At 66.2% G+C, this 57671-nt stretch carries 49 protein-coding genes (2 of these 49 cut by a window edge); 19 read left to right on the top strand and 30 right to left on the bottom strand.

Translation table 11 applies throughout. The annotated features are described in order from the left end of the window. Window positions 1-334: the start of a biotin synthase BioB gene (bioB, locus tag Q7514_RS20570; protein ID WP_330135116.1), read on the bottom strand. It extends 680 nt beyond the left edge of the window; only the first 334 of its 1014 coding nucleotides appear in the window; its start codon is at window positions 332-334; its stop codon lies off the left edge, out of view. A gap of 114 nt (window positions 335-448) precedes the next feature. On the opposite strand from bioB, the gene Q7514_RS20565 reads away from it, so the two are divergent. From Q7514_RS20565 to Q7514_RS20535, 7 genes are all read left to right on the top strand, one after another. Next, window positions 449-1075: a TetR/AcrR family transcriptional regulator C-terminal domain-containing protein gene (locus Q7514_RS20565; RefSeq protein WP_330135115.1), complete on the top strand. Its 627-nt coding sequence runs from the start codon at window positions 449-451 to the stop codon at window positions 1073-1075. Window positions 1076-1118: 43 nt separating this feature from the next. Then, window positions 1119-2441, top strand: coding sequence for an SWIM zinc finger family protein (locus tag Q7514_RS20560; RefSeq protein ID WP_330135114.1), 1323 nt, complete (start codon window positions 1119-1121; stop codon window positions 2439-2441). Continuing rightward, window positions 2438-3889, top strand: a complete 1452-nt coding sequence (locus Q7514_RS20555; RefSeq protein WP_330135113.1) for a DUF5691 domain-containing protein — start codon at window positions 2438-2440, stop codon at window positions 3887-3889. Before Q7514_RS20560 ends, Q7514_RS20555 begins: the two co-directional genes overlap by 4 nt. Further along, on the top strand, window positions 3886-4989 hold the full coding sequence (locus Q7514_RS20550) for an ATP-binding protein (protein ID WP_330135112.1): 1104 nt from the start codon (window positions 3886-3888) through the stop codon (window positions 4987-4989). The genes Q7514_RS20555 and Q7514_RS20550 overlap by 4 nt, the downstream gene beginning before the upstream one ends. Beyond that, the gene (locus Q7514_RS20545) at window positions 4968-7181 is read left to right on the top strand and encodes a DUF5682 family protein (protein ID WP_330135251.1); all 2214 of its coding nucleotides are present in this window, start codon (window positions 4968-4970) and stop codon (window positions 7179-7181) included. Before Q7514_RS20550 ends, Q7514_RS20545 begins: the two co-directional genes overlap by 22 nt. Continuing rightward, window positions 7178-8404 carry a VWA domain-containing protein gene (locus tag Q7514_RS20540; RefSeq protein WP_408016140.1) on the top strand — a complete coding sequence of 409 codons (1227 nt, stop codon included), beginning with the start codon at window positions 7178-7180 and terminating at the stop codon, window positions 8402-8404. Before Q7514_RS20545 ends, Q7514_RS20540 begins: the two co-directional genes overlap by 4 nt. An 82-nt stretch (window positions 8405-8486) precedes the next feature. Then, window positions 8487-9470 carry an iron-siderophore ABC transporter substrate-binding protein gene (locus Q7514_RS20535; RefSeq protein ID WP_330135111.1) on the top strand — a complete coding sequence of 328 codons (984 nt, stop codon included), beginning with the start codon at window positions 8487-8489 and terminating at the stop codon, window positions 9468-9470. 12 nt (window positions 9471-9482) lie between these two features. Here Q7514_RS20535 and Q7514_RS20530 read toward each other — a convergent pair whose 3' ends face one another. Genes Q7514_RS20530 through Q7514_RS20510 form a run of 5 tightly spaced genes read right to left on the bottom strand, consistent with a single transcriptional unit; the run spans window position 9483 to window position 14007 of the window. After that, a complete protein-coding gene (locus tag Q7514_RS20530) occupies window positions 9483-10121 on the bottom strand; it encodes an MSMEG_1061 family FMN-dependent PPOX-type flavoprotein (protein ID WP_330135110.1) in 639 nt (212 codons plus the stop codon). A 60-nt stretch (window positions 10122-10181) separates the two neighbouring features. Continuing rightward, window positions 10182-10928, bottom strand: a complete 747-nt coding sequence (locus Q7514_RS20525) for a succinate dehydrogenase/fumarate reductase iron-sulfur subunit (RefSeq protein ID WP_330135109.1) — start codon at window positions 10926-10928, stop codon at window positions 10182-10184. Window position 10929: 1 nt separating this feature from the next. After that, on the bottom strand, window positions 10930-12861 hold the full coding sequence (locus Q7514_RS20520; protein ID WP_330135108.1) for a fumarate reductase/succinate dehydrogenase flavoprotein subunit: 1932 nt from the start codon (window positions 12859-12861) through the stop codon (window positions 10930-10932). 55 nt (window positions 12862-12916) lie between these two features. Further along, window positions 12917-13726 carry a hypothetical protein gene (locus Q7514_RS20515; protein ID WP_330135107.1) on the bottom strand — a complete coding sequence of 270 codons (810 nt, stop codon included), beginning with the start codon at window positions 13724-13726 and terminating at the stop codon, window positions 12917-12919. Continuing rightward, window positions 13723-14007 (bottom strand): hypothetical protein, encoded by a 285-nt coding sequence (locus Q7514_RS20510; protein ID WP_330135106.1) that lies wholly within the window; start codon window positions 14005-14007, stop codon window positions 13723-13725. The genes Q7514_RS20515 and Q7514_RS20510 overlap by 4 nt, the downstream gene beginning before the upstream one ends. 120 nt (window positions 14008-14127) lie before the next feature. Here Q7514_RS20510 and Q7514_RS20505 point away from each other — a divergent pair, with 120 nt between their 5' ends. Further along, window positions 14128-14775, top strand: coding sequence for a class I SAM-dependent methyltransferase (locus tag Q7514_RS20505; protein ID WP_330135105.1), 648 nt, complete (start codon window positions 14128-14130; stop codon window positions 14773-14775). Here the strand turns inward: Q7514_RS20505 and bioD are convergent. The 3 genes from bioD to Q7514_RS20490 all read right to left on the bottom strand — a co-directional run bounded on the left by bioD (window position 14682) and on the right by Q7514_RS20490 (window position 17954). Next, complete coding sequence (gene bioD, locus Q7514_RS20500; protein WP_330135104.1) at window positions 14682-15467, bottom strand: dethiobiotin synthase; 786 nt, start codon at window positions 15465-15467, stop codon at window positions 14682-14684. The two genes, Q7514_RS20505 and bioD, sit on opposite strands and share 94 nt — an antisense overlap. Continuing rightward, entirely contained in the window at window positions 15464-16603 is a 1140-nt protein-coding gene (locus tag Q7514_RS20495; RefSeq protein ID WP_330135103.1) for an 8-amino-7-oxononanoate synthase, read from the bottom strand. The genes bioD and Q7514_RS20495 overlap by 4 nt, the downstream gene beginning before the upstream one ends. A gap of 64 nt (window positions 16604-16667) precedes the next feature. Next, on the bottom strand, window positions 16668-17954 hold the full coding sequence (locus Q7514_RS20490) for an adenosylmethionine--8-amino-7-oxononanoate transaminase (protein WP_330135102.1): 1287 nt from the start codon (window positions 17952-17954) through the stop codon (window positions 16668-16670). 137 nt (window positions 17955-18091) lie between these two features. On the opposite strand from Q7514_RS20490, the gene Q7514_RS20485 reads away from it, so the two are divergent. From Q7514_RS20485 to treY, 3 genes are read left to right on the top strand one after another with little or no spacing between them, the layout of a single operon-like run. After that, window positions 18092-20167, top strand: a complete 2076-nt coding sequence (locus Q7514_RS20485) for an acyltransferase family protein (protein ID WP_330135101.1) — start codon at window positions 18092-18094, stop codon at window positions 20165-20167. A 53-nt stretch (window positions 20168-20220) separates the two neighbouring features. After that, entirely contained in the window at window positions 20221-22530 is a 2310-nt protein-coding gene (glgX, locus tag Q7514_RS20480) for a glycogen debranching protein GlgX (RefSeq protein ID WP_330135100.1), read from the top strand. Next, on the top strand, window positions 22527-24917 hold the full coding sequence (gene treY / locus Q7514_RS20475; RefSeq protein ID WP_330135099.1) for a malto-oligosyltrehalose synthase: 2391 nt from the start codon (window positions 22527-22529) through the stop codon (window positions 24915-24917). Before glgX ends, treY begins: the two co-directional genes overlap by 4 nt. On the opposite strand, the gene Q7514_RS20470 is transcribed toward treY, so the two are convergent. The 4 genes from Q7514_RS20470 to Q7514_RS20455 all read right to left on the bottom strand — a co-directional run bounded on the left by Q7514_RS20470 (window position 24914) and on the right by Q7514_RS20455 (window position 28071). Next, entirely contained in the window at window positions 24914-25417 is a 504-nt protein-coding gene (locus Q7514_RS20470; protein WP_330135098.1) for a DUF2029 domain-containing protein, read from the bottom strand. The genes treY and Q7514_RS20470 overlap by 4 nt on opposite strands. Next, entirely contained in the window at window positions 25417-25635 is a 219-nt protein-coding gene (locus Q7514_RS20465; RefSeq protein WP_330135097.1) for a helix-turn-helix transcriptional regulator, read from the bottom strand. Before Q7514_RS20465 ends, Q7514_RS20470 begins: the two co-directional genes overlap by 1 nt. 61 nt (window positions 25636-25696) lie before the next feature. Then, window positions 25697-26491 carry an SDR family oxidoreductase gene (locus tag Q7514_RS20460; RefSeq protein WP_330135096.1) on the bottom strand — a complete coding sequence of 265 codons (795 nt, stop codon included), beginning with the start codon at window positions 26489-26491 and terminating at the stop codon, window positions 25697-25699. A gap of 2 nt (window positions 26492-26493) precedes the next feature. Next, the gene (locus tag Q7514_RS20455; RefSeq protein WP_330135095.1) at window positions 26494-28071 is read right to left on the bottom strand and encodes an ABC transporter substrate-binding protein; all 1578 of its coding nucleotides are present in this window, start codon (window positions 28069-28071) and stop codon (window positions 26494-26496) included. A 408-nt stretch (window positions 28072-28479) separates the two neighbouring features. Here Q7514_RS20455 and Q7514_RS20450 point away from each other — a divergent pair, with 408 nt between their 5' ends. Continuing rightward, on the top strand, window positions 28480-29751 hold the full coding sequence (locus tag Q7514_RS20450; protein WP_330135094.1) for an amidohydrolase family protein: 1272 nt from the start codon (window positions 28480-28482) through the stop codon (window positions 29749-29751). 108 nt (window positions 29752-29859) lie between these two features. On the opposite strand, the gene Q7514_RS20445 is transcribed toward Q7514_RS20450, so the two are convergent. Then, complete coding sequence (locus Q7514_RS20445; protein WP_054720794.1) at window positions 29860-30333, bottom strand: TIGR00725 family protein; 474 nt, start codon at window positions 30331-30333, stop codon at window positions 29860-29862. A gap of 108 nt (window positions 30334-30441) precedes the next feature. On the opposite strand from Q7514_RS20445, the gene Q7514_RS20440 reads away from it, so the two are divergent. Next, window positions 30442-31368, top strand: a complete 927-nt coding sequence (locus tag Q7514_RS20440; protein ID WP_330135093.1) for an alpha/beta fold hydrolase — start codon at window positions 30442-30444, stop codon at window positions 31366-31368. Window positions 31369-31401: 33 nt separating this feature from the next. Here Q7514_RS20440 and Q7514_RS20435 read toward each other — a convergent pair whose 3' ends face one another. Beyond that, window positions 31402-32022, bottom strand: a complete 621-nt coding sequence (locus Q7514_RS20435; protein WP_330135092.1) for an FHA domain-containing protein — start codon at window positions 32020-32022, stop codon at window positions 31402-31404. A gap of 96 nt (window positions 32023-32118) precedes the next feature. Between Q7514_RS20435 and Q7514_RS20430 the strand changes: the two genes are divergently transcribed. Beyond that, the gene (locus Q7514_RS20430) at window positions 32119-32529 is read left to right on the top strand and encodes a YchJ family protein (protein WP_330135091.1); all 411 of its coding nucleotides are present in this window, start codon (window positions 32119-32121) and stop codon (window positions 32527-32529) included. Window positions 32530-32554: 25 nt separating this feature from the next. Here Q7514_RS20430 and Q7514_RS20425 read toward each other — a convergent pair whose 3' ends face one another. After that, entirely contained in the window at window positions 32555-33187 is a 633-nt protein-coding gene (locus tag Q7514_RS20425; RefSeq protein ID WP_330135090.1) for a TetR/AcrR family transcriptional regulator, read from the bottom strand. Window positions 33188-33273: 86 nt separating this feature from the next. Between Q7514_RS20425 and treZ the strand changes: the two genes are divergently transcribed. Next, a complete protein-coding gene (treZ, locus tag Q7514_RS20420) occupies window positions 33274-35013 on the top strand; it encodes a malto-oligosyltrehalose trehalohydrolase (protein ID WP_330135249.1) in 1740 nt (579 codons plus the stop codon). 110 nt (window positions 35014-35123) lie between these two features. Next, a complete protein-coding gene (locus Q7514_RS20415) occupies window positions 35124-35417 on the top strand; it encodes a hypothetical protein (protein ID WP_330135089.1) in 294 nt (97 codons plus the stop codon). Window positions 35418-35433: 16 nt separating this feature from the next. On the opposite strand, the gene ilvA is transcribed toward Q7514_RS20415, so the two are convergent. The 10 genes from ilvA to lspA all read right to left on the bottom strand — a co-directional run bounded on the left by ilvA (window position 35434) and on the right by lspA (window position 48665). Continuing rightward, window positions 35434-36753 (bottom strand): threonine ammonia-lyase IlvA, encoded by a 1320-nt coding sequence (gene ilvA / locus Q7514_RS20410; RefSeq protein WP_330135088.1) that lies wholly within the window; start codon window positions 36751-36753, stop codon window positions 35434-35436. Between the two features lie 93 nt (window positions 36754-36846). Continuing rightward, on the bottom strand, window positions 36847-38613 hold the full coding sequence (locus Q7514_RS20405) for a pyruvate dehydrogenase (RefSeq protein WP_330135087.1): 1767 nt from the start codon (window positions 38611-38613) through the stop codon (window positions 36847-36849). A gap of 7 nt (window positions 38614-38620) precedes the next feature. Further along, window positions 38621-39055: a nitroreductase family deazaflavin-dependent oxidoreductase gene (locus Q7514_RS20400; protein ID WP_330135086.1), complete on the bottom strand. Its 435-nt coding sequence runs from the start codon at window positions 39053-39055 to the stop codon at window positions 38621-38623. A gap of 326 nt (window positions 39056-39381) precedes the next feature. After that, a complete protein-coding gene (locus Q7514_RS33230) occupies window positions 39382-39462 on the bottom strand; it encodes a hypothetical protein (protein WP_408016149.1) in 81 nt (26 codons plus the stop codon). 125 nt (window positions 39463-39587) lie between these two features. Next, a complete protein-coding gene (locus tag Q7514_RS20390; RefSeq protein WP_330135085.1) occupies window positions 39588-41597 on the bottom strand; it encodes a TerD family protein in 2010 nt (669 codons plus the stop codon). Window positions 41598-41848: 251 nt separating this feature from the next. Continuing rightward, complete coding sequence (gene dnaE, locus Q7514_RS20385; protein WP_330135084.1) at window positions 41849-45388, bottom strand: DNA polymerase III subunit alpha; 3540 nt, start codon at window positions 45386-45388, stop codon at window positions 41849-41851. A gap of 104 nt (window positions 45389-45492) precedes the next feature. Then, window positions 45493-46413, bottom strand: a complete 921-nt coding sequence (gene rarD / locus Q7514_RS20380; protein ID WP_330135083.1) for an EamA family transporter RarD — start codon at window positions 46411-46413, stop codon at window positions 45493-45495. Between the two features lie 9 nt (window positions 46414-46422). Then, window positions 46423-47061 carry a hypothetical protein gene (locus tag Q7514_RS20375; RefSeq protein ID WP_330135082.1) on the bottom strand — a complete coding sequence of 213 codons (639 nt, stop codon included), beginning with the start codon at window positions 47059-47061 and terminating at the stop codon, window positions 46423-46425. Between the two features lie 3 nt (window positions 47062-47064). Next, complete coding sequence (locus tag Q7514_RS20370) at window positions 47065-47973, bottom strand: RluA family pseudouridine synthase (RefSeq protein ID WP_330135248.1); 909 nt, start codon at window positions 47971-47973, stop codon at window positions 47065-47067. A 14-nt stretch (window positions 47974-47987) separates the two neighbouring features. Beyond that, window positions 47988-48665: a signal peptidase II gene (gene lspA / locus Q7514_RS20365; protein WP_408016139.1), complete on the bottom strand. Its 678-nt coding sequence runs from the start codon at window positions 48663-48665 to the stop codon at window positions 47988-47990. A gap of 66 nt (window positions 48666-48731) precedes the next feature. On the opposite strand from lspA, the gene Q7514_RS20360 reads away from it, so the two are divergent. Continuing rightward, the gene (locus tag Q7514_RS20360) at window positions 48732-49688 is read left to right on the top strand and encodes a hypothetical protein (protein WP_330135081.1); all 957 of its coding nucleotides are present in this window, start codon (window positions 48732-48734) and stop codon (window positions 49686-49688) included. A gap of 98 nt (window positions 49689-49786) precedes the next feature. On the opposite strand, the gene Q7514_RS20355 is transcribed toward Q7514_RS20360, so the two are convergent. Together Q7514_RS20355 and Q7514_RS20350 are read right to left on the bottom strand one after the other, a co-directional pair. Continuing rightward, window positions 49787-50287 (bottom strand): hypothetical protein, encoded by a 501-nt coding sequence (locus Q7514_RS20355; protein ID WP_330135080.1) that lies wholly within the window; start codon window positions 50285-50287, stop codon window positions 49787-49789. Between the two features lie 142 nt (window positions 50288-50429). Further along, window positions 50430-51767: a DNA polymerase IV gene (locus tag Q7514_RS20350; protein ID WP_330135079.1), complete on the bottom strand. Its 1338-nt coding sequence runs from the start codon at window positions 51765-51767 to the stop codon at window positions 50430-50432. A 141-nt stretch (window positions 51768-51908) separates the two neighbouring features. On the opposite strand from Q7514_RS20350, the gene Q7514_RS20345 reads away from it, so the two are divergent. Beyond that, window positions 51909-52895 carry an ATP-binding cassette domain-containing protein gene (locus Q7514_RS20345; protein WP_330135078.1) on the top strand — a complete coding sequence of 329 codons (987 nt, stop codon included), beginning with the start codon at window positions 51909-51911 and terminating at the stop codon, window positions 52893-52895. After that, on the top strand, window positions 52892-53722 hold the full coding sequence (locus tag Q7514_RS20340) for an ABC transporter permease (RefSeq protein WP_330135077.1): 831 nt from the start codon (window positions 52892-52894) through the stop codon (window positions 53720-53722). The genes Q7514_RS20345 and Q7514_RS20340 overlap by 4 nt, the downstream gene beginning before the upstream one ends. A gap of 46 nt (window positions 53723-53768) precedes the next feature. Here the strand turns inward: Q7514_RS20340 and Q7514_RS20335 are convergent, their stop codons facing one another. Next, window positions 53769-57095, bottom strand: coding sequence for an AfsR/SARP family transcriptional regulator (locus Q7514_RS20335; protein WP_456239148.1), 3327 nt, complete (start codon window positions 57093-57095; stop codon window positions 53769-53771). A 5-nt stretch (window positions 57096-57100) separates the two neighbouring features. Next, window positions 57101-57671: the end of an isoleucine--tRNA ligase gene (gene ileS / locus Q7514_RS20330; protein WP_330135075.1), read on the bottom strand. 2606 nt of this gene lie beyond the right edge of the window; the window shows 571 of its 3177 coding nt (coding positions 2607-3177); its start codon lies off the right edge, out of view; the stop codon is at window positions 57101-57103.

The following is a 57671-nucleotide window of genomic DNA, read 5'->3' as shown; positions in this document are numbered from 1 at the left end:
CTCCGGTCTTCGCGGTCTGTTTGGCAGCCTCGACCAGGGCGGGGATGTCGAGCCACGCCGATCGGACGGGCGAGGCGAACAGCCCGGACTGGGAGCAGAAGTGGCAGTCCTCGGGGCACCCGCCGGTCTTGAGGCTGATGATGCCTTCGACCTCCACTTCGGGTCCGCACCATGCCATCCGCACCTCGTGCGCGACCGAGAGCAGCTCCTCGAGCCGATCGTCGGGCAGGCGAAGGACTTCGAGCGTCTGTGCGCGGTCGAGTCCTCGGCCACACCGGAGCACTTGGTCACGTGCGAGATCGAGGATGTCGACTCGGGCGGGGGCGTGGGTCACTGCGAACTCCTGGGTCTTGAAACTTGAACACCGTTCACTTGAACAGCGTTCAGGTTAGGGTCGGGGTCCGATAGTGTCAACGCAGGGCAACTACGAGACAAGGAGCAGACACCGGTGCAGCTGCGACGCGGCGACGTCCTCGACGGCGCCATGGCGATCCTCGACGAGTACGGCCTGGGCGACCTGACCATGCGCAAACTTGCGACCTCACTCGGAGTGCAGCCCGGCGCTCTCTACTGGCACTTCCCCAACAAGCAGACCCTGCTCGGTGCGATGGCCGACCGGATCCTCGACGGCGTCGATGCAACACCTTCCGCCGACACGTGGGACGCCGCACTCACCGAACTCGCCTACCGTTTCCGCGGCGCTCTGCTGGCCCACCGCGACGGCGCCGAACTGGTCGCCGCAACCTACGCTTCGCGCCTGACGACCTCCCCCGCCCGCGACAGTTTCGTCACGGCCGCACTACGCGCGGGGCTGTCCCGCGCACACGCCGAACTCACCGGTTACGCACTACTGCACTATGTTCTCGGCCACACCGTCGACGAGCAGTCACGTCTCCAACTCGCCGAACTCGGGGCACTCACCCGCTCACCGATCTCCCCCGATACCGCGACGGAGAACGCCGCGACGTCGGACGACGACCTGCTCGACGGCGATCCCGCCATCCGATTCGACTTCGGCTTGACGCTACTCGTCGACGGGATCCGCCGCCGCCTCACCGCACCCGCATCATCCTGATCGTTTACGATTCTGTCGGAGTGCTGCCGTACGTTCCTTCACCGTGACAACCCCCTGGACCCTCGAACAGATCACCGCAGCAGCGCCGGATCAGGCGTCGATGTCGGCTGCACGTCGGCTCTCGTCGGCGTGGTCCGACACCGGTTCTTCCGAGCGCTCGATCTGGGGACTGTGCCGGGGCAGCGGGCCGAAGCCCTACGCCACCACCGTGGACCTCACCGGCCCCGCATTCCGCTGCTCGTGCCCGAGCCGAAAGTTCCCGTGCAAGCACGCACTCAGCCTGCTGACGCGCTGGGCGGCAGGAAACATTCCGGCGGGCACCGAACCCGGATTCGCCTCCGAGTGGCTCGACAGCCGGGCCGACAGGGCCCCCGCAGCGACCGGCGACACGGCCACCGAGCCCGGGTCCGCGGCGAAGACCCCCGACCCCGTGACGGCACAACGGCGCGCCGAACGTGTCGCCGCGGGGCTCGACGATCTCGAACGCTGGCTCACCGACCGGGTTCGCAGCGGGCTCGGGTCGACCTCCCACGACTACAGCACCTACGATGCGGTGGCCTCACGCATGATCGACGCGCAGGCACCCGGCGTCGCCTCGATGCTGCGCGCACTCCCGGGGGTTGCAGCCTCCGGAACAGACTGGCCCACAAAGCTTCTGTCCGAGTACAGCCGCATCTACCTGCTCATCCGCGCGTACCGCGAGGTGACCTCCCTTCCCGAGTCACTCGCCCGGTCCGTGCACACCCACCTCGGCTTCCCGACGAAGGCCGACGACGTCCGGCGCGAACCCGGCGTCCGCGATCACTGGCAGGTGCTCGCCACCCGCGTCACCGAGGACAACCGCGTGTACACCCGGAAAGTATGGCTGCGCGGACGTACCAGCGGGCGCTGGGCGATCCTGCTCGACTTCACCCACGGCACGCAGCGGTTCCCCGATGCAGCACCGACGGTCGGCACGGCGGTCGACTCCGACCTGCACTTCTATCCGGCCGCCGCTCCCCTGCGCGCGCAACTCGGAGCCCAGCACGGCCCTCCGGCTCCGATCTCCTCACTGCCGGGGACCGATCTCGACGGAGCACTGGCCGATTACGCCGATGCACTCGCCGCCGACCCGTGGACCCGCTCGTGGCCCATGCTTCTCGACGCGGTGACCCCCGCCCGCGCCGACGACAGCTGGCACCTCGTCGACGAGCACGGCCGAGCACTGCCACTCGGAGGCGACGACAACGACCGGTGGCGACTGCTCGCGGTCGCGGGCGGTCGTCCGTTGACAGTATGCGGCGACTGGGACGGCCGCAGCCTCATCCCCGCCGCGATGTTCACCGGCACCGACCTTTCCACCACCGCCGGAGGGTCATCCCTGTGAACAGTACCGGCATCGAAACACTCACCACTGCAGCTCTTCTCGGTACGGCGCGCGCGACACCGACGTTCGATTCCCTGCACACCGCCGACGCGGCCGAATCTGCGATCGGCACCGCCGAGCACCGACTGCTCGCCGCGGCAGCACTCGAATCGGTGTTCCTCGCCGGCGGAGCTCTCCCGACCCCACGCCCCCGACCCGCCGCCGCACCCGACGACCCCCGACCCGAACTCCCTCCCGCCGCGACGGAGAGACTCCGCGGCCTCCTCGCCATCAGGTCCGACCTAATCGACGAATGGTTCAGTGCCGCAGCACACTTCAAGGCACCGGCCGAGCTCATCGTGGATCTGCTGGACAGGACGTCGGCGGCGGGCGGCGCCCACCGCTCGGCACTGATCGCACTTGCCGGCCCGCGTGGCCGATGGGTCGCGGCACAGAATCCGGTGTGGGCACCGCTGGTCGAACCCGACCTGAACGACGACGACATGTGGCTGCATGGCACACCGGCCCGACGACGCGCGTGGTTCCAGAACCTGCGTGCAGCAGATCCCGCCGCCGCGACCGCACGGCTGGCAGCGGTGTGGCAATCGGAGAATGCGGCGACACGCCTCACCCTGTTCGAAGCACTCTCCCCCGGACTCGGCGGCCACGACGAAGAACTGCTCGAACGTGCCCTGGACGATCGCAGCGGCCGAGTCCGCGAGGTCGCCATCCGGTTCCTGCGCCGGCTCCCCGACTCCGCATTCGGCCGCCGTATGACGCAGCGGGTGCACGACTGGACACGGGTGCACGACGGGACGCAGGTGGATGGATCCACCCTGGCCATCTCGCTGCCCGACACGTTGGACGCCCACGCAGTGCGAGACGGCCTCGATGTCCGAGGCCCGAGCAGACTCGGCACGGTCGATGCACACCGCGCGTGGTCGCTCGCGGCCTCCGCTCCACTCGCTGCGTGGTGCGGGCCCGACAGATCTCCCGAGGACGTCCTCGCATTGCAGGTCGCAGACGAACTGCGCGATGCCGTGCGCACCGGCTGGGAGACCGCCACCGCCGACCAGGTCGACGAGCAGTGGGCGAGCGCGATGCTCCGCCGCGACGGGAAGGTCGACGAACTCGTCGCCGGGGCACTCCCGCGTTCCGTCCTCATCGAGCACCTGCGGGGAGCGTCGGGTAGCCAATTGCTCGACACGATCCTGCTCGACGCACTTCCGGCGCCGTGGCCGGTCGATGTCGCCGAGAAGGTACTCGCAGCGCTCTACACCGCCGCGGCACCGAAGTCGACCACGTTCCGTTCGCTGACCACCTTGCTCGCGCACCGCGCACCGTACGAAGTGGGCGACCTGTTCGCCGACGCCGCCACCCGCACCGACGATCTCGACCGGCTGAACCGCTTCGCCACCGCCGCAGACATCCTGAGCCAACGCCGTACCCTTCACGAGGAGTTGAGTTGACCGACAACGTCATCGACGAGCAGACACTGCTGCGCCCCCACGCGGAACAGCAGTACGCAGACGAGCTCGCCGCGCTCGCCCTGCTCGACGACCGTCCGCGCCCGCCGTCGTGGCGGCTGTCCCCGTGGGCGGTCGTGACCTATCTGCTCGGAGGCGAGCTCTCCGACGGCACGGTGATCTCGCCGAAGTACGTCGGGCCGCGACGCCTCATGGAGGTCGCCGTGGCAACCCTCGCTACCGATCGCGCGTTGCTGCTACTCGGCGTTCCCGGCACGGCGAAGACCTGGGTCTCGGAACACCTTGCGGCTGCGGTCTCCGGATCGTCGACCCGGCTCGTGCAGGGCACCGCGGGAACCGCAGAAGAGGCGATCCGGTACGGCTGGAACTACGCGCGCCTGCTCGCCGAGGGGCCCTCACCCGCAGCGCTCGTGCCGTCACCGATCATGACCGCGATGCGCGACGGCGCGATTGCGCGCGTCGAGGAGCTCACCCGCATCCCGGCAGATGTGCAGGACGCGCTGATCACCGTGCTGTCGGAGAAGACCTTGCCGGTGCCCGAGCTGAATACGGAGGTACAGGCTGCGAAGGGATTCAATGTCATCGCGACCGCCAACGATCGCGACCGCGGAGTCAACGATCTGTCGTCTGCATTGCGCCGTCGCTTCAATACCGTCGTCCTGCCGCTGCCCGGCAGCGAAGAGGACGAGGTCGCGATCGTCGCACGGCGGGTGGAGCAACTCGGGACGGCACTCGAGCTTCCCCGGGTGCCGGCCGCCGCAGAGGAGATCCGCCGCGTCGTGACGGTGTTCCGGGAGCTGCGGTCGGGCGTGACCACCGACGGACGGACCAAGCTCAAGTCTCCGTCGGGCACGCTGTCCACGGCCGAGGCGATCTCGGTGGTCACCAACGGCCTGGCGCTGTCGGCGCACTTCGGTGACGGTGTGCTGCGCTCATCCGATGTCGCGGCGGGGATTCTCGGTGCAGTCGTGAAGGATCCGACCGCCGACCGGCAGGTGTGGATCGAATACCTCGAGGCCGTGGTCCGTGAGCGCGAGGACTGGGCCGACTTCTACCGTGCCTGCCGGGAGGTCACCGGGTGACGGAGTCGACTCGGGTACGGGTGTTCGGAATCCGACATCACGGCCCTGGTTCCGCCCGCGCGGTGTGGCGCGCTCTCGCCGAGTTCGAACCCGATACCGTCCTCATCGAGGGTCCGTCCGACGCCGACCCACTCGCCGCGTCGGCCGCCTCCGACGATCTGCAACCCCCGGTGGCGCTACTGGCCTATGCCACCGGTGAGCCCGGGACCTCGGCATTCTGGCCGTTCGCCGCGTTCTCTCCGGAATGGCAGGCGCTGCGCTGGGCAATCCTGCACGATGCCGATGTGCGGTTCTGCGACCTGCCCGCAGCGCAGCAACTCGCTTCCGGCACCGAACCCGGGCAGGATCGGCCGGATCCGCTCGTCGCGCTCGCCGCCGCCGGTGGGTACGACGACTTCGAACAATGGTGGGACACGGTCGTCGAGTCGGGGACACCGGATGACGACCACGACCACCTGGCCGATTTCGACGCCATCACGGAGGCTATGGCCGCGCTCCGCGAAGACACCGAACTCGACGACCACACTGCGCGGCGCGAAGCGCACATGCGTCAGGTGCTGCGTGCCACCATCAAGGCCGGCGCGCTGAAGATCGCGGTGGTGTGCGGTGCGATGCACGCTCCCGCACTGACGGGCAAACTCGGCCCGGCGGCGCCGGATGCGCGGCTGCTCAAGGGCGTTCCCAAGGTCAAGACGTCGCTGACGTGGGTTCCGTGGACTCATTCGCGGTTGGCGTCTGCCTCGGGGTACGGCGCGGGCATCACCTCCCCCGGCTGGTATCACCATCTGTTCACCCAGCGGCAGGACACGATCACGCGGTGGCTCACCCGGGTCGCGCGGACACTGCGAGAACACGACCTTCCGGTATCGAGCGCTCACGTCATCGAAGCGACCCGGCTCGCCGACACCCTGGCCGCGTTGCGTAATCGACCGCTGGCGGGGCTCGCCGAGGTCACCGAGGCCACCCGTGCGGTGCTGTGCGACGGCGACGACGTGCTCCTCGAGTTCGTCACTCGCACGCTCGTCGTCGGGGAGGCCCTCGGCACGGTCCCCGACGACACTCCCACGGTGCCGCTCGACGCCGATCTGCAGGCCACGTCGAAGACACTGCGGCTCAAGCGCTCTGCGCAGAACAAAGCACTCGATCTCGACCTGCGCAAGCAGCTCGATCTAGGGCGCTCACGGCTGCTGCATCGCCTGAGGGTGCTCGGGATCTCCTGGGGTGTACCGCGTACCAGTGATGTGCGGTCGACGGGCACGTTCCGGGAGACCTGGGCTCTGCAGTGGGAACCCGAGTTGTCGGTGTCGCTCGTGGAGGCGTCCCGCTGGGGCACCACCGTCGAATCCGCCGCCCATGCACTCGTCCTCGACCGTGCAGGCGATCGCGACGCCACCCTGGCGCACGTGGTGGATCTCCTCGAAGAGGCACTGCTCGCCGATCTCCGCGACGCGATACCCGACCTGCTCCGGTCGATCGACACCGCCGCCGCGCTCGATCACGACGTCGCCCATCTGATGGCGGCGCTGCCCACGTTGATCCGCACCCTGCGGTACGGCGATGTGCGCGGCACCGACCTGTCGTCGCTCGCGCACGTGGCCGACGCACTCCTGGTACGGATCTGCGCGGGCCTGCCCGCTGCGATGACCGGTCTCGACACCGATGCGGCCGACGCACTCCGCCGCGAGGTCGACGCCGTCCACGCAGCACTCGCACTGCGCGACGACACCGCGTCCACACAGCGATGGCTCGACACCCTCACCGTCATCGCCGATCGCGACGGGGTCGACCGCATCCTCACCGGCCGGACAGTGCGGCTACTCCGCGACATGGGTCGCATCGACGAACAGGACACCGCGGTGCGCGTGTCGCGCGCGTTGTCGATCGGCAGCGAACCCGCTGCGAAGGCACGCTGGATCGACGGATTCGTCGGCGACGGCGCGCTGTTGCTCATCCACGATCGGGCACTGCTGACGCTGATCGACCGCTGGGTGTCGGGGCTGCACGGGCAGGACTTCGTCGACGTCCTGCCGGTGCTGCGCCGCACATTCGGGGGCTTCGAGGCCACCGAACGGGCAACGCTCGGCGCCATCCTCCGTGGCAGTGCGGCGGTCCGCACCGTCACCCACGTCGATGTCGAACGCGGCCGGCGTGCCACCGCCGCTACGGCGCTGATACTGGGAGTGCGAGCATGACGACGCCATCGAACGCCACCGAACAGTCCGAGGCGGCGACACCGGAGGGTGCAGCGCCACCGCAGAATGCGGGGACAACAGATCAAGAGCGGACGCGCCGTTGGCGCCTGCTCCTCGGCGAAGCCGCGCAGGAATCGACCTGCGCCCTCGGGTCGTCGAGCGATGCCGCGATGGACGGCGCTCTCGCCGCGCTCTACGACCGTCCCGACTCCGCCGACGGAAGTGGTCCGCGAAGTGCGGGTCTCGGTTCGTCGGCACCGCGTGTGGCGCGGTGGCTCGGCGATATCCGCACCTACTTCCCGACCTCTGTGGTGCAGGTGATGCAGCGCGACGCGATGGATCGGCTCGGGTTGACCCAACTGCTCCTCGAACCCGAGATGCTCGATGCCGTCGAACCGGATGTCCATCTCGTGGGAACGCTGCTGAGCCTCAATCGGGTGATGCCCGAGACCACGAAGGCCACGGCTCGGATGGTGGTCGAGAAGGTCGTCCGCGCGGTCGAGGAGCGCATCGCCCAGCACACTCGCGCCGCGGTGACCGGAGCATTGAACCGCTCGGCACGCACGTCGAATCCGAAGCTGCGCGACATCGACTGGAACCGGACGATCCGCGCGAACCTTGCTCACTACCTGCCGGAGCACAGGACGGTGGTGCCGCAGCGCCTCGTCGGCTACGCACGACGGTCGCAGGCCGTGCAACGCGACGTAGTGCTGGCGATCGACCAGTCGGGGTCGATGGCGTCGAGTGTGGTGTACGCGTCGGTGTTCGGCGCGGTGCTCGCGTCGATGCGGGCGTTGCGGACGTCACTGGTCGTGTTCGACACGGCCGTGGTGGATCTCACCGACAAGCTGGCCGATCCGGTCGATGTGCTGTTCGGGACACAGCTCGGCGGGGGTACCGACATCAATCGGGCGATCGCGTACAGCCAGTCGCTGATCACGCGGCCCACCGAGTCGATGTTCGTTCTCATCTCCGACCTGTACGAGGGTGGTATCCGCGCGGAAATGCTCACGCGGATGGCGGCGATGAAGGACGCGGGTGTTCAAGTGGTGGTGCTGCTCGCGTTGTCCGACGAAGGTGCACCGTCGTTCGACCGCGACAACGCGGCGGCGCTGGCCGGCCTCGGTATCCCGGCGTTCGCCTGCACACCCGACAAGTTCCCGGAGTTGTTGGCGCTGTCGCTCGAACGCGGCGACATCGGCAGGTGGGCTCAGTCTCTCTGACCATGCCCGACGATGCCGGACACAGAGTTAGGATGTCCTGACCCAGCCGACTCCGGCTTCGGTCGACGGAACGAGGACACCTGTGAAACTTCGAAGTGCGGCCTTCATCGCCGCCGCAGCTCTGGTCGTGGCCGGCTGCGGTTCCGGCAGCGACGAACCCTCCGGCGGCACCGGAGTTACCGGAGACGGCGCGTTTCCCGCCACCGTCGACACCATGTTCGGTGAGGTCACCGTCGAGTCCGCACCCGAGCGAGTAGCTGCGCTCGGGTGGGGCGACGCGGAGACCGCACTCGCGCTCGGCGTGCAACCGGTAGCCGCGAGCGACTGGCTCGGGTTCGGAGGCGACGGCGTCGGCCCCTGGGCCGAGGGGCTGTACACCGAGTCACCGGAGATCATCGGCACCATGGAACCGTCGTTCGAGCAGATCGCGGCACTCGCACCGGATCTGGTTCTCGACACGGCAAGCTCGGGAGAGCAAGCACGATACGACACGCTCTCCCAGATTGCCCCGACGGTGGGCCCGCCGGAAGGCGCGACGGCGTACCTGACACCGCGTGACGACCAGATCACGATGGTCGCGACCGCACTCGGTGTCCCCGAGGTGGGCGACGACGTAGTGAGCAGCATCGACGCGCAGTTCGCTCGAGCCGCGGCCGATCACCCGGAGTTCGCGGGTAAGACGGTGACGGTGGCGTCGTACACCGCGGACGGGTGGGGTGCCTACGTCTCCCGCGACGCCCGCGTGCAGTTCATGCAAGACCTCGGGTTCGTGAACAATCCGGAGGTCGAGGCCACCACGACCGAGAATTTCTTCATCCCGATCTCGGACGAGAACCTGGGCATGCTCGACGCCGATTTGCTCATCGTGATGCCGATCTACGTCGACTCCGCCGAGGTCACCGACAACCCGCTGTTCCAGCAGATCCCCGCGGTGAGCGATGGACGAACACTCGTGCTCGACAGCGGCTCCGACGTCGCCAATGCCATATCGCTGAACTCGGCGCTGTCGATCCCGTTCGCCCTCGAGGAACTCCTACCGCAGATATCGGAGCGCGTCCCCGCCTGACGCGGGCAGGCGTCAGTACAAGAACTCGCGGTACGACTCCTGACGAGCCGGTTCGAGTTGGGAGACGTCGAGGTGGTGCTGCTGCGCGAGCATGTCGCGGATCGCTGGGACGGAGTCCTGATCAGGCCACGTCGACGGCTCCCACACCTTCGCGCGCAGCAACGCCCGCGCACAGTGGAGGTAGGCCTCGTCGACCCGCACGATCACCGCGAGCTGGGCCGGTTTGCCGGACACCGCCAGTTCTGCGAGGAGTTCCGGATCAGTGGACAGCGACGCCGTACCGTTGACACGCACGACCTCTTCGTTGCCGGGCACGATGAACAGAATTCCGACGTGGGGATTCTCGAGGATGTTCCTGTACGAGTCTGCGCGGCGGTTCCCGGGGCGATCCGGCAGGATCAGAGTCTTCTCGTCGGGGAAGAGCACCGTGCTGACAAGGTCTCCGCGTGGTGAGCTGTCGCAGTTTCCGGCCGCATCAGATGTTGCAAGCACGAAGAACCGCGCCTGCGCGATGAACTGACGCATCAGCGGTGTCGTGAACGGCGTCGTCTTCTCTTTCATCGCCGGGAACGGCTCGCCGACCGCCGCCTCGAGTTGTTCGATCGTGTCGATCTTCTCGCGAACGAGATCGTCGATTCTGCTTGCCTCCACGGGCGCCACCTCCGCCCCGGACGATACCCAACGGTCGGGTGCGCAGATCGCCCAGCACCGTCAGCGACGGAAGAGTTTGTTGCCGAGCCACACGATCGGGTCGTACCGACGGCCCGCGACGCGCTCCTTCATCGGGATGATCGCGTTGTCGGTGATGTGAATGTTCTCGGGACATACCTCGGTGCAGCACTTGGTGATGTTGCACAGGCCGAGGCCGTCCTCGTCCTGTGCGGCATCCCGCCGGTCCGCTACATCGAGCGGATGCATTTCGAGTTCCGCAAGTCTGATGAAGAACCGCGGCCCGGCGAACGCTTCCTTGTTCTCCTCGTGGTCGCGGACCACATGGCACACGTTCTGGCACAGGAAGCATTCGATGCACTTGCGGAATTCCTGAGACCGCTGCACGTCGACCTGTTGCATGCGGTACTCCCCCGGGGCCAGATCCGCCGGCGGGGTGAACGAGGGGATCTCCCTGGCCTTCGCGTAGTTGAACGACACATCGGTCACGAGGTCGCGGATGATCGGGAAGGTCCTCATCGGGGTCACTGTCACGGTCTCGTTCGGATCGAACACCGACATCCGCGTCATGCAGGTGAGGCGGGGGCGACCGTTGACCTCGGCCGAACACGATCCGCATTTACCGGCCTTGCAGTTCCACCGCACCGCGAGGTCCGGAGTCTGTGTGGCTTGAAGTCGGTGCAGGATGTCGAGCACGACCTCGCCCTCGTTCACCTCGACGGTGTAGTCCTGCAGGTCGCCGCCGTCGACATCTCCGCGCCATATCCTGAACGCCGCTTCATAACCCATGTCAGCCCTTCCGTCCCGGATGGTCCGCGAGCTCCTCGTCGGTGTAGTACTTGCCGAGTTCGTCGATGTCGAACAGTGCGAGCAGATCCGGGCGCATCGGCTCCTGCCGCTGCGCGGTCACCGACACGTCGGGAATCACGGGGTCGCCGCCGTTCGTGCGGCACACCAGGAGAGTACGACGCCACTGCGGATCCATCGACGGATGGTCGTCGCGGGTGTGGCCGCCGCGACTTTCGGTGCGCTGCAAGGCCGATTCGGCGACACATTCGCACACCAGCAGCATGTTGCGCAGGTCGACCGCGAGGTGCCAGCCGGGATTGAACTGCCGGTGTCCCTCCACCGCGACCTGGCGAATCCGAGCGCGCAGCGTCTGCAGTTCGTCCAGCGCGCGCTCGATCTCGTCGGCGCGGCGGATGATCCCGACGAGGTCGTGCATCGACTGCTGCAGTTCAGTGTGCAGGGTGTACGGATTCTCGACGGCGCTGGGATTCTCGAATCCGGTATCGGCCGCGTCGAACGGGGACAACGCGACGCGCGCCGCTGCGTCGACGTCATCGTCGGAGACTGCCGGTCGCGTGCTCAGTCCCAGGACGTAGTCGGCTGCGCCGAGGCCTGCGCGTCGGCCGAACACCAGCAGGTCCGACAGCGAGTTCCCGCCGAGCCGGTTCGACCCGTGCATCCCCCCGGAACATTCCCCGGCGGCGAACAGGCCCGGTACCGATGCGGCACCGGTATCGGGGTCGACCTCGATACCGCCCATGACGTAGTGGCAGGTAGGTCCGACCTCCATTGCCTCGGCGGTGATGTCGACGTCGGCGAGTTCCTTGAACTGGTGGTGCATGGACGGCAACCGCCGCATGATCTCGGCCGCCGGCATCCGGGATGCGATGTCGAGGAAGACCCCACCGTGCGGCGTCCCCCGTCCTTCCTTGACCTCGGAGTTGATCGCCCGCGCCACTTCGTCACGTGGCAGCAGGTCGGGGGTGCGCCGGTTGTTCTCCTGGTCTTCGTACCAGCGGTCGGCTTCCTCCTCCGTCTCGGCGTATTGGCCTTTGAACACCGGCGGGATATACGAGAACATGAAACGGTCCCCGTCGGTGTTCTTCAAGACTCCGCCGTCGCCGCGAACACCCTCGGTGACGAGGATGCCCTTCACGCTGGGCGGCCAGATCATTCCGGTGGGATGGAACTGGACGAACTCCATGTTGATCAGTGCGGCGCCCGCCCGAAGCGCGAGAGCGTGCCCGTCGCCGGTGTACTCCCACGAGTTCGACGTCACCTTCCAGGACTTGCCGATACCGCCGGTTGCCACGACGACCGCGGGAGTCTCGAACAGCACGAACCGCCCGGTCTCGCGCCAGTACCCGAACGCGCCGGCGATGCGGCCCTCGGAGTCCTTCAGCAGTTCGGTGATCGTGCATTCTGCGTAGACTTTCACCCGGGCCTCGTAGTCGCCGTACTCTGCGTGATCCTCCTGCTGCAGCGACACGATCTTCTGCTGCATGGTGCGAATCAGTTCGAGCCCGGTGCGGTCGCCGACGTGCGCGAGCCGCGGGTAGGTGTGTCCACCGAAGTTGCGCTGGCTGATGCGCCCGTCGGGTGTGCGGTCGAACAATGCACCGTAGGTTTCCAGTTCCCACACCCGGTCGGGAGCTTCTCGCGCGTGCAGTTCGGCCATTCGCCAGTTGTTGAGGAACTTGCCGCCGCGCATGGTGTCCTGGAAGTGCACCTGCCACGAGTCGTGCGGGTTGGCGTTGCCCATCGCGGCCGCACATCCGCCCTCGGCCATGACGGTGTGGGCCTTGCCGAACAGCGACTTGCACACCACGGCGACGGAAAGCCCCCGTTGGCGGGCCTCGATGACCGCGCGCAGTCCCGCCCCGCCGGCCCCGATCACCACCACGTCGACCCTGTGCCGTTCGACTTCCACCATCCGTGCCCTCCCCCTGAGTCGTTGCATATGCCTGTCGTGTGTGCCCGACGATTCGTCAGCCGACGAACCGCAGGTCCGAGATGGTTCCGCTGGCAACGAGCATGATGTAGAAGTCCGTGATCATCAGGGTGCCCAATGTGATCCATGCGAACTGCATATGCCGGGTGTTGAGCTTCGAGACGAGCGTCCAGATCCTGTATCGCACAGGATGTTTCGAGAAGTGCTTGAGACGCCCTCCGGTGACGTGCCGACACGAGTGGCACGACAGCGTGTACCCCCACAGGAGAATCACATTGACCAGCAGGATCACGTTTCCCAGACCGAACCCGAACCCGCTCGGACTCCGGAACGCCACGACCATGTCGTACGTGTTGATCAGCGAGATGACGAATCCCGCGTAGAAGAAGTACCGGTGTGCGTTCTGCAGGATCAGAGGAAGTCGTGTTTCGCCCGTATAGCGGGCGTGCGGCTCGGCAACCGCACATGCGGCAGGTGCCAGCCAGAATGACCTGTAGTAGGCCTTCCGATAGTAATAGCAGGTCAGCCGGAAACCGAGCAGGAACGGCAACGACAGGAACGCGAGGGGCATCCACATCGGGAGTTCTCCGACCCAGGTGCCGAAATGCCGGGCCCCCTCGACGCACGATTCACTCACGCAGGGCGAGTAGAACGGCGTCAGATAGTGGTAGTCCTCGACGTAATAGGACGAACGGACGAACGAGCGAACCGTGGCGTAGCCGATGAATACGAGAAGACCGACGACCGTCAGCAGCGGTGTCTGCCACCATCGGTCGGTGCGGAGTGTTCGTGCTGCGATCCGCGCGCGGGTCGCGGACCGCACACCGGTCGCCGCGGGGGCGCTCACCGATCTCCGTGATGGCCACCGAGGCCCTCGTCGTCCATGTCCACTCCGCGGAACAACGAGTCGTCGTACGGTTCGTTGGGAACCGGGATGCGTTCACCCGAGTACACGTGAGCCTCGGCGGGCGGACGCTCGGCGAGGTCGTGGGCGTCGATATCGAGCCGTTCGAGATCGTTCGCCAACCGCTGCACGGCGGCGGCGTCGCCGTAGCGTGAACGCAACGATCCGACGCATTGACGCAGATGACCGATGGTCCGTTGCAGGTCCTGCATTTCGGTGGACATCCGTACCTCCGAACCCAGCGGTCGGCACGTCGACGCCGGCCGACACGATGTGACACCATTCACAGTACGACAGATTCGCTGTCACCGAGCGTGGTTTCGCGCCACCGAGTGGAGGATCCAGTGGCTCGATCCGACAACGCCCGCATCGACAACGCCCGCATCGCCGAGGTCTTCGATGCGACAGCACCGCAATACGACAGGCAGATCCGGTTCTCGGAGCGACGGCTGCTCGGAAATCCACGCCGGTGGGCCATCGGGCACGCGTCGGGTCGCGTCCTCGAGATCGCAGTCGGTACCGGGCTGAATCTTCCGCTGTACGGACCCGACGTGACTGCGGTGACCGGGATCGACCTGTCCGCGGGCATGCTCGCGCACGCACAGCAGCGCATCACCGATCACCGGCTCAGACACTGCGAGGTACGACGCGGGGACGTCCAGGCGTTGGATCTCGCGGACGAATCCGTCGACACCGTCGTCTCGACCCTGTCCTATTGCACGATCCCCGATCCCGCAGCGGCCAGCGCCCAGGCCATGCGGGTACTCGTACCCGGAGGGCGGTTCGTGCTCGTCGAGCACGGCCCCTCCACCAATCGGGTCCTGACCTGGTTCATGCGCGCGATCGAGCCCCTGACCCTGAAGTTCATGGCCGATCACCTGGTGCGAGACCCCGTTCCCTACCTCGAGGACACGGGCTTCGTGATCGACAGCGTCGATCGAACCGGACTGGGCGGCAATTGCTTCCGGGTACTCGCGCACAAGCCGGAATGAACCGGGCCGGGAGTCCGAGGTTCGAGATCCGGCAACCATGTCATGGCGCCGGCGAGGAACTCGTCCGGCGCGAGTGCACCACTACCTTCCGGGATGCGGCCGAGTACCGGGACGCCCGCGACATCGGGGAGGTCGTCGAGGTTGCAGCGTTCGGCGAGATCCGGTGCATCCGGCCACGATCCGACGATCACCCCGGCGCAGTCCACACCGGCCGCACGCAGCGCTGCGACGGTCAGCGCGGTGTGATTGAGGGTGCCGAGGCCGGACGCCACCACGATCACCACGGGTGCGTTCAGCTCGGCTGCGACGTCGGCGAGGGTGAATCCGTCGGCGCCGAGTCGCACGAGCACGCCCCCCGCCCCTTCGACGAGGGTGAGGTCGTGGGTCGCGTCGAGCTCCCTGATGGCACGGACGACCGCGGCGAGTTCGAGGAGCGGGCGACCGCTTCGACGCGCGGCGGTGTCGGGCGCGAGCGGGTCCGGGTAGCGAGCGAGCTCGAGGACATCGACGCACGACGCGGTGAGCCGCTCGATCTCGTGCAGATCCCCGGGGTGCCCGTCGACCACGCCGGTCTGCGCGGGTTTGCACACCGCCACAGTCTTGCCCGACGCCAGCACGAGCGAGGCCAGCGCGGCGGTTGCCACGGTCTTTCCGACGTCGGTCGAGGTACCCGTCACACACACCACGCTCACGAACGTGCTCCCAACAGGACGTCGGTGAGCACCCGGTCGATCAGCTCGAGATCCTCGGCGGTGAGGTCGGCGCGTGCGGTCAATCTCAGCCGCGACGTTCCGGCGGGCACCGACGGCGGACGGAAGCAGCCGACGTGCAGGCCGCGCTCGCGGCATTCGCGGGCGGCTCCGACCGCGACGTGAGGGTCGCCGAGAATCACCGATACGACAGCCGATTCGGGGGTCGCCGCGGACGTCGTCGCGGCGAGGTGGCGTGCTCGGTCGAGGACCACCCCCGCACGTTCGGGCTCCGCACGAAGCACTTTCAGCGCACCCCGTGCGGCGCCGACGGCAGCGGGCGCGAGACCGGTGTCGAAGATGAAGGTGCGTGCGGTGTCGATGAGATGCTCCCGTACTCGGGCATCGGCGAGCACGATGCCGCCCTGTGAGGCCAGGGATTTCGACAGTGTTGCCGTCACGATCACGTCCGGCTCGCCGGCGAGGCCCACTTCGTGGACGAGTCCGCGGCCCCCTGCACCGCGAACCCCGACGCCGTGGGCCTCGTCGACGAGCAGCATCGCACCGTGCTCGCGGCACACCTGGTGCAGCGAGACCAACGGTGCGAGATCTCCCTCTGCACTGAAAACCGAGTCGGTGAGGACGAGGGCACGGGATTCGGTGCGCGTGGCGAGAGCGGTGGCCACAGCGTCGACATCGTTGTGCGGAGCCACGTGGATGCGAGAACGCGACAGCCGGCACGCATCGACCAGCGAGGCGTGGCAACCGGCGTCGGATACGACGAGGGCGTCGCGCCCCGCGATCGCGGTGACCGCACCGAGGTTGGCGGCGTAGCCGCTGGAGAACACCAGGCCGGTGTCGGCGCCGACGAACTCGGCGAATTCACGTTCGAGCAGTTCGTGTTCGGCGGTGGTTCCGGTGACCAGTCTGGATCCGGTGGCGCCACCACCCCAGCGACGCAGCGACGCAGTGGCGCCGGCGAGCACCTCGGGGTGGCGGACCAGCCCGAGATAGTCGTTGGATGCGAGGTCGACGATCGGCGCCGACGGCGTGCGCGGAATCAGATCTCGGTGGAGGCCCGCGCGGCGCCGGGTGTCGGCAGCGAGGTCGAGCCACGCGAGCGCAGCGGATGCAGTCATGGTCGCCACCATACTTGAACACCGTTCAAGCCGTCGAGACGAGGTCGTTCGAGGCCTGGTGCGATCAGCGTCCGCTCCGGGCCGCCGCCACCATGCCCTCGCAGATCTGTGTGACATCGTCGGCTGTGCATATATACGGCGGCATCGTGTAAACGAGGTTACGGAACGGCCGCAGCCACACCCCTGCACCGACCGCCGCATCGGTCGCAGCGCGCATGTTCACGGGCTCGGCGAGCTCCAGTACGCCGATTCCCCCGAGAACCCGGACGTCGACCACCCCGGGGATGTCCCGAGCCGGTGCGAGGCCGGCTTCGAGTCCCGAGGTGAGCGCGGCGACCTCGGCGCGCCAGTCACGTGAGAACAACAGTTCGATGGATGCGACCGCCACGGCGCACGCGAGTGGGTTGCCCATGAATGTCGGTCCGTGCATCACTCCGCCGCCTTCGCCCGCACTGATCACCTCGGCGATTTCCGACGTACACAGCACCGCGGCGAGGGTCAGATACCCGCCGGTGAGAGCCTTACCGACGCACAGGATGTCCGGGGACACACCCGCGTGGTCCGCAGCGAACAGCTCCCCGGTGCGGCCGAATCCGGTGGCGATCTCGTCGAAGATGAGCAGTAGTCCGTGTTCGTCGCACATGCGGCGCAGTTCGCGCAGATATTCGGGGTCATGGAACCGCATACCGCCGGCACCCTGCACGACCGGTTCGACGATCACCGCGGCGAGTTCGTCGGTGCGCCCGGTGAGGATGGTTTCAAAGGCCTCCACGTAGGCCGAATCGAACTCGGCAGGCGGCGCGGGGGCGAACACCTGCTGCGCGAGGACGTCCGTCCACATCGAATGCATCCCGCCATCAGGGTCACACACGCTCATCGGCGCGAACGTGTCGCCGTGGTACCCGCCACGCCACGTGAGCAGGCGGTGCCGCTCCGGTTTCCCGACTGCCCGCTGATACTGCAACGCGATCTTGATCGCGACCTCCACCGACACAGACCCCGAGTCGGCGAGGAACACCTTGTCGAGACCCTCCGGCGTGATGTCCACCAGCAGTTCGGCCAGACGCGCCGCGGGCGCGTGTGTCAGCCCACCGAACATGACATGGCTCATCTTGGACAACTGCTCGGTGACGGCGCGGTCGAGCACCGGGTGCCGGTAGCCGTGCACCGCCGCCCACCAAGAGCTCATGCCGTCGACGAGCTCACGACCGTCGGCCAGCACGAGCCGCGTACCATGGGCATGGTCGACCACGAGCGGTTCGGTCGACGGAGGGAACGCACCGTACGGATGCCACAGGTGCGCTGCGTCGAGAGACGAGATACTGGCAGCAGAAGAGGTGGTGGATGACACGCACCCGACTGTAAGCGGTTGGTGATCACGGAGCGCCACCCCGTAGTCTGCCTAGGTTCATGTGAAGCTTCCTCACACGAACAGCTCGACGGATGTCGGCCGCCGAGCCCGCACGCACCAGGGGTACTGCCAGCTTCATGTCCGTCCATACGCCGCCTTCAGCCGCGAGCACCACCGCAGTCCCGGCCTCTGCTCGCCCTGGCTATCGCGCCGATCTCGACGGGGTCCGCGGACTCGCCATCGCCTTGGTGGTGGTCTTCCACGTCTGGTTCGGACGCGTGTCCGGCGGCGTCGACGTGTTTCTCGCGCTGTCCGGCTTCTTCTTCGTGGGCTCCTTGCTCCGGGTCGCGGAATCGGGCGCACCCCTCGATCCGTGGCCGGTGCTGAAACGGGTCGGACGCCGACTCCTCGCACCACTGGTTCTGGTCCTCGCGGGCACAACGATCGCCGCACTCGTGCTGCTTCCGTTCCCTCAATGGGATCGGGTCGCAGAACAGACACGCGCGTCGCTGCTGTTCGTGCAGAACTGGGAGCTCGCGCGCACCGCGGCCGACTACCTCGCCGCCGATCCCATGGTCAGCCCCCTGCAGCACCTCTGGTCGATCGCAGTACAGGGACAGTTCTATCTCGCGGCACTGATCGTGGTGTTCGCCTCGGCATGGTTGCTGCGGCGGGCGCAGATCCCTGTCCGCGTGCCACTGACCGTACTTCTCTCGTTGATCACCGTCGCGTCGCTGGCGTATGCATCGTTCTCCACCACGCCGCAAACGTGGCTGTACTACGACAGCGCGGCGCGAGTGTGGGAACTGACGCTCGGCGCGGTCCTCGTGTGCATCTCGCCGTGGCTGCGGGCGCCGAAACTCGTTCGGTCCGGGTTGGGAATCGTGAGCCTTGCGATCCTCTTCGCGTGCGGATTCGCGCTCGACGGCAATGCCCACTTTCCGGGACCGTGGGCGTTGGTCCCGGTGGGGGCGGCAATGGCATTGGTTGTTGCAGGAGCCACCCCCGGCGTCACCGGACCCGACACTCCCACGGCGAGATTCCTGTCGTCAGCGCCACTGATCCGGCTGGGAAGCATCGCGTATGCGCTGTACCTGTGGCACTGGCCCGTGCTGATCGGTTATCTGCTGTTGCGGGATCGACCGTCGGTCGGATTCGCCGGCGGCGTCGTCGTGATCGGTATCTCCCTCGTCCTCGCCGAGGCCACCACCCGGTTCATCGAGACCCCGATTCGGCGGTCGGTTCCGGGACTGTGGCGCACCACCCTCGTCGCGGGTCTCGCGCTGACCGGCGTGGCACTCATCGCGAGCACGACAGGGTGGATCGCCCACGTCGATCGCACGGTGAGTCACTTCTCCCACTCGGCCCGGCCGGACCCGGATCTCTACCCGGGCGCAGCCGCGATCGGACTGCCCGAGGTCGAACACCAGCCCGTGTACCCACCCCTGATCGTGGCCGCCGACGACCTACCGCCCGCAACCATCGACGGCTGCATCGCCCAGCACACCAACCGCGAAGCCTTGACCTGTGTCTACGGCGACCCGATGTCGACGCGCCGCATGGTGCTGGCCGGAGGTTCACATTCCGAGCACTGGCTCGCAGCGCTCGACGCACTCGGCCGCGAGCAAGGCTTCCGCCTCGACACCTACCTCAAGGTCGGGTGTCCGTTGTCCGATCCCAATGCCGACCTGACCGAGGACTCGCCGACTTTCGAGTGTGATTCCTGGTCCGTGAAGGTCCTCGCCGAACTTGCGGCGTATCCACCCGATGTTCTGTTCACCACTTCGACCAGGACGAAGGACCCGGGCGAAGGGCCCGGCGATTTCACGCCGTTCTGGTACGTGGAGTTGTGGGAGACACTTGCCGACTACGGCATCCCGGTGGTCGCGATCCGCGACAATCCGTGGCTCATCGACAACGAAGTCCAGTACAACGCCTCGGACTGTCTGGCTTCAGGCGGCACCGCGGAGTCCTGCGGCGTCGACCGCGCTGTCGCGCTCGATCCGGTCGACCCGGCCTTGGAGGCTGCCGCACACCTTCCGTCGGTGACGCTGCTGGATCTGACCGATTCGTTGTGCCGACAGGACGTGTGTCGAGTCGTCGAGGGCAATGTGCTCGTCTACCGTGACGACGACCACCTCACGACGACATACGTCCGGACGTTGACCCCCGACCTGGGCCGTCAACTCGGCGCCGCGACAGGATGGTGGTGAGCGAACTCGCTCCGGCGAGAGCGCCGCATCCTCTGCCGTTACGCTGAGCATCCATGGAGCCCAGCGACAGCAACACGCCCCGGGACGCGGTGGAGCCCATTCCGGTGTGGCCCGGCCACCCTTATCCGCTGGGAGCCACCTACGACGGCGCCGGCACCAACTTCTCCCTCTTCTCGGAGGTAGCCGAGAAGGTGGAACTGTGTCTGATCGACCGTGACGGATACGAGACACGGGTCGCGCTCGACGAGGTCGACGGACACGTGTGGCACGCGTACCTCCCGACGGTCTCACCGGGCCAGCGCTACGGATACCGCGTGTACGGCCCGTTCGACTCCGCTGAGGGACATCGATGCGACCCGAGCAAGCTGCTTCTCGACCCCTACGGCAAGGCATTCGACGGCGGTTTCGACGGCGACCCGTCGCTGTACTCGTACGCGTTGCCCGATCCGGACATCGAAGACCGAGACCCTGTTCCCGGCTCCGAACCGGCGCCCGAGTCCGTCGAGGCGGCGAACTCGGGCGCCGGAACCGACGGTGTTGCATCGGCGGACGAGCCCGAGGATCGAGGGAACGTCGACACGGGGAACGAACAGGAGTCGGCAGACGAACTTCCCCGTCTCGATTCGCTCGGGCACACGATGACCACCGTCGTGATCAACCCGTTCTTCGACTGGGCATCCGACCGCCACCCGCGGCGCCCCTACCATCAGACGGTCATTTACGAAGCCCACGTCAAAGGTATGACCGCCACCCACCCCGATGTTCCCGACTACCTGCGCGGAACCTACGCAGGCCTCGCGCACCCGGCCGTCATCGAACATCTGCTCCTGCTCGGCGTCACCGCGATCGAACTGATGCCGGTGCACCAGTTCATGAACGACCAGACGCTGCAAGATCGCGGGCTCAGCAATTATTGGGGGTACAACACCTTCGGGTTCTTTGCTCCGCACACCGCATACTCGTCGGCGTCGAAACCGAGCGGGGTGGTCGCCGAGTTCAAGGCAATGGTGCGCACGTTCCACGAAGCAGGGATCGAGGTCATTCTCGACGTCGTCTACAACCACACCGCCGAAGGCAACCATCTCGGCCCGACCATCTCGTTCCGCGGCATCGACAATGCCGCCTACTACCGGCTGGTCGAAGACGACAAGGCCCACTACATGGACTACACGGGCACCGGCAACAGTCTCAACGCACGGAACCCCCACACGCTCCAGCTGATCATGGACTCACTTCGGTACTGGGTGACCGAAATGCACGTCGACGGATTCCGGTTCGATCTCGCATCGACCCTCGCCCGCGAGCTGCACGACGTCGACCGGCTGTCCGCCTTCTTCGATCTGGTCCAGCAGGATCCGGTGGTGTCGCAGGTCAAGCTCATCGCCGAGCCGTGGGACGTCGGCGAAGGCGGCTATCAGGTGGGCAACTTCCCCGGGTTGTGGACCGAGTGGAACGGGAAATACCGCGACACGGTCCGCGACTACTGGCGCGGTGAGCCGGCCACGCTCGGCGAGTTCGCGTCGCGCCTCACCGGTTCTTCCGATCTCTACGAGGACACCGGACGACGACCGAGCGCGTCGATCAACTTCGTCACCGCACACGACGGATTCACACTCGCAGATCTCGTGTCCTACAACGAGAAACACAACGAGGCGAACGGTGAGGAGAACCAAGACGGCGAGTCGCACAACCGCTCGTGGAACTGCGGGGTGGAAGGACCGACGGACGATCCCGATATCCTCGAACTCCGCGCGCGCCAGCGACGTAACATCCTCGCGACATTGATGTTGTCGCAGGGCACACCGATGATCGCGCACGGCGACGAGATCGGCCGCACCCAGAACGGCAACAACAACGTGTACTGCCAGGACAACGAATTGTCCTGGATGGACTGGACGCTCGCCGAGACGAACGCCGACCTGCTGGAGTTCACCCGCACCGTGATCGCGCTGCGCACGGAACACCCGGTCTTCCGACGTCGCCGGTTCTTCGAAGGCCGTCCGATCCGCAGCGGCGACCAGTCCCGCGACATCGCGTGGCTCACCCCGGGTGGCGACGAGATGACGCCGGAGGACTGGGACAGCGGATTCGGGAGATCCCTGTCCGTTCTCCTCAACGGTGAGGGCATCCCGGAACCCGACCAACGGGGTCAGCGGGTCGTCGACGACTCGTTCCTCCTGTGTTTCAACGCCCATGACGAACCGATCGACTTCGTCACACCTGACGGTCCGCACGCTCAGGAATGGACACTCACCCTCGACACCGATATCGCGGACGGTCGATGCGCCCCGAACACGGTCTCGGCCGGGGAATCGGTGACGGTGCAGGCCCGTTCGGTACTCGTCCTGAGGAACACGGCATGACACCCACCCCTGCGAACCCCGTGCCGGTGACAGCGACCTATCGGCTGCAGATGCGCCCCGACGCATTCGCCTTCGCCGATGCGGTGGATCTGCTCGACTACCTCGACGCACTCGGCGTCTCACACTTGTACCTGTCGCCGGTGCTCACCGCGGTGGACGGGTCCACTCACGGATACGACGTGGTGGACCCGAGCACTGTGTCGGCCGGGCTCGGCGGACGTTCCGGACTCGAAGCATTGGCCGAGGCCGCACGCACACGCGGGATGGGGTTGGTCGTCGACATCGTTCCCAACCATGTCGGGGTCGCCGACCCACGTCAGAACGCGTGGTGGTGGGACGCCCTCCGCCGCGGCCGCGAGTCCGAGTACGCGGACTTCTTCGACTTCGATACCGCGGCCGACAACGGCGCGGACGGAATGATCGCGCTTCCTGTCTTGGCTTCGGGTGACGACGCAGGCCGGTTCACCGTCGACCGATCCGGCACTGAGCCGATGATCGCCTACTACGACAAACGGTTTCCCATCGCGCCGGGTACCGATTCCGGCACTGCGCCCGAGATCCACGATCGGCAGAGGTATCGATTGGTGCCGTGGGATTCGGGCCTGATCGGGTACCGGCGATTCTTCACCGTCAGCGACCTTGCGGCCGTGCGGGTGGACGATCCCCACGTATTCGACGCAACGCACGCCCAGGTCGCGTCCTGGATCACGGACGATCTGGTCGACGGTATTCGAGTCGATCACCCGGACGGTCTGGCCGATCCTTCGGACTACCTCGGGCGACTGCGCGATCTGATCGGCTCCGACCGATGGCTTGTGGTGGAGAAGGTCCTCGCCGACGGCGAACCCCTCGACGCGACACTTCCCGTGGACGGCACCACCGGCTATGACGCCCTCAACGAACTATCCGCGGTGTTTCTCGATCCGCGCGGCGAGGACGAGCTGAACGCGCTCTCGCGCACATTCACCGGCGCCGACGGCGACGCGGAATGGCTGCACGCACAGGAACATCTGCTCGGACGGCAGGTGCTCGAGACGGGACTCGCGCCGGAAACTGGGCGTCTCGTACGCAGGATCCGGCACTCGACCGGTAAGACGATGGTCACCGATCCTGCACTCACCGATGCTGTAGTGCGCGACGCAGTGGTCGCGGTCGTCACACGGATACCGGTCTACCGAGCCGACTACGCACCGCTGAGCACGCTGTTGCCGCGCATCGTCGGTCAGGTGGGGCGCAGCGACCCTGCACTGGCGCCCGCCCTCGAGATGTTGGTGCGGGCGCTGGCCACGGATCCCGAGACCGTCGCGCGGTTCGGACAGATATGCGGCGCCGCGACCGCGAAGGCCGTCGAGGACTGCCTGTTCTATCGCGCGGCCCGCCTGATCTCCCTACAGGAGGTAGGTGGGAATCCCGGACGATTCGGTCTCGATCCGAGCGAATTCCACCTTGTGTGGGCGCAGCGTGCACGCTCGTGGCCGCGGACGATGACCACGTTGTCCACGCACGACACCAAGCGCAGCGAAGATGTCCGCGCGCGCATCGGCGTGCTGTCGCAGGTGTCGCGGCTGTGGGCCGACTGCGTGATGGAATGGGAGACGGTGGCGCCGAGCCCCGATCCGGCGATCGGGGCGTTCCTCTGGCAGACGCTGTTCGGAGTCTGGCCGGTCGACGGCGTCGTCACCGACTCACTGCGAACTCGCCTGCGGGAGTACGTCCGGAAGGCGGTGCGGGAAAACGGCACCCGGACGTCGTGGACCGAGGTGGACGTCGAGTTCGAGGGTTCTGTCCTGGCCTGGCTCGACGCCGTGTGCGACAGCCCGTGCGGTGCAGGGATGTCCGAGTTCGTCGCCGGCCTCGAACCACACTTTTCATCGGATGCGCTGGGCCAGAAGCTTCTCCAACTTCTCGGCCCGGGGATCCCGGACGTCTATCAGGGCACCGAACTGTGGGACGACTCCCTGGTCGATCCCGACAACCGCCGGCTCGTCGACTACTCGGTGCGGCGGCGCCTGCTGGACACGGACGAGGTGCCGTCGAAATTCGCGGTCGTCCGGGCCGCGCTGCGACTGCGCCGTGAGCGGCCGGCCAGTTTCGTCGGTGGCGCCTACGTGCCGCTGTGTGCCTCCGGCACTGCGGCACACCATGTGCTCGCGTACGGCCGTGGTCCACACGTCGACGAGATCGATGTGGTGGCAGTGGCCTCACGGCACACGGTCTCGCTCGGTACGAACGGATGGGCCGATTCGGTGCTCGCTCTGCCTCCGGGTGACTGGATCGACCTGCTGACAGGGCGGGAGGTCTCGGGGCAAGTGCGGCTCGACAATCTGTTCACCGAGTTCCCGGTCGCTGCGCTGGGCAGGCTCGGACCGCCGGCTACGATCGCCTAGAGGTCCGCCAGATCACGAGCGTCCTCCTCTTCCCTGCGACGACGCTCGCGGCGTTGGTACCACACGACGCCGGCAATTGCGGCGCCTCCACCGACGAGCCCGCCGACGATCAATCCCGCCCACGTGGCGGCATCCTGATCGACGGGGGTGGACAGTCGGGCGTAGATTCCGGCGATGCCGCAGAGGTAGACGACACCGGCCAGGATGGTCCGTGGGCGCCACGTCTTCGCGGTCGAGTACAGATCGACGTGTGCGGCGCGTGCATACGTAATTGTCACCATCGAGATGACGAACCACACGGCGAGAACACCGATCGAGATCTGCGCACCGATACGTCCGGCGATCCAGGGCAGAAGGGCTGCACCGACGAGGGCTGACCATTGGGCGAGTTGGAATCCCACCGCGGAGGCCTCGTTCCACACATCGCGCTGACGTTCGTCATGGTAGAACTCGTCGTCCAGATCGCCGATGAAGCGAGCAGCTTTCATGAACACGGCCATTACCGACCCTCCTCGGTCAGGGGGAACAATTCTTCGACGGTGGAGCCGAGGCTCCGCGCGAGTCGCAGTGCGAGGTAGACGCTGGGCGCGTAGTCGCCCTTCTCCGTCGACACGATGCTCTGCCGACTGACGCCTACTCGCGCGCCGAGCTCGGCCTGAGTGAGGCCCGCCCGCTTGCGAAACTCGCGGACACGGTTGTCCCTCAACGTGCTCGTCACACCGAAAAGACAAGCATCCTTGACATACAATGTCAAGAACACTTGTCTTTTTGATCGTCCGTCAGCCCCCTTCGGTCACCGGGACAACGCTGGCCAGTATCGCTTCCGTCCGCCTCTGCAGACGATCGAGATAGTGCGGATGAGTGAGGATGTACGGCAGGTTCTCCTCGATCCCATGCGCCACCAGCCGACCGGCCACCAGCGGCTCCATTCCGATGTCCCCGGCACCCTTGATTGCGCTCGCATCCGCGACGTGCCCGCCGATGCGAGCGGTATTGACGTCGAGATTCGACTTCACCAGCCCCGGGCACAGCACGGATACACCCACGCCGTGAGGCGACATCTCTTCCCTCATGGCCTCGGACAACGCGATGACCGCCGCTTTGACCGCGCTGTATGCACCACGGCCCGGCGCACCCGCCAGCAGACCCATCACCGACGCGGTGTTCACGATGTGTCCGCGCCCGCGCGCACGCATTCCCGCGCCGAAGGTGATCACCCCATTGAACACACCCGCGAGGTCGATGGAGACGAGGTTGTCGAACGTGCCCGGGTCCATATCGATTACGGACTGTCCGTTGAATCCGATGCCCGCGTTGTTGACGAGAATGTCGACGGGCCCGAAGGCAGCTTCCGAATCATCCTTGGCCTGCGCCCATGCGTCACGATCACGAACATCGAGTGCAACGCCGCGAACGCCGTCGCCACGCGCCGCGACCACCGACTCTCGCGCACGCCCGTCGACATCGGCGACGGTTACCGCAACCCCTTGGCCCGCAAGCACATCTACGATACCGAGCCCTATTCCACTCGCACCGCCCGTGACGAAGGCGTGCCTGGCCGAGGACAGTTCCATGCTCACTCCGTGATCCAGAGCTCTTCGGGCAGCGGCGACCCGAGGGTGTACATGTCGATTCCGTGCACATTCTCGCCGTACATGACCGACGGGGACGCCTTGATGTACCAGGCACCCGGAACAAGCTCGGCCAGCCGCTCCTGGACGGTGCTGTACGCCGCAGTGCGCTCCTCAACGGTTTCTGCGAGCCGGCCGGCACCCAGCGCATCGTTGAGCGCTGGGTCGTCGAGTCCGGAGAAGTTTCCGGGAGAATCACCGTGGAATGCGGTCCACAGCGCGTAGTCGGGATCCTGGACTATCGCAGACGAGAGGATCATGTCGAAATCCCGCCCGCCCGCGCGAGCCGTGAGCGTGGGATAGTCCGCAACCTCAACGTTGACCTCCACATTGTCGAAGGCGCTGAGCTGGGCCTGCAATGTCTCCGCGGCCGACTTGGCCTCCTGTGTCGGATAGGACAGGAACGTGAACGACAGCGGTGTCCCGTCTGCGGCCAACTCGTCGAAGAGTGCTTGGGCGGCGTCCGTGTCGTACCTCCACAGCGGAACCTCCTCGAAGAAGGGCGAGCTTTCCGCGAACAGGTATTCGGTGACCTCCCCGACCCCGTTGTAGACCACAGTATTCAACGCGTCGCGATCCAGTGCCATGGAGACAGCCTGTCTGGCCCGTACATCATCGAACGGTGCGAGGGCAGAGTTCATGACCATGATCTGACCGCCTCCGGTCGGCACGAGTTCAGTGGCTACGCCCGCCTGTTCGGCTTTGTCCAGGGTGGCCCAACTGGCTTCCGAGGACAGATCGGCGTTGCCGGTCGACACTGCATTGAACCGCTGGTTGGTGTCCGCCACGGTGGTGATCCGGAGAGTGTCGAGATACGGCTTGGGGGCATCCCAGTAGTTCGGGTTCTTCTCGAGCTCGATCGCACCCTGCCGCACCCAGTCCACCAGGGTGAACGGGCCGGCACCTACCGGGTTGTCGTCGAAGGCCTGCCGGCCTTGCTCCAAGGCCGTCGGTGAGGCGATCCAGTTCAGCGCAGTAGTGAGCATGCTGTGCGGGAAGTGGGGATTGGGGCTCACCAATGCGATCGACACGGTGGTGGGGTCCACCACCTCGACTCCGGCAATCTGACCCGCCACCCGGATCGCGGTGGAGCCGAGCGCCGGATCGCGAAGCCGGTCCCAGTTGTATTTCACTGCGGCGGCATCGAGCGGGGTGCTGTCCGTGAACGTGAGATCGGGGCGCAGAGTGAGCGTGAAGGTGTTACCCCCGTCAGCGGTGACGAAATCGGTGGCCATCTTGTATTCGATGTCCTGAGTCTCGAGATCGTTGACGATCAGCGCGCCGTAGAGTGCGTTGCCCAGCGCCGGCTGATGCGCATACGTATTGGACAGCGCCGCGGGATCCAGGCTTCGCGGTTCTCCCATCTGGATCAGGTCCAGAGAGCCACCCGCTACAGGGTCACCCACTTCCTCGGCCCCTCCGGCACCCGAATTGTCGACACTCGAGCCACCACACGAGCTCAGGATCAGCGCGGAGGCACATGCCACCGCGATTACTGCAAGCACACGCTTCGGTCGGAGCATTGCACCCTCTCGTCATAGAAAGAAGAATGACGACACTCTTCATATCCGGAATATCATTCTGAATTGTAAGAATATGCTCCGCCGATCAATGTGGCAAGCATCACATACAAGGACGGCGGGCTCGCCGCTCAGTGAATGACCGCGCGGCCCGATCCCGTCGACGGTCCTCCAGATCTTGCAAGGGGCGACCTGCGAGATTAATATTCTCGACAAGGGAATGGAGATTCTCGTCACACACGTCGGGGCAGTGCAGGGTGTCCGGCCCACTCACCAATCGAGTGGGTCCATCGTCGGCGGCCGTGGCGACTCCAGGACCCACCGAACGCATCCCATCGACATTCTCAGCCCCCGAATGCCGTTCCCGCACTACTGCGGCGCTTCATCCCACAAGCGCATGAGAGGATCTCAATGAATATCGACGACATGGTGATGGTCAGCATCGACGATCACGTGGTGGAACCCCGCGACATCTTCGAGAAGCACTTCCCGAAGAGCCTCATGCATCAGGCCCCGACACTGACGGCTCACCCCCGGAACCCCAACGTCGAGGCGTGGCTCTTCCAAGACCAAGTCGTCGGCAGCTCCGGCCTCAACGCCGTCGTCTCCTGGCCCAAAGAAGAATGGGGCATGGATCCCACCGGCTATGCCGAAATGCGCCCCGGCGTCTACGACATGAACCAACGCGTCCGCGACATGGACGCCAACGGCACCCTCGCCGCCACCCTCTTCGCCACGTTCCCCGGCTTCGCCGGCACCCACCTCGCAAGCCTGCCCGACAAGAATCTCTCCCTCGCCGCACTCAAAGCCTTCAACGACTGGGTCGTCGGCGAAGTCCCCGACACCCACCCCGGACGCTTCATCCCCCTCGGCATCATCCCCTTCTACGACACCGACGAATCCGTCACCGAAATCCACCGCCTCGCTGCCATGGGCTGCCGCTCCATCTCCATCCCCGAAACCCCCTACGGCGTCGGCGAAGGCTACCCCGACTTCAAATCCGGCTACTGGGATCCGATCTTCAAAGCCTGCGTCGACCACAACATCGTGCTCAGCCTCCACATCGGCGGCGGCATGAGCCTGGTCAAACGCCCCACCGGCTTCGATCTCGACGACATGATGGTCCTGACCCCACTGATCTCCACCATCGCCGCCACCGACGTCATGCTCAGCGGCGCATTCCAAAAATTCCCCGACCTCAAAGTCGCCATGAGCGAAGGCGGCGTCGGCTGGGTCGCCCCCTGGCTCGACCGCCTCGAACGCCACATCGTCAACCAATCCTGGACCGGCGCGAGCTTCCTTCCCAAGGGCATGACCCCCACCGACGTGTGGAAGAACAACTTCCTCGCCTGCTACATCACCGAGCCCAGCGGCCTGAACAACCGCACACGCCTCGGCATCGACACCATCGCCTGGGAATGCGACTACCCGCACTCCGACTCCACCTGGCCGCACTCCCCCGAAGTCCTGATGGACGAACTCGTCGCCGCCGAACTCACCGACGAGGAAATCGACAAGGTCACCTTCGAGAACGCCGCACGCTTCTTCGGCTGGGACCCCTTCGAGCACACACCCCGCGAACAGGCCACCGTCGGTGCCCTGCGCGCACGAGCCGAAGACGTGGACGTCAGCGAAACCTCGAAGCAGGAATACCGCCGACGCTACGAACTCGCCGGGTCGTAACAGCCCGACAGCTTCGACCCGCGATGCCCGCCGACACGAGGTCGGCGGGCATCGCGTGCTGTTGTGACATCTCTCTGGTGTGGAACGGTTCTCGCGGCACGGGAAGGGTCAGGCGTCCTTACGCCAGAGCAACGCGTGCAGGCATTCGACCGCTTCCTCCGGCGATTCGACGTCGAGCACGCCACCCGCGGGCATCTTCCAGCCCCCGATCGACACGACCGGGACACCGGTGCGTACTGCCAAAGCGATCTCGCTCATCGTTCCCCAGCTCCCGCCGACCACGACGAGCGCGTCGCTACTGCGCACAAGCAGGGCGTTACGCATCTCCCCCAGCCCGGTCGGGATCGCCACCGTCAGGTACGGATTGCCCACGACCCGGTCGTCGTCCGGAAGCAGCCCGAGTGTGGTTCCTCCCGCCTCGATCGCTCCCCGCGACGCGGCGGCCATGACCCCACCGAGACCGCCGGTGACGACGACTGCTCTGCGGCCGGCGAGCAGCCCACCGACCTGGCGAGCGACTCGCCGTTGCTCGGGCGTCGCCTCACCCGGACCGACGACCCCGACATAGCGCTGCGAATGCATATCGGGATTGTCCACCACCCCAAGGGTGGAAAGGTGCCTATCCCCGGTTTTCGGGTTCCACCGGCAGGGGATCTCGCAACACCTCGCTCCGGCGCGGACCCTCGATACATGTTCGCTACCCACCACTCGAGGCGTCTACGGCACACCACCGTGTACGCCGACGACGGGGTACCCCTCGCGGTCACCGAGACCGGCCCCGGCACGGCGGAACTGACGTTCGTGTTCGTCCACGGACACTGCCACGACACCGACGCCTGGTCTCGGCTACGCCGGGCGCTGCTCCTGACGATGGACCGGCCGGTACGGATGGTGTTCTTCGATCACCGTGGACACGGCCGGTCCGGTGGAGCACCCGCCGAGACGTACACCCTCGATCAGATCGGGCGCGATCTGGGTGCGGTGCTCGATGCTGCCACCTCCGGGCCCGTCGTCCTGGTGGGGCATTCGATGGGCGGCATGGCAATCCTGTCGTACGCGCGTCAGCATCCGACCGACATCGGCACTCGCGTCGCGGGGGTCGCGTTGATCTCCACCGCGGCCGACGATCTCGCACATTCCGGGCTCGGGCGGTACCTGCACAGCCCGGCGGTGGCGTTGTTCCGCCGGGCTGTGTCCCGGGCACCCCGCCTCACGCAGCGGGTGGCGCGGTGGGGTGGCCGAGTGGGTCTGCCCGTGGCCGGTGCGCTGCATCGTCGCCGCGCCGCCGCACCGAGACCGGGTGCCTGGCTGCTCACGCTGCTCGCGTTGCTGTGCAGCGAGACGTCGGTCGTCACGATGGCGGGTTTCCTCCGCTGCTTCGCGGTACTGGACGAGGCCGACGCCCTCGCCGTGCTGACCGACCTTCCCTCGCTGGTGTTGTGCGGATCCCGCGACGTGTGGACGCCGTTCGAGCTCTCCGCCGGTGTGGCCTCGCGGCTACCCCGCTCGGAGCTCGTGTGCATCGAGGATGCAGGTCATTCGGTCACCGTCGAACACCCCGCGGCCGTCGCCGCTGCCCTCCGGCGTCTGGCCGAGCGGGTGACGCAGGCGTGGTGAGGCCTCGGATCCGAGAGCGCACCGCGTCGGATGTCACAGGTCGCGTTCGCTGACCACACCGGTGTGCATCGCAAGTTCGGCGAGGCGTACCCGTTTGCGATTCTGCGGTAGGTCCTCGACCCCGAATTTCGCGAACAAGGTCCGGAGATGTGTTTTCACGGCGTCGACACTGAGATACAGCTCGGAGGCGATGACCTGATTGGACGCGGGCGATGCGAAGGCCACACCGTGCTTGTAGGGGCGGCACAGCGCACGCAGCACCCCGCGCTGGGTGTCCGTCAACGAGTTCACTGTCGGTAGCTCTGCGGCCATGCGGGTCGCCTCGTCGGGTCCTGCTCCGATCTCCTGGAAGCGCAGCCTGTGCGAACCGATGCGAATGCTGTCGCCCTCACGCAACCGCCGACGCCCTGCGATCCGCTCACCGTTGACGAAGGTTCCATTGCGTGACAGTCCGTCGTCGAGGATCGTCCAATGGGTGCCGAGCCACTCGACCACAGCGTGCAGGCGCGAGACCTCCTCGTCACCGGGGAATGCCACATCGGACTCGGTTGCGCGGCCGACCGTCACCCGAGGGGTCGCCGACGTCAACACCACGTGGTGCTGGTGCCCGTGTTCGTCGAGGTAGGTCAGACGCGGGTCGAGTGCGTCGCTCACCGAGGTCTCCTGTTCACGGATCAATCGTCCGCCCGCGCGAACTGTTCGGCAAGGACACACCGCAGCGCATCCGGCACGGTCGGCGACAATGGTCCGGTGACCCGACATCGCTACCAGACGCCCACTGCCGACACGCCTTGCCCGTGTGGGCGCGGGATCCAGCTCGCCGACTGCTGCGGACGGTTTCTCGAGGGAGGGCTCGCATCGACCCCCGAAGAACTGATGCGGTCGCGGTACACGGCATTCGTGCTCGGTGACACCGACTACCTGCTGCGGACCTGGCATCCGTCCGCCCGGCCGGCATCTCTCGAACTGGATCCCGGAACCGGATGGACCGGTCTCGAGATACTGCAGGCGACAGGCGGTCGCTTCCTGCAAACCGAAGGTACGGTCGAGTTCCGCGCGCACTACGTCGAGGGCGGCCGCGCCGATGTCATGCACGAGCACAGCCGATTCGTCCGTGAGGGCGGCGCATGGCTGTACCTGGACGCAGCCGGCGACCGGTAGGTGCGGGCCCGAGCGCTACGGGGGCTCAGCGCAACAGAGTGCTTCGGAGAGTGTCGGCGAGCCACGTGCGATAACGGTCGACGTCCCATCCGCAGTCGCGGCGCAGCAACGCGTGCACCTGCGGGGAGCTGAGGGTGTAGAGGACGTCTGCTGCGTGGTCGACGGTGACGTCGGCGCGGAGCCATCCACTGCGGTGCAGACCTTCGGCGAGGGTGCGCGCATTCTCGGCAGTGGCGCGAGCGTCGTCCTCGGCGAAGCGTTTCATGTCGGGGTCGGCACCCGACGATTCGATCGAAGTGATGAGCAGGCCACCGGCCCGTTCGAGCATCGCCGCGCCGTATCCCACCACTTGGTCTACGACTGCGGCTGCGGCGCCGAGCGCATGCGGTGACCGGACCGGGGGCATCCCGGCGGCGGGCTCGTCGGCGGCGACTGCGGCGTCGAGGGCTTCCCGGAACAGCTGGGCCTTGCCGTCGGGGAATGCGGTGAAGACCGTCCGCACTGCGACGCCCGCTTCGTCGGCGATCTGTTTGACGGTGGTGCTCACATATCCGTGCCGCTCGAACAGTGTCGCGGCTGCGCCTCTGATCGTGATGCGGGTACGGCGAGCAGATTCTTCCCGCAACGGTGAGCTGTAAGTTCTTCTGGCTGCGGACATCGCGGTCAGCCTAGCAGTATCGACTGCAGCACCGGTGCACCGGAAACGTGCTGCGCTCCACCCGCGAACAGGGCATGCTGGGCCTCGTGCACACCTTCGAGGTATGGGCCCCGATCCCCTCGTCCGTTCGCCTGCATGTCGACGGCGGGCTCCATCCGATGCGTCGGGAGGACGACGGCTGGTGGCGCGCCGACGTCGATGCCTCCCCCGGGACCCGATACGGCTACGTACTCGATGACGATGACACAGTGCTGCCCGATCCCCGTTCGCCACGCCAACCGGACGGTGTGCACGGGCCCTCACAGCTGCACCGGATCGACCCCAACGGCTGGACCGACCATGCCTGGACCGGACGTCAACTCGCCGGGAGCGTGCTGTACGAACTGCACATCGGTACGTTCACCGAGGAAGGTACCCTCGACGCCGCACTAGGGCGTCTCGACGATCTTGTGGCGCTCGGCATCGACTTCGTCGAGTTGATGCCCGTCAACGCATTCAACGGCACTCGTGGATGGGGCTACGACGGCGTGCTCTGGTACGCGGTGCACGAACCGTACGGCGGTCCCGATGCCCTGCAGCGATTCGTCGACGCTGCCCATGGCCGAGGTATCGGCGTAGCGCTCGACGTGGTCTACAACCATCTCGGCCCGTCCGGAAACTACCTCGGCAGATTCGGACCCTACGTGTCGACGAATCCGGGGATCTGGGGTGAGAGCATCAATCTCGACGGCCACGGATCCGGCGAAGTACGCCGCTACATCATCGACAACGCCCTGCGCTGGTTCGACGAATTCCACATCGACGCACTCCGGCTCGATGCCACTCACGCACTCATCGATCACACTGCAGAACATGTACTCGAGGAGCTGTCGGTCGAAACTCTGCGTCTGTCTGCCCATCTCCGTCGCCCCCTGAGCCTGATCGCCGAGAGCGACCTGAACGATCCCCGAACGGTTACGCCCCGGTCCGCTGGTGGTTACGGCCTCCACGCACAGTGGGACGACGACGTCCACCATGCGATCCATGCTGCGGTATCCGGCGAAAGACAGGGCTACTACGGTGATTTCGGTTCACTGGAGTGTCTGGCGCGCACGCTCGGGCATGGATTCTTCCACGCCGGCACCTTCTCGTCGTTCCGCGGCCGCGTGCACGGCCGCCCCCTCGACGTGCGGCGCGTGCCGGCCAGCTCGCTGCTCGCGTACACGTGCACCCACGATCAGGTCGGAAATCGAGCCCGCGGTGACCGTCCGGGCGGCTATCTCGACCGGGGTCAGCTCGCGGTGAAGGCGGCACTCGTTCTCACCTCGCCGTACACACCGATGCTGTTCATGGGCGAGGAATGGGGTGCGAGTACCCCATTCCAGTACTTCACCTCCCACCCGGAACCGGAACTCGCCGCCGCCGTCGTCGAGGGACGCCGAAGGGAGTTCGGCGAACACGGCTGGGACTCCGACGATGTCCCGGACCCTCAGGATCCGGAGACGTTCCGCCGGTCCCTCCTGCAGTGGGACGAACGCACCGAACCCGAGCATGCGCGACTGCTCGAGTGCTACCGGCAACTGCTCGCACTGCGACGCACCCGCGCCGAACTCACCGACCCCTGGCTGGAACACCTCCAGGTGACCTACGACGAGGACGAGCGCTGGATCGTGATGTATCGCGGCGCGATTCGCGTGGTGTGCAATCTCGGTGGCGACCCGGTGACTGTCCCTGTCGGCGGGAGTCCGATCCTCTGGTGGGACGAACCCGTCGTCAACCGCACCCGGTCCGCAGTACTGGTCCCCGGGCACTCGTTCGTGATCGTCGAATTCCGAACGGCCGCTTGACCGAACAGTCAAGACTCGCGGGACATCTGACCACACGGTTACCCTTGATCCGGCCTCGAGAACGCGCGTACCGTCAGGAATACCGCCGAATTTTTTCGAGGTGAATCGTCATGGAACCCAAGAAAGTACTGGCGAGCGCATTTCTCACCACTGCTCTTGTCCTCACACCGGTGGGTGTGGCCACCGCGGCGCCGGTGACCGACTCGTCTCCGGGCGTCGTCGATGTCAGACACAACGACCGTGGCTGGGATCGCGATCGAGGAGGACACCACGACAACAACTGGAACAAGGACCGCAACCATCGCGATTGGGACCGCGGGCACCACAACGATTGGAATCGCGGCAACTTCTGGCGTCCGAATTGCTTCTGGTTCGGACCGTGGCTCGTATGCATGCCCTGGTGAGTCGGTGCGTCACAGCCTATGTGAGGTAGCGGTAGGCGGGTGATCCCGGTTCGAGGCGGCTCGCTTCGATCGGCGATGCGTCCATGCGATGCAACAGCGCCGAAAGGTCCTCCGCTGCACCGAGTTCGATACCGACCAACGCGGCACCCGTCTCACGGTTGTTGCGTTTGACGTATTCGAACAGGGTGATGTCGTCGTCGGGTCCGAGCACCTCGTCGAGAAAACGCCGCAACGCTCCCGGCTCCTGAGGAAAGTTCACGAGGAAGTAGTGCTTGAGGCCCCGGTGCACGAGAGAACGCTCGATGATCTCCCCGTACCGGGACACATCGTTGTTGCCGCCGGACACCAGGCACACGACGGTTGCGCCGGGCTCGATCGACAGTCCCTCGAGCGCTGCGACCGCGAGCGCGCCGGCGGGCTCGGCGATGATCCCCTCGTTCTGGTAGAGGTCGAGCATCGACGTGCACACCGCGCCTTCGTCGACCTGGGTCATCCCGAACGGAGCGTGGCCCAGACCTTCCGCACGCAGGTTTGCGACCAGCGGCAGGCTCGAGTGCGACACCACCTCGGCGCCGAGTTGCGACACCACGGCATACGGGACGTCGCCGATTCGCTTGACGGCGGCACCGTCGACAAATGGCTCCACCTCGGGCAGGGTCACAGGGCCACCCGCGACCAGCGCGGCCGTCATGGACGCCGCACCTCGGGGTTCGACGCCGACGATCGCCGTGTGCGGCGACCTCTCACGCAGATAGGATGCGATTCCCGCGATCAGGCCCCCACCGCCGACCGGCACGACGAGCACATCCAGGTCGCCCGGGAGTTGCTCGACGATTTCGCGGGCGATGGTTCCTTGTCCCGCGGCAGTACGGACGTCGTCGAACGGCGGGATCATGGTCGCGCCGGTGCGTTGCGCGTCGTCGGCAGCGGCAGCAGCGGCCGCGTCGAAGGTGTCGCCCACGGCGATCAGCTCGACGAACCCTCCTCCGTGCACCTGGATACGGTCGCGCTTCTGCTTCGGGGTACGCGCGGGCACGTAGATGCGGCCTTCGATTCGCATCGTCCGACACGCATACGCGACACCTTGCGCGTGATTTCCCGCGCTGGCCGTCACGACGCCCGCGGCACGTTCCCCATCATCGAGCTGGGCCATCGCGTTGTAGGCACCGCGCAGCTTGAACGAGCGCACTCGCGTCAGGTCCTCGCGCTTGAGATAGACCTGCGCACCGGTCAGAGCCGACAGCCGAGGGCTCAGTTCGATGGGGGTGATCGAGACCGCCTCCGCGATTCGCTCCGCCGCCATGTCGATATCTGCCGCGGTCGGTACGGCAGTCACATGGGTCGGTTCAACGGTTCGCGAGGTGGAGGTCACCGTTCAATGCTGCCACTTGCCGTGGACACCACCCACGCGACCCCCTCCAACAGACGGTCACGATCGGAACTGGGAAGGCCTCGGCACGTTGCGTATGTTCGACTTCGCCATCTTCACCGCTTCGCCCACCCCCTCGTTCATCACAAGCTTCGACATGGCCAGGGCGAATCCCTTCACCTGCTCGCCGGTGATGGTCGGTGGGAGCGAGAGCGCCAGCGGGTCGGTCACGACATCGATCAGCGCAGGACCGGGATGCGCGAACGCGTCCCGTAGTGTCTGCTCCACTTCCGCGGGTTCCTCGACGCGACGCGCGTAGAACCCGAGAGCCTCGGCAACCCGCGCGTAGTCGATTGCCGGGACATCGACTCCGAAGTCGGCGAGTCCGTCGACGAGCATCTCGAGTTTCACCATGCCGAGCGTCGAATTGTCGAACAGCACGATCTTGACCGGTAGCCGATGCATCACGACGGTGATCAGTTCACCGAGCAGCATCGACAGGCCACCGTCGCCGCTGACCGAGACCACCTGCCGGCCGGGTGCCGCGAACTGGGCGCCTATCGCGTGGGGCAGCGCGTTGGCCATCGACCCGTGCAGCGCGGACGACAGGAAACGGCGACGGCCGTTCGGGTTGAGGTACCGCGCCGACCACACATTGCACATGCCGGTGTCGGCCGTGAACACGGCGTCCTCGGCTGCGACGTCGTCGAGAATGGACGCGACGTACTCGGGATGGATCGGTTTCCGCTGTTTCACCGGGGTCGTGTAGGCGCCGACGACCTTCTCCATCAGACCGCGGTGCCGTTCGAGAGTGCGTTCGAGGAATTTCCGGTCGGTCTTCCTGCGGATCAACGGCTCGAGAGCACGCAGAGTAGCACCGGTGTCGCCGTGCACCGCGAGATCCAAGTCGGTGCGACGGCCGAGCCGGCCCGCATCGATGTCGATCTGTGCTGTCCGTACGTCAGGGAGGAACTGGTCGTACGGAAAGTCGGTACCGATGAGCAGCAGAAGGTCGGCGCCGTGCATACCGTCGTGGGCGGCGCCGTAACCGAGCAGACCGGTCATTCCGACATCGAACGGGTTGTCGTATTGGATCCACTCCTTTCCGCGAAGGCTGTGTCCGATCGGCGCCGCAACCGTGTCGGCAAGGTTCAGAACCTCCTCGCGTGCACCGCGAACGCCCGCACCGGCGAAGATCGCGATCTTGTCGGCGCCGTCGATGGCTTCGGCCAGCGCTCGGACATCCGAATCTGCGGGAACGACGGTCGGGGCACCCGCGCGGACGAGATGCGGCGATGAACCCTCCGCGGGCAGTGCCGCGATGTCTCCTGGCAGTGTGACGACGGCAACGCCCGGGCAGGCGAGCGCGTGCGTCATCGCACTGTGTAGCACCCGGGGGGCCTGGGCGGCGGCGCTGATCAGCTCGGTGTACCCAGAACATTCGATGAACAGCCGATCGGGATGGGTTTCCTGGAAGTATCCGGACCCGATCTGGGTGGTCGGGATGTGTGAGGCGATGGCCAGCACCGGGGCTCCGGATCGGTGCGCGTCGTACAGTCCGTTGATCAGATGCAGGTTGCCCGGCCCGCACGATCCCGCGCACACCGCCAGCTCTCCGGTGAGCTGCGCGTCCGCGGCGGCTGCGAATGCCGCAGCCTCCTCGTGGCGCACATGGATCCAATCGATCCCGCCCGACGCGGTGCCGCCGGTGCGGCGTACGGCATCGACTACCGGGTTCAGGCTGTCGCCGACGATCCCGTAGATCCGGCGGACACCCGCATCGACGAGTTGACCGACAAGCTGATCCGCGACTGTGGGTGCGGCCATCGCCGACCTACTTCCGTTCGAGGACGAAGACCGGGATCCGGCGATCGGTCTTGGCCTGGTAGTCGGCGTAGTCGGGGAAGGCAGCCACCGCTCGGTCCCACCACAGCGCCTTTTCGTCGCCGTGCAGCTCGCGCGCCACCATGTCGTACACCTCTGTGCCGTCCCGTAGCTCCACCTGAGGGTTCGCGATGACGTTGTAGTACCAGACCGGATGTTTCGGTGCCCCTCCGAGCGAGGCCACGACCGCGTACTCACCTTCGTGTTCGACACGCATCAACGGGGTCTTCCGCAACTTGCCGGTCTTGGCGCCACGTGTGGTGAGGACGACGACGGGCTTCCCGTTGAGGGTGGTACCGGCGGTGCCACCCGACGACTCGTAGGTCTCGACCTGATCGGCGGCCCACTTCGAAGGACTGGGTTCGTATTCTCCGGTGAGAGGCATGCATCCAGTGAACACCGTGACGTGACCCGCCACACCCCGGACCGAGAGTTCGTTGACCCGAATTCTTCTATGCGTCTACCCTGAAGGGGAACTTTCCTCAACCGGAGGTAACACTCGATGACGACCCTCGACCTGCCGCCGCGCAGGACCACTCGCGTGGCCGGTGTCGACATTGCCGGCACCGAATGGCCGCTCTACAAACTCGAGGCGCTTACCCTCGGCGCCCTGACGCTGCTGGTGCTGTTCGTCGTCACCACCGATCTTCAGGTAGCAGTGCTCGGCTCCGCACTTGCTGCGACCGTTACCTGGTTCGCACGCGGGATGTACTACCGCCGCCTCCGAAACACTGCACTTCGAAACACTGCACTTCGAAACACTGCACTTCGAAACACTGCACTTCGAAACACTGCACTTCGAAACACTGCACTTCGAAACACTGCACTTCGAAACACTGCACTTCGAGACACCGCTACCTGAACAGGCGGATGATCATCTCCACGTTCACACCACGTCGCCACGGGCAGGGTCCCGGCTAGTCGGCCTCGGCATCAGAGGTGTCGGACCTCGACTGTTCGGTCTGTTTCGGTGCGGCCGGCACGAATTCGCGCAGTTTCTGTACCACCGTCCCGTAGAATGCGTCGGTCGACGACGTCACGCTACTGACGAAGCTTGCTGACGTGCCCGAACGCCGGCTGCCCATCGGGAACGACTGTTCGAGACCGAACGAGACAATGTCGCCGGAGCGGCCGACGGTCAGCACCTTCGGATCGGCGCGCACCGCATCGAGATGATCACACGCCTCGTTTCCTCGTTCGGAGAACACAGCCTCGAGTTGGACGTCGCCGGGCGCACCATCGAGCTGTTTGAGCAACCACGACACGCGGCGCCCGGACGTTCCCTCGTTCGGTGCTTCGACGGTGGTGCGGCAGCGGATCTTGTTGGTCCGCACATCCGCGATCACCGTCAGATCTCCGGCCGTCTCCGGGATTCGGAGTACCGCCTCGAACACTCCATCAGTGGCCAATCTCGCGGCGACCGCTGCGTTGCGGGCGGCCGGATCGGAGTTGAACTTTCGGGGCAGGATGTGTCTGACGTTCACACCGAGCTCAGCGGTGAGCCGCAACGCCAGATGACGCGAGAGTGAGACCCAGGTGTCGGCCACCGTGGCAGCCTTCTGGTCGCCGCCACGGAGGGTGCCCGCTGTGACCGCGTCGCGCACCGTAACCCAATGCCGGCCCATATCGACGAACCCGACTGTCCCAGAACGCGGATGGTCGAGATAGCGCAGGAACTCGGACAGAATCCACGATTCGAGGTCGCTGTCGATTCCCCCATGCGAGAGCAGCATCCGTGCCTCGTGCGTTACTTCGGTCCAGGACAGGTGCCGGAGCGCCACCTTGGTGAGCTTACGACGATCCACTTCGACCGGCAGTTCCCCTGCACTGGCGGGAATATCGTTCGACAGGCTGACCACGACGTCGTACTTCCTCTTGCGCGCCACATCGAGGTAGCTCTCGAGCTGTTCCTTCTTCAGCTTGCCGCTACCCGTCTTCACCTCGAGCAGACCGGTCCACAGCCGGCTCCCACGAGACACTTTCAACACCGCGTCGGGGATCACTTTCGTCTCACCCCGCTCGTACTGGACCTCGACATAACCTTCGAAAGCCCCTGCCGGGGCGCCCACTCGGGCGCACACCGCCCGCGCGAAGGGCCGTACCGCCTGCATAGTTGCCACCAGCGCCGACGTCGCGCGTCGCTCCTGCTCCTCACCGCTGCCGACACCCGCAACCGAGAACAACCGCGCCGGTTGCCAGGCGTCGTTCTCGGCGAGAGTGAACTCGATCGGCTTCGACTTCTTCACTACACGTTTGGCGGTCCGGACACCCCGGGCCTTCTCCTTCGGCGCTGCGGCCGGCTCAGCAGGTTCCGAGAGCGGTGCTGCATCTTCGGGTGATTCCGCCGCGGCGGTGGTCTGCTCGGCGACGGACATGGTGACGTCCGAGTCCGGCGCGTCATCGATGTCGACACCGAAATCGGTTGCCAACCCGACAATCCCGGACTCCCAGCCTTGGCCGACCGCTCGGACCTTCCACTGATCGCTCCGGCGGTACACCTCGCCGAATACGAATGCAGACTCGGTGGTGGCATCGGCGGTGACGTGTTCCGCCAAGGTGTGCCCGGCGCCGTCGACCACGCGCAGAGCGAGCTTTCCGAGATCACCGAAGGCACCGGCGTCGACACTCCCGACGAGCGCAACCGAGTGCACGTCTGCGGGGACTACCGCCAGGTCGATCGCGATACGCGCCTGCGCCCCTTCCGCTGTCGCACTGACACCGAGGAACCGGACCGAGCCGTCCGCGGATTCCGGTTGGTTGTAGAACACGAAGTCTGAATCGGACCGGACTTTCCCGTCCGCATTCAGCAGCAACGCCGACGCATCGACTTCGACACCCGATTCAGCCCACCCGAGCACCACATCGATCTGCTGCACATCAGCACGCAGCGACAGGTTCTGGCCCTTGGACAACATCGGAAACTCCATCGGAACCCCCCTCTTCACCTGCGGGCACCAAGTGGCAGGTGTTGTACCGTCAGCCGAAGCGCCAGTATCTCCGAGATTCCGCAGAACCGGTGTCATCCACGTGAACGACAGCACCGTCACCGCACCTGTGCGCTTTTTCGTCCGGTGCCGACGATATTCACGTCACCAGTTCCGCTGAATGCTCGCAGCACCTACAGCGTGACTACAACGCATTGCAGGGTCGACGGTCGCGGTGTACCTGACGGACGCGCTCAGGTCGCCAGACAGCTCGGGCCGAGCAACGCCTTGAGGTCGCCCATCAAAGCCGACGAGGGTTCCACACGCAGGCTCTCGTCGAGCTTGAGCAGAGTCACCTTGCTGCCGGTGATCAGCCGCACGTGGACGTCCGCAGTACCGGGATGCCTGGTCAGCACATTCTTGAGTGCACCGACTTTGTCGGGGGTACACAGCCGGGTCGGCATCGCCACCGACACCGGTTTTGCCACCCCCACCTGGGACAGATCCGGTACCGCAAGATCGTTGGCGATCAGCGAGATCCGGTCGTCACGGATCGAGACGCGTGCCTTGACGAGCACCACCGAGTCCTCGACGACGTCCATGCCGTACACCGCGTACGACTGTGGGAAGAAGAGCACCTCGATACCACCGGTGAGGTCCTCGAGCTGCGCGGACGCCCACGCGAGGCCGTTCTTGTTGATGCGGCGGTTCACGGAGGCGAGAATGCCGCCCACCGTCACCTGAGTACCGTCCTTGAGGCCGCCTTCGAGGATCGCCGGTATCTGAGTGTCGGCCTGCGACGCGAGGACGTGCTCGACACCGTTGAGCGGATGGCCGGACACGTACAGGCCGAGCATCTCTCTTTCGAGCGCGAGGAGGTGCTTGCTGTCCCACTCCTCGTCGGGGATCCGGACGTTGAACACGGACGCCACCGATTCGTCGGCGTCGGCACCACCGAACAGGTCGAACTGTCCGATGGCCTCGGCCTTCTTGGTGCTCATCACGGCGTCGATGGCGTCGGCATGCACGAGCATCAGTCCCTTGCGGGGATGCTTCAGCGAGTCGAATCCGCCCGCCTTGATGAGCGATTCGGTGACCTTCTTGGTGCACGCGACCGTATCGATCTTGCCGAGATAGTCGGAGAAGTCGGTGTACCGGCCCTTCTCCTCACGTGCCTTTGCGATCGACGCCACAACGTTGGTGCCGACGTTGCGGACGGCGCCGAGCCCGAACCGGATGTCCTCACCGACCGAGGTGAAGTTGGTGTGCGATTCGTTGACGTCCGGCGGCAGCACGGTGATACCCATCTTGCGGCAGTCGGACAGATAGACGGCCGCCTTGTCCTTGTCGTCGCCGACGGAGGTGAGCAGACCGGCCATGTACTCGCCGGGATAGTTCGCCTTCAGGTAGGCCGTCCAGAACGACACGAGGCCGTAGCCTGCGGCGTGTGACTTGTTGAATGCGTATCCGGCGAACGGGAGGATCGTGTCCCACAGCGCCTTGATCGCGTCCTTGCCGTAGCCGTTGGCAAGCATGCCGGCTTCGAAACCCTCGAACTCTGCGGCGAGCACCTCCGCCTTCTTCTTACCCATTGCGCGACGCAGGATGTCTGCGCGTCCGAGAGAGTAGCCGGCCACCTTCTGAGCGATCTGCATGATCTGCTCCTGGTAGACGATCAGGCCGTAGGTGTCTTTGAGGATCTCCCTGAGCGGCTCCTCGAGCTCCGGATGGATCGGCTTGACCTCTTGCCTCCCGTTCTTACGGTCGGCGTAGTCGTTGTGCGCGTTCATGCCCATCGGGCCCGGCCGGTAGAGGGCCAGCACCGCGACGATGTCCTCGAAGCCCGTCGGCTGCATACGACGCAGCAGATCGCGCATCGCGCTGCCGTCGAGCTGGAACACCCCGAGTGTGTCGCCTCGGGCGAGTAGTTCGTAGGTCGCCGGATCCTCGAGCGGCAACGTGTCGAGATCGAGTTCGATCTCCCGGTTGTCCCGGATGTTGTCGATCGCGTCGCCGATGACCGTGAGGTTGCGCAGACCCAGGAAGTCCATCTTCAGCAGACCGATGGCCTCGCATGACGGGTAGTCCCAGCCGGTGATGATCGCGCCGTCCTGCGCGCGCTTCCACAGCGGGATCGCGTCCATGAGCGGCTCGGACGACATGATCACCGCACACGCATGCACACCCGCGTTGCGGATCAGGCCTTCGAGACCCTTCGCGGTCTGGTAGATCTTCGCGATGTCCGGGTTCGAGTCGATCAGCGATCGGACCTCGACGGCTTCCTTGTACCGCTCGTGCGACGGGTCGGTGATGCCGGAGACCGAGATGTCCTTGGCCATGATCGGCGGAGGAAGTGCCTTGGTGATCTGGTCGGCGATGGCGAAGCCCGGCTGACCGAACTGGACGCGCGCAGCGTCCTTGATCGCGGCCTTGGTCTTGATGGTGCCGAACGTGATGACCTGCGCGACCTTGTCGCTGCCCCACTTCTCGGTGGCGTAGCGGACCATCTCTCCGCGACGGCGATCGTCGAAGTCGATATCGATATCGGGCATCGACACGCGTTCGGGGTTGAGGAATCGCTCGAACAGCAGTCCGTGCGGGATGGGGTCGATGTTGGTGATACCCATCGCGTATGCCACAAGCGAGCCGGCGGCAGAACCACGACCCGGGCCGACACGGATCCCGACCTCACGTGCATGGTTGATGAGGTCGCCGACGACGAGGAAGTACGCCGGGAACCCCATCTCGTTGATGACACTGATCTCGTACTCGGCGCGCCGCAGGTACTCCTCGGGAACGGGCCCGTGCGGGAATCGGCGGTCGAGGCCGCGCATGACTTCCTTGTGCAGCCAGCTGGCCTGCGTCTCCCCTTCCGGAACCGGGAAGATCGGCATCCGATCGTGGTGCTCCCACACCTCCTTGTACGACTGCACGCGCTCGCCGATCAGCACGGTGTTGTCGCACGCACCGGGCACCTGGCTGTCCCACAGCTCACGCATCTCCTGCGCGGATTTGAGGTAGTAGCCGTCGCCGTCGAACTTGAACCGGGTGGGATCCGACAGGGTCTTACCGGTCTGGATGCACAGCAGCGCCTCGTGGTTCTCTGCGGCGTCCTTGGTGACGTAGTGGCAGTCGTTGGTGGCCAGTGGCGGGATCCCGAGTTTGTTGCTGATCTCGAGAAGCCCTTCGCGGACGCGTCGCTCGATCGAGAGCCCGTGGTCCATCAGTTCGAGGAAGAAGTTGTCCTTGCCCCAGATCTCCTGCCATTTCGCGGCGGCCTCGAGGGCCTCGCGGTCGTGGCCGAGCCGCAACCTCGTCTGGATCTCCCCCGAGGGGCACCCCGTGGTCGCGATGATCCCCTCGTGGTGCGTGGCGATGAGCTCCTCGTCCATGCGGGCCCACTTACCGAGCTGACCCTCGATGGACGCGAGCGAGGACAGTTTGAACAGGTTCCGCAACCCGGTGGCGTTCTCGGCGACCATCGTCATGTGCGTGTAGGCACCGGAACCCGACACGTCGTCGGACTTCTGGCTGGGATCGCCCCACTTCACACGCTTGGTGTTGAATCTCGATTCCGGTGCGACATACGCCTCGATCCCGATGATCGGCTTGATCCCGGCCTTCGTCGCAAGGTTGTAGAACTCGCTGGCGCCGTACATGTTTCCGTGGTCGGTCATGCCGACCGCCGTCATCTCGAGCCGTTGCGCCTCGTCGAACAACGGACCGAGCTTTGCGGCGCCGTCGAGCATCGAGTACTCGGTGTGATTGTGCAGATGAACGAACGAGTCAGCCACGCGTGCCTCTCCCGGAAAGTCTGTGGGCACCGACGAGTCTAGGCGCTCCCTACGACGTGATCCGACAGGCACACCGGTGTCCGACGGCACACCGGTGATGCGCGCTACTCGTCCCTCGTCGTGGCAGCCCGAAGGCCGCGCTCACGCCGCACGCGGATCAGCGCATCGATGCTGAACACCAACAGTGCCGCCCAGATGAGTGCGAATCCGATCCACCGCGAAGCGGGCATGTCTTCGTGCAGGACCAGGACGCCCCACGCCATCTGCAGACTCGGGGTGAGGTACTGCAGCATGCCCATCGTGGCGAGCGGCACCCGATGTGCAGCGGCCCCGAACAGCAACAACGGCGCCGCGGTCACCAGACCCGCCGACATCAGCAACAGCGAATGCCCGGCGCCGTGCCCGAAGAAGGTGCCTGTACCGGTGACACCGAGAAAGACGAGATAGGCCGCCGCGAGAGGCATTGCCACGACGCCCTCCCCCGCCAGGGACGTCCGAGGGTCGAGGGGCACGATCTTCTTGATCACGCCGTAGGACGCGAACGAGAATGCGAGAATCAGCGCGAGGAACGGCGGACGCCCGTAGTCGAAGGTGATCACCATCACCGCGACGGCCGCCGCGATCAACGCCACCATCTGCGCGGGCCGGAGCCGCTCGCGGAAGAACAACACACCGAACACAACGCTCACGAGCGGGTTGATGAAGTATCCGAGTGCCGCTTCGATGACCTGACCGGAGACCACCGCGTAGATATAGACACCCCAGTTGACGGCGATCGCCGTCGAGGCTGCCGCAACGAGCGCCCAGGTCCGCGCTCCGAGATGACGCAGGCCGGAGAGCCGACCGAGAACCGCGAGCAGAATCAGCATCAGGACGAGCGTCCACACCACGCGATGGGCGAGGATCTCCACCGCCCCTGCGGGCGCGAGCAGTCCGAAGAACGCCGGAAACAATCCCCAGGTGGCATACGCGCCGATGCCGCAGAGCACACCGGTGGCCTTCGGGTCATGTGGTTCGGTGGACAATCGTCGCTCCTACGGCTCGCCGTCGTCGGCGCCGGGCGCCACCGTGTCGATATGTTCGGGCAACAGTGGCCTCACCGAGAACCTTCCGGCCACGGCGTCCGGCGGCAACGCTTCCATCGCCCGGACTCCGGGGGCGGTGGCGACCTCTCTCAATTGGTCGCCGGCGCCCCGTACGACGATCCCCACCACACAGGCACAGCCGGCCGCGAGTCGATCAGCGGAGATCATGGCGATCCGAGCCGCGCGATCACTTCCCGCCGCGGCGCCGCGCAGTCGCCCCGCCGCCACGAGCGGAGCGCGCTGCAGCGCCTCCGGATGCGCCGACACGGCGACGGTGACGAGCGGGGTCTGCACGCGGTCGATCGGTACCCGAAACAGAACCTGTGCCACGCGCACGTAACCGGGCAGCGAGGCTACCGCTTCGACATCCATCGGTTCGGCGAAGGATACAAGCGCCCAACTCGGCTCGGACCCGAGCTCGACGAGACCCGACTCGGCCCGGCCCAGATAGTCGGAGACCTGTTCGCCGTTGTCGGGGCCGAGCGCGTCGGTGCTCACCGACGCCGGACGGACCGGATTGAGGACACCAGCGAGGAGCACCGCGAGCACCAACGCGGCCGTCGCCAACCACGGGAGGATCCGAGCCATGACTCAGGCGTTGCGCAACACGTCGAGGGCATTCTCGAGATCGGCCGGGTACTTGCTGGTGATCTCGACCCAGTTCCCGCGGGTCGGATGCGCAAATCCGAGGGAGCGGGCATGCAGCCACTGACGTTCCAGTCCGAGGCGAGCCGCAAGACGCGGGTCGGCGCCGTAGGTCAGGTCACCGCAGCACGGGTGCCGCAATGCGGAGAAGTGCACGCGGATCTGATGGGTCCGGCCGGTCTCGAGGTGGATGTCGAGCAGGCTCGCCGCCTGGAATGCCTCGACGGTGTCGTAGTGCGTGATGCTCGGTTTGCCGTCCGCCGTGACCGTGAACTTCCAGTCGCTGCCGCGGTGCCGGCCGATCGGGGCATCGATGGTGCCGCTACTCGGATCCGGGTGGCCCTGCACGAGGGCGTGGTACCGCTTGTCGATGGTGCGCTGTTTGAACGCTCGCTTGAGCACGGTGTACGCCCGCTCGGAGGTCGCGACGACCATGACACCCGACGTGCCGACGTCGAGCCGGTGCACGATGCCCTGCCGTTCGTGGGCACCGGAGGTCGAGATGCGAAAGCCCGCGGCGGCCAGACCACCGATGACCGTCGGCCCGGTCCAGCCGACACTCGCGTGCGCGGCCACACCGACCGGCTTGTCGACGGCGACGATGTCGTCGTCGGAGTAGAGGATCTCCATGCCTTCGACGGGCTTCGCCTCGATGGTCAGCGGCCGTGGAGGCTCGGGCAGGACCACTTCGAGCCATGATCCGGCCGAGAGGCGATCCGATTTGCCCATGGGGGCGCCGTCCATGATGACGGAGCCTTCCTCGGTGAGTGCGGCAACCACCGTCCGGGACAAGCCGAGCAGACGGGCCAGTCCGGCATCGACACGCATTGCATCGAGCCCGTCCGGTACGGGCATCGCCCGGGTTTCTCTCACTGACGTTTTTCCTTTCTGTCGGTTCCCGATTCGGTGTCCTGTGTGCTCTCCGGGTCGGCAGCGTCTGCAGATTCCGCTACGTCCCCCGAGTTCGCACGGCTGTCCCCCGAGTTCGCACGGCTTCCGTCCGGTTCGATCCCGAACACGGTCAACGCCACGAGCAGGATCGCGCCGCAGACGATCGCCGAGTCGGCGACGTTGAACACGGGCCACCATCCGACCGAGACGAAGTCCACGACGTGCCCCTGCAGGGGCCCGGGCGAGCGGAACAGCCGATCGGTGAGATTCCCGAGGGCACCGCCGAGCACCAATCCCAGTCCCAGTGCCCACCAGAGCGAGCGCAGCGTCCGCCCGACCTTGATCACACCGATGACGACACCGATCGCCACCAGTGTCAGCACCCACGTCATGCCCGTCGCCATCGAGAACGCGGCGCCGGGGTTGCGGATCAGGGTCAGCGTCACAGTGTCGCCGACGACCGAGATCGGGTCGAACGGGTCGATGTAGTGGACCGCCGCGATCTTCGTGAGCAGATCGGCAACGTAGATCACGAATGCCACGACGAGCAGATTGCGCAGCCGCCTCGGTCCCGCCGGCACTGTCACCGGGGGATCCTGTGCAGGCGGTTCCGGCGCACCGAACGCAGGATCGGGCCGGGAAGCTTCGTCACTCACCCCGCCATCATCCCCTACACGGCCGACGAAGCGGCCATCGCGCCCGTCGTGGCTACCCTGGGTGACGTGCCTGTGCTGTCGAGATTCACCTATACGAGGCCGTGCGCCTTCGCCGCCGTCCTGTCGCTCACTGCCCTCGTCACGGGATGCGGTGACACCCCTGACGGCACTCCCGCCGTCACCGCCGCGTCCTCGGCCGAGGTGACTGTGCCCGTGTCCGCTGTGACCGCGACAGTTCTCGATGCGGGAGCCGAACCCCGCGAAGTGGTGCGGTTGACGCCCGCGACCGGAACCGAACAGAGTGTGATCCTGACCACACGCTCCGAGGTTCATCAGCAGATCGGCGATCAAGCGGCACAGGACTTCTCCACGCCCGAACTGACGACACCACTGTCCGCCACGGTCGCGGAATCGGTTTCCGATGGAGCGCCCGGCACCGTGGTCGATCTCGTCCTCGGCGATGTCAGTACCCCAGACCCCCACCTCGAGACATCCCTCACCGAAGTCCGAGGATCCGGGGCCGGGTTGACGATGGGCCCCAACGGCGCGGTCAGTGCTCTACGCCTCGAGCCCGGGACCGCGGTACCCAATGTCGCGCGCTCGGCGCTCGAACAGGCCTTCTACCAAGCGGTCTACCGGATGGTGGCGTTCCCCGACGAAGCAATCGGTGTGGGCGCAGTGTGGGAGAGCCACCAGCAGGTGATGAGCGCCGGGATCACGATCGATCAGGTCGGCACGGCCACTCTCGTCTCGCGCGACGACAACCGGGTGCGAGTGGACATTCGTGTCGAACAGATTCCGCAGGAGTCGACGTGGATGCTGCCCAACGGGCAGGGGCAGCTGTCCGTCGAGCAATACACGATGGCCGGCGACGGAACTCTGACGATCGACCCGAGCAAGCCACTGCCCATTCAGGGTGACTTCACGGTGAGCGGCGATCAGACCTATCTCGACCCGAACGGAGCGACCCGGCTGTCGCAGTCGCAGGTGGACCGGGTCGGCTGGCACACTCCCGAAGCCTGAGCGGCACGACCACGTAGCCGGCGAGACGAGGGTGGCCGACGCGGATCTCCGCGTCGGCCACCCTCGTCATCTCACGAAGTGAGGTCGTGCTCAGGAAATTACGGGCACGCAGGCGTCTGCAGAGCCGCGAGCGACACGATCGCGCACGCGTTGTCCTGCGACAGCTTCCAGTAGCCGTCCTCAGCAACGAACATGACCGTGCCCGTGGAGACCTGATCACCGATGGTGGTCTCGATCCCGGCGGTCGCGGTGCCGTCCTCGTTGTCGTTGATGTCGATGATGGTGACCTGGGCTCCGGCCTGCTGCGCAGCTGCCGCAACCTGATCGATCAGGGTCGGGTCGAGCTCTGCACCCTGCACGAGATTCTGCTTCTCCTCGGCCGGGATGCTGCCGTCGAAGGCCTGGTCGAGCATGGTCTGCAGTTCCTCGACGGTGGGCACCGGCGGGTAGTCCGACGCAGGGGCCTCCGACGTCGTGGTCTCTGCCGTCGAGGTTGCCGCGGTCGTCTCGGTCGAGCCTCCGTCGTCCGAGCTGCAGGCAGTCATCGTGAGGGCGGCGGCGAGCGCCACCGTAGCGACGGTGATCTTGCGAAGCTTCAAAATTCTCGTCCTTCTCGTTCTCGAACGAACACGACGTTCGTGCTCGGTCATCCAGCAACGGATGGGTCCACCGCGACAGGCGGGTCGTCCGCAAGAGTACCCGGCGGTATCGAGAGCAACATGAGGGCAGCTGGAACACGTATCACTGCAGGCTCGAGAGTGGATCGGCGTGGTCCAGCAACGGATCTGCCTCGTCCAATGTCCGTGCAGGTCCCGGGCCGGTGGACCTCGTCTCGAACCGAATCGTGACGACACCGTGGCCCGACCCTTGAACCCAGCCGTGTCCGAAATCCGGATGCCGGACGTCGGTTCCGGGCCTCCACCGCCGATCCGGCTCCTGCGCAGGCTCGGATACGCCGTCGCCGACCGGGTCCTCCTGGGACGGCTCCGGTTCGAGCGAATCGAGTTCCGGGAACAGCGAATCCTGCGCAATGGCCGACAACCCCGCGAAACCGACGCCGACGAGCCTGATGGGCCCGACCTCGAGTGGATCCAGAGCGAGACGTTGAGCTGCGGCCGTGAGAACCTGCACGTCCTCGGTGGAATACGGCAACGTCGTCGACCGGGTGAGAATCGACATGTCGGACTTGCGCAGTTTGAGGACGACCGTCCGCGCGGCACGTCCATCCTTGCGTAGCCGCTGGTGTGCAGCAGTCGCACTGGTAGCCACCGCGCGCCGCAGGTGCGTCAGCGCCACGATGTCTGTCGGATAGGTGGTTTCGGCGCTGACCTGTTTGGCCTCGGCGCGTTCGACCACGGGGCGGTCGTCGAGTCCGTTCGCGAGCCTGTGCAGGCCGGGGCCGATGGTGGTGCCGAGAATGGAGGCGGCTTCGGTGACGGGCAATGCCGCAAGGTGGCCGATGGTGTCTATCCCCAGCTTGCGTAGCCGCTCCTCGGCCACCGGACCGATGCCCCACAGACTGCGCACGGGCAGGCTGTGCAGCAGCGTGAGTTCTTCCTCGGGCCGCACGACCAGCAGGCCGTCAGGCTTGGCCAGGCCCGACCCGATCTTTGCGATCTGTTTTCCCGAGCCCGCACCCACGGAGGCCACGAGACCCGTCTTCGCCAGGACCTCGGCCCGCAGCTCCGCACAGAAGTGGTCGGCGTCCTCGGCGGACGCCCCGGCCAGTTCGGCCGGTTCGCCGAACGCCTCGTCGAGCGAGAGTGTCTCGAGCACGGGCACGCGGGAACGGAGCGTGTCGAACACCGCGATGCTCAGCTCCCGATACACGACCCCGCGGGGAGGGAGCACCACGCCACCCGCCCCGACGAGCCTGCGTGCACGGCTCATCGGCATCGCCGAACGCGCACCGAATTCGCGCGCCTCGTAACTTGCGCCTGCCACGACCCCCCGCGCCCCGAGACCGCCGACCAGGACCGGCCGATCCCGAAGGGTCGGCCGGGTGAGCTGCTCGGCGGACGCGAAGAAGGCGTCGAGGTCCACGTGGAGGACCCAGCGCCGGTTCGCGGCGGTGGTCATCTCCCCAGGTTAGAGGGCCACGCCGACACACTGGTTCCCGGGCGTTCGAACGCGCAAGCACGACGCAAGAGACACGCAAGGGGCGTGCAATCGGGTGCGCGGACAGTGGCATCAGCAACCACGATCCGAAGGGCACCACGCATGAACCATTCGTCTCCCCCTGCCATCGAGGCCGACGGGCTGGTCAAACGTTTCGGCGCATTCACTGCCGTCGACGGCGTCAGCCTCACTGTCCCGACCGGTTCCGTCTACGGCGTGCTCGGTCCCAACGGCGCGGGCAAGACCACGACGATCCGTATGCTCGCCACCTTGCTGCGACCGGACGCCGGCAACGCGTGGGTCTTCGGGCACGACGTCGTCGCGGAACCGACGGCTGTGCGCTCGCTGGTCGGCGTCACCGGACAGTACGCGTCGGTCGACGAGGATCTGACCGCGACCGAGAACCTGATGATCTTCGCGCGCCTGCTGGGTCTGAGCCGCGCCGACTCCCGGCGAAAGACCCACGAGCTGCTCGAGGAGTTCGCGCTCGAGGACGCCGCGAGCAAATCACTGAAGTACTTCTCCGGCGGTATGCGTCGTCGTCTCGACCTGGCCGCCAGCCTCATCTCACAGCCGCCACTGTTGTTCCTCGACGAGCCGACCACCGGCCTCGACCCGCGAACCCGCGCCCAGATGTGGGACACGATCCGCAGGCTCGTCGCCGAAGGGTCCACAGTGCTCCTGACCACCCAGTACCTGGACGAGGCCGATCAACTCGCCGACCGGATCGCGGTGATCGATCACGGCCGTGTGATCGCGGACGGCACCGCCGACGACCTCAAGGCGTCGGTCGGGATGTCGTCGCTGCAACTGTCCCTGGTCGACCGCGCGGACGTCGAGGCGACCCGCGTGCTACTCACCGAAGCCCTGGGCGCCGACGTCGCCGTCAGCCCTGAGGCGGCCCGGCTCACCGCGCCCCTGACCGACACCTCGATCACCCCGGAGTTGCTGATCAGGTTGCGCGACAACGGCATCGTTGTCGACGAGATCACAGTCAGCAAACCCAGCCTGGACGAAGTGTTCCTGACCATCACCGGGCACGACGCCGATCCGGCAGTCACCCCCGACAACGAATCGAGCGTCGCATGACCACCACTCTTGCCACCGAACGACCCCGCGCCGCCTCCCGTCCGCTCCCCACTGCGCGCCACGTCGGGCTGCGCGACACCGTGGCGCAGTCCTTGACGATGGGATATCGCGGACTCGTCAAGGTCAAGCACAACCCCGAGCAGTTGTTCGACGTCGTGATCCAGCCGGTCATCTTCACGTTGATGTTCACCTACATCTTCGGTGGAGCCATTGCCGGCGACGTCGCGTCCTATCTCCCGATCATCATCCCGGGCATCCTGGTCCAGACCGTGATCACCGCGTCGGTCGTGACCGGCACCCAACTACGCGAAGACATGGACAAGGGGGTCTTCGACCGCTTCAAATCCCTTCCCATTGCCCGCATCTCGCCACTGGCGGGCGCTCTGGTCTCGGATATCGTCCGGTACGCGATTGCAACGACCATCACCTTCGTCATGGGGTACGCGATGGGATTCCGACCGGAAGGCGGCATCATCGGGGTCGTGGCCGCCGGCCTGCTGGTCGTCGTCTGCGCCTTTTCGATCAGCTGGATCTTCGCGCTGATGGGTGTGCTGATGAACAAGGCGTCGGCTGTGCAGGGCATCTCGATGCTCGTACTGTTCCCACTGACATTCATGTCCAACGCATTCGTACCCGCCGACACGATGCCTGGCTGGATGCAGACATTCGTGAGCATCAACCCGGTCTCACACCTGGTGACAGCCGTCCGAGATCTGGTGAACAACGGTCAGGTCGGCATGCCTCTGGTGTGGTCGCTGGTCGGTGCCGCGATCATCGTGGTGGTGTTCGCACCATTGGCCGTACGCGCGTACATGCGCGAGGCGTGATGTTGCCCACCACCCGCAAGTGATGCAGGACCCCTGTGGGCCTGCACTACTGGCGGTCACCGAGCGCCTCGAGGATCGAGGGCCGTGCGAGATGACGGGGCAATCCCGCGACCCCGGCGAGTGCCTCCTCGACACGCACGGCGCCGAGGGCGACACGGGCAAGGTCCAGATGCCGCGACACCTTCATCGACGGAAAGTCCTGCCGCGGAATTGCCCTCGTGGACAACGCCAACAACCGCAATCCACTCTCGGATCCGGTCGCGACATCGAAACTGCCGACCGCGCACGCCACTGCCCCGATCTGGGGCAGGTCGCGGTAACCCTCCTGACCGAGGTCTTCCCTCATCCTCGTTCCGAGCCAGTCGACGACGTCCCGTGCTTCGGCTGCGCGACCGGCGAGCACATGAGCGCCGATGGTCGCCGACACGACCAACGTCCCGAACGGGTCGGGAATGTCGTCGATGCCTGTGTCGGGCCATCCCATCAGCGCGAGCGCGGACCGGTAGCCGCGCAGTCCTGCGTCGATGTCACCGGACGCCAGGTCCACCTCGGCGCGGCTCGCGGCGAGTGCTGCCGTTCCCTGATTCCGATCATGCACGGTTGTGTCGTCGGGGTCGCCGACCTGATCCAACTCGCGGCGCGCCTCGTCGATGCGCCCCAGACCGACCAGCGCAGCAGCAATATAGCTGTGCAGAGCTGCGGACTCGTCGTATGCGTGCAGTTCCCGCAACTGTTCGGCACCGTCACGGTAGTAGGCCACTGCCTCCTCGTAACGGCCCGACTGCGCGGCGATGCTGCCGAGGTGCTGATTCACCATCGACACCGTCCACTCCTCCCCCGCAGCCAGGGCGAGCTCGAGCGCCGCCCGCCCGTCGATTCCGGAGCCGTACAGGTCTCCGTTGTTCTCCCGCAGGTTGGCCCGCACGATCAGCGCAGCGCCACGGGACGCCCGGTCGGGGTGCCGCACCGCGACGGCCAGCGCACGCGCGACACCCCGGCCGGACACCGGAAGCACCAGCAGCGCGGCGCCCGTGGCGATCATGGGTTCGAGATCGTCTCGGGTCCGGACGATTTCGCGGAGCCGGATACGGGTGAGGGCAAGCTCGCGACTGACGCCGCTGAACGACAGGACAGTGGCGACGAGCAAGTAACTCAATGCGAGGAGGTTTCCCGGTACCGCACGGGCTCCCGCGCCCCGGGGATCGAGGGCGAGGATCCGGGGAGACCAGGCGAGCACCTCGGAGTGCGTGCCGCGCAAGGTCCAGAGCATGCCGAGGACCGGGAACACCGTCAGTGCCACCCGGTCCTGCCCGCTGCTGAGCGCCTGTCTCAATACGGCGAGCAGGTTGTCGTGTTCGGTATCGACCACGCGTGAGACGGCGGTCTGGTCGCCGCCGAGGAACCTGCGCACGGCACCGCGGCAGAACTCGTCCGCCCAGTCGAACGTCCGGTCGAGGACGACGACCTCTTCGTCGCCGCGGGACAGCTGTTCCTCTCCGAACTCGCGGACGGTTTCGAGCATGAGATAGCGCAGACCTGCTCGTTCCTCGACGACGGTGAGCATCGATTGGGCCACCAGCCCCTCGATCGCGAATGCCGCATCGGCGACCTCACCCCATTGCGCGACGGTGACGGCGGCATCGAGTGTGAAGCCCGCCGGGAACCTGCACAACCGGCGCAGCGCTGCCTGCTGATCGGGTTCGAGGAGATTCCAGCTCCACTCGATGACCGCATATAGGGTGCGGTGTCGATGGGGTGACGTGCGGTCCCCCGAGCGCAGCAGCGTGAACCGGTCGGTGAGCCGGGCATTGATGTCCTCGACCGTCATGGTACGCACCCTCGCGGCGGCCAACTCGATCGCGAGCGGAAGACCGTCGAGAGTGCGGCAGAGCCGTGCCACTTCCGCGGGATCCAACCGCACCGACGGGCGCACGGCCTTCGCTCGGATACCGAAGAGCTCCGTTGCGGGTGATCCACTTTCCGCGATGTCAAGCGGAGACAGCGGGTACACGGCCTCGGCGGTGATCGCCATCGGAGCGCGACTCGTGGCGAGCACCGTCAGCTGCCCACTGGCCGCGACCAGGTCCGCGACGACCTCGGCAACGTCGTCGATCAGGTGTTCGCAGTTGTCGACGATCAGCAGCGACGGACGCGACGAGAGTGCCTCGCGCAACCTGTCACGCGCGTCGTGTACCCGCGCTCTGGTCAACACCGTCCCGGGAGTCAGCTCGACCTCACCGATCCCGAGGACGGAGCTGATCGCGGCGACCACGTCGGCTCCGTTGCGCAACGGAGCAAGCTCGACCAGCGCTACCGGGACATCTCGTGCTGCCCGAAGGCCGATCTCGTGCGCGAGACGGGTCTTTCCTGTGCCACCCGGACCGAGCACGGTGACCACGCGCGCATCTGCCAAAAGGCGCTCGACTTCGGCCAGATCTGCTTCGCGCCCGAGCAGCGCATTGGGCGCTGCGCGCAGTCCGACGGAACGCGGAATCATCGGCGCCGCGCCATGTTCCGGTTCGAGCGCGCGGTGCGTCCGTGCGTGTGTCTCCGCGTCGTCCGCCGGCGTCGAGGCGAACCTCGGTGACTCCCCCTTCAGGATCGCCGTATTGAGGTCGACCAACCGGGATGAGGGATCGGCACCGAGCCGGTCGGCAAGCCTGGTGCGGAGTCCGGCAAACACCTCGAGGGCTTCGCTGTCGAGCCCGAGACCGGCGAGCACCAGCATCAACTGGCCGTGGACCTGTTCGTCGACGGGCGCCCGCGCAGCGGCTGCACGAGCCAGCGGCAACGCCTGCTCCAGTTCGCCCATCGCCACTGTCGCGGCGAGTTCCACGGCATCGAGAGCAACTGCACGGGCAGTGGCCTCATCGGCGATCTCGCGGGCGAGGTCACCTGTCGCCAGATCCGCACCCGGCTCGCCGCGCCACAGAGTCCGTGCCTTCCGCACGGTCGCCACGGCGCCGGAGAGATCTCCGTCCGCACGCTGTTGCTGCGCGCGTTGCTCGCATGCTCGCACCAAGGTCAGATCGACCTGCATCCGGTCGAGGGCGAGTCGATACCCGGCGGGGCCCCTCTCGAGTACACCGTCGGGTAGCGCAGCGCGGAGCCGGGAGATCTGGGTGTGCAACGCGTTCGTCGGTGAGCGCGGGGGCTCGTCGCCCCACAGTTCTTCGATCAGCGACCGGGAACTGCACGAGCGTCCGGGCCGACGTGCCAGCGCCGCGAGGAGACTGCGGGCACGCAGGCCCGGCAGCGGGACCAGTTCGTCGCCGCGACGCGTCGCCACCTCACCCAACAGGGCCACTTCGACGCCGGTGAAGGCTGCCGCAATGGGGTCGTTCGAATCGTGGTGCACCTCCGCCGATACCAGTGCCACTACGCCTTGGTGATGGACACGCGCACACCCTCGCCGAGTTCGATCGGATCGCTCGCGGCCGCGGCGATCTCGAACGTCGTTGCGAGAACCTCACCGGCGATCAGATCGCGGTGACGGTCCGCCCACTCGGCGCGGTCGGCAGGGACCTCGAACTGCACCGAGATGCGATCCGAGACGTCGAGTCCGAGGTTGCGTCGCGCATCCTGCAGTTCGCGGATGCGGTCCTTCGCCCAGCCCTCGGCCTCGAGCTCCTCGGTGACGGTGGAGTCGAGCACCACCAGTCCGGCACCACCGGGCAGTGCCGCGGTCGACTCCGGTTCGGCAGCGACGAGACGCGTGGTGAACTCCTCCGGCAACAGTGTGATACCCGCAGCGGTGACAGTGCCGTCCGCGTTCTCGCTCCAGTCCCCCGACTTGACAGCCTTGATCACCTTCTGGACGTCCTTGCCGAGCCGCGGACCTGCCGCCCGGGCATTGACGACGACCTCGAACCGGCCGTGTGTCCCGACGTCGTCGGTGAGCACGACCTCCTTGACATTGACCTCGTCCTTCACCAGATCGACGAACGGA

The organism is Rhodococcus artemisiae, assembly GCF_036327795.1.
Classification (GTDB): domain Bacteria; phylum Actinomycetota; class Actinomycetes; order Mycobacteriales; family Mycobacteriaceae; genus Rhodococcus; species Rhodococcus artemisiae.
This window is presented reverse-complemented; position numbering and strand designations above follow the sequence as displayed.

What these genes read in the sequence shown, in the direction of transcription:
- Q7514_RS20375 (WP_330135082.1), bottom strand. Translation starts at nt 47,061, where the DNA reads ATGGCTCGGATCCTCCCGTGGTTGGCGACGGCCGCGTTGGTGCTCGCG.
- treY (WP_330135099.1), top strand. Translation starts at nt 22,527, where the DNA reads ATGACACCCACCCCTGCGAACCCCGTGCCGGTGACAGCGACCTATCGG.
- Q7514_RS20340 (WP_330135077.1), top strand. Translation starts at nt 52,892, where the DNA reads ATGACCACCACTCTTGCCACCGAACGACCCCGCGCCGCCTCCCGTCCG.
- Q7514_RS20440 (WP_330135093.1), top strand. Translation starts at nt 30,442, where the DNA reads ATGTTCGCTACCCACCACTCGAGGCGTCTACGGCACACCACCGTGTAC.
- Q7514_RS20370 (WP_330135248.1), bottom strand. Translation starts at nt 47,973, where the DNA reads ATGCCCGTACCGGACGGGCTCGATGCAATGCGTGTCGATGCCGGACTG.
- Q7514_RS20425 (WP_330135090.1), bottom strand. Translation starts at nt 33,187, where the DNA reads ATGTCCGCAGCCAGAAGAACTTACAGCTCACCGTTGCGGGAAGAATCT.
- Q7514_RS20450 (WP_330135094.1), top strand. Translation starts at nt 28,480, where the DNA reads ATGAATATCGACGACATGGTGATGGTCAGCATCGACGATCACGTGGTG.
- Q7514_RS20350 (WP_330135079.1), bottom strand. Translation starts at nt 51,767, where the DNA reads ATGACCACCGCCGCGAACCGGCGCTGGGTCCTCCACGTGGACCTCGAC.
- Q7514_RS20390 (WP_330135085.1), bottom strand. Translation starts at nt 41,597, where the DNA reads ATGGAGTTTCCGATGTTGTCCAAGGGCCAGAACCTGTCGCTGCGTGCT.
- Q7514_RS20445 (WP_054720794.1), bottom strand. Translation starts at nt 30,333, where the DNA reads ATGCATTCGCAGCGCTATGTCGGGGTCGTCGGTCCGGGTGAGGCGACG.
- Q7514_RS20455 (WP_330135095.1), bottom strand. Translation starts at nt 28,071, where the DNA reads ATGCTCCGACCGAAGCGTGTGCTTGCAGTAATCGCGGTGGCATGTGCC.
- Q7514_RS20495 (WP_330135103.1), bottom strand. Translation starts at nt 16,603, where the DNA reads ATGACTGCATCCGCTGCGCTCGCGTGGCTCGACCTCGCTGCCGACACC.
- Q7514_RS20510 (WP_330135106.1), bottom strand. Translation starts at nt 14,007, where the DNA reads ATGTCCACCGAAATGCAGGACCTGCAACGGACCATCGGTCATCTGCGT.
- Q7514_RS20485 (WP_330135101.1), top strand. Translation starts at nt 18,092, where the DNA reads ATGTCCGTCCATACGCCGCCTTCAGCCGCGAGCACCACCGCAGTCCCG.
- Q7514_RS20460 (WP_330135096.1), bottom strand. Translation starts at nt 26,491, where the DNA reads ATGGAACTGTCCTCGGCCAGGCACGCCTTCGTCACGGGCGGTGCGAGT.
- Q7514_RS20345 (WP_330135078.1), top strand. Translation starts at nt 51,909, where the DNA reads ATGAACCATTCGTCTCCCCCTGCCATCGAGGCCGACGGGCTGGTCAAA.
- Q7514_RS20470 (WP_330135098.1), bottom strand. Translation starts at nt 25,417, where the DNA reads ATGGCCGTGTTCATGAAAGCTGCTCGCTTCATCGGCGATCTGGACGAC.
- Q7514_RS20540 (WP_408016140.1), top strand. Translation starts at nt 7,178, where the DNA reads ATGACGACGCCATCGAACGCCACCGAACAGTCCGAGGCGGCGACACCG.
- Q7514_RS20415 (WP_330135089.1), top strand. Translation starts at nt 35,124, where the DNA reads ATGGAACCCAAGAAAGTACTGGCGAGCGCATTTCTCACCACTGCTCTT.
- Q7514_RS20405 (WP_330135087.1), bottom strand. Translation starts at nt 38,613, where the DNA reads ATGGCCGCACCCACAGTCGCGGATCAGCTTGTCGGTCAACTCGTCGAT.
- Q7514_RS20525 (WP_330135109.1), bottom strand. Translation starts at nt 10,928, where the DNA reads ATGGGTTATGAAGCGGCGTTCAGGATATGGCGCGGAGATGTCGACGGC.
- glgX (WP_330135100.1), top strand. Translation starts at nt 20,221, where the DNA reads ATGGAGCCCAGCGACAGCAACACGCCCCGGGACGCGGTGGAGCCCATT.
- Q7514_RS20400 (WP_330135086.1), bottom strand. Translation starts at nt 39,055, where the DNA reads ATGCCTCTCACCGGAGAATACGAACCCAGTCCTTCGAAGTGGGCCGCC.
- Q7514_RS20520 (WP_330135108.1), bottom strand. Translation starts at nt 12,861, where the DNA reads ATGGTGGAAGTCGAACGGCACAGGGTCGACGTGGTGGTGATCGGGGCC.